A 57,671-nucleotide genomic window follows, 5' to 3' on the forward strand; every position below is an offset into this window, starting at 1 on the left:
ATATACCTCAGAACCGCTGTGCTACGCAAGAGATAAACGCTGTTAAATATCATAATATCAGGATGTTGTGCCAATTAAGGTCTCTATAAATTGGGGTCGGTCACGTTAAGTCCGACAGACTCCTAGATTATCGAGTTGTCCAACATCTTATAGGCGTATAAAAAGGTCTAAACAATTCTTATAAAAACATTGTTATCTGAATCTAACGCCCAACCTTCTCAAAATTTCATTCCTTAGCCCTATAAGCCTCGAGGAGATTTACCACCACAAGGCGGCCGCGTGTATAAGACCTATTCAGACTGTGTTGGGCCGTTGACGTGGACCCGTTGGTTCGTTAGTTGATCGGCGGAAATAGATGATAATGAATCGATTATTCCACGTTTAGCATCTTATCGACCGAGAGGGCGAACTCTTGGCCACGAATGATTTATGGAGGCAAACATGAGGAAAGCGGTTCAATTGCTCAGCGTTTTTTTGTTTCCTGCAATCGCATTTGCGGGACTTCAGACACAACCGGTAGCGTACAAGGACGTTGGCGTAGAGCTTGAAGGATACCTGGCATTCAAAAAAGATGTCTCGGGGCAGCAACCAGGAGTGTTGGTCGTGCCCGACTGGATGGGCGTAAGAAAACCGTACAAGGCTATCGCCGACAGACTTGCACAAATGGGTTACATCGCTGTCGTTGCGGATATTTATGGCAAGGGAGTTCGACCTTCAAATAGCCAGGACGCGTCAGCCGAAGCACAGAAATACAAATCGGACCGAAAACTCCTTCGCCAAAGGGTTCTTGCTGTTTTAGAATGAAACTGACAGCTACGATAACCTATGCCGGTTTGACCCGTTGGTTACGCCTTAGCTTGTTCGGCCACCCCACCGTCTATTATTTCAACCACCATGCGTGCCGCTGCGCCAGTGAACTCCCTACATTTGTTGGCCATTCCAGATTCTTTCCATCTTTCGCGGCCCATCGCTTCGTTGAAATCGCAACCAGTTAGGTCAAAGCAGTTGCTTGAGCCATATTGATTCTCAAAGGTGGTGAGCAATTCCCGCACTTTCAGGTATGTGTCATCAGGGGGCATGTCTGCGCTGGTCCTCCCAAATATCATTCCCAACGCCATGACGCCTCCAGTGACTGCGCCACACATTCCTTTGGAGCGTGATATCCCGCCACAAAAACCAGTCGATATTTTGGGGATAAGCGGAGAATGAGTTGCCGCGTGCTCGGCGACAGCCTGCAAGACACTTTCCGCACAATAGAAACCGGAATCGAAAAGCTGTTTCGCTCGTTTTTCAACCGCCAGGGAATTCATAGTCGTCTATCTCCGCACTTTGAGATTGTTTGTTGGATCCATCTACCAAAGAGTAATCGATAGTAACCCGTTTTGACAAGAAGGAGCCCATGCTAAAAATATGTATTGCAACAAAAGCGCATATCTTTCCGGTTACGAGCCTTTTATGGTCTCGCTCGGAACAAGTGAGCGCAACTATCACTGCAGCGGGACACTCCAGGACAAGTATATCTTTTCACCCCCCACCTTAATCTGTCTGAAAATCATCTGTATGAGAACTGGTTGAATCAAGAAAAGGCCCTTGGGCCAGGAATTTGTGAATTTTTCAACAAACAACGACATTTTTAACACCCTTCCCAATCGTTGGTTTTTGATTTATCATCCCGCTATAAGTTAGACTTAAATTTCCGTTTCGATAAATAAAGGAATTGCCGCCAGTGAGAATTCTATTGGCTGAAGACGATCCGATAACCCGTCGAATTCTGGAGGCGCAACTCAAGAATTGGGGAAACGAACTTGTAGTATGTTCGGATGGGGCGCAGGCATGGAAAGAGCTGAATTCCGAAAACGCGCCAAAGTTGGCGGTTCTGGACTGGATGATGCCGGAAATGGATGGCCTCACCGTGAGCAGGGAGATACGGAAACTAGATTCTAGACCTTATACATATATCATATTGCTTACAGCCAAGAGCCGAAAAGAGGACATCGTTGAAGGGCTGGAAGCCGGAGCTGATGACTATATTACCAAACCTTTTGATCCACAGGAACTACGCGTCCGAATCAGGGCGGCCACCAGAATCATCCAGCTCCAGGAAGATTTGATGGAGGCATTAAAAGCATCGGAATTTCAGGCTACCCATGACTCTCTGACGGGCCTGTGGAATAGATACGCAATACTCGGAATTCTGGACAGAGAGCTGGAGCGATCTCACAGGCAAAGCTCCCCTCTTGCAGTAGTCATGTCAGACATTGATCATTTTAAAAGCATTAATGACACCTACGGCCATCTGGCCGGCGACGAGGCTCTGCGCCAGACCGCCGGTAGAATAACTTCCGGGCTCAGGCCCTATGACGCAGTCGGCAGATACGGCGGAGAGGAATTCCTTGTGGTCATGCCGGGATGCGATACCGGGGACGCCGCGATTGTCGCCGAACGTTTGAGGACGTTGTTTGATGAAAACCCGATCGTGAGCGCAGAAGGAACCCTTCACGTGCGCCTTAGTTCCGGCGTAGTTGTGATCAAGGGAGAGAATCGTCCAAACACGGCGGACTCAGTGGTCAGAGCTGCGGACGATGCGCTTTATAGGGCGAAGAATCTTGGACGTAATCGGGTAGAATTTAGCGGAGAATTTTAAGATTAGGTTTCTAAGAAAGACTGGGCATACCCCTGACTGCGCCTGAACCGGTCTCGATTGCGACAATTCCTTATGATCGATGAATCGTTTAAAGGCTGTCCAGGAAGTTCTGCGTAGCCGCGTTGAACTCTTCAGGTTTTTCCATCATCGCCAGATGTCCTGCGTTGGGAATATTCACCAAGGTTGATCCAGGGATGTTGTCATTCAGAAATTTCGAATACTTGACCGGGGTAAGAAAATCTTCCGCGCCGACCAGAATCAGTGTGGGGACGGAAATTTCATGAATCCGGTTAATAACGTCAAATTTGTCACATGCGCTCAAATCTCCATGAATAATGTAAGGATCGGCCTTTTGATATTTTGCCTTCATTTCATTCCTAAGAGAATCCGTGGCTGACCTGGACAGGCAGAAGTCGGCCAAAGAGTTCAATGACAGGGCGGGTTCGTTTATCAATCCATCGAGCAGAGAAGGCAAAACCCGAAGACGGGCGCCGGCGCCTACTAATCCTAATGCCACCACCCAGGGTTTGCGCTCAAGACATATCCACTGCGAAATAGCGCTCCCGAGCGAACACCCCATAAGCGCTACTCTTTGCAATCCCAGACCAAGAACGAACTTTGCAACCCAGTCGGCGTATATTGGAACCGATGATTCCCCAGGGCCTTCGGATTCGCCATGACCTGGAAGTTCAATGGCGATGACACCACCGGGAGCTTTTATTCCCTCGAGTTGCCATTGCCAGTCGCCCCTGTCTCCTCCACTGCCGTGTATAAGTAACAACACGGTTTTGGAAACATCGATCGTGTCAACATTGCATCCATATCCAATGTGTCGTCCTTCGATCATCAAGTCAGGCATATTATCCCTTTCCGAAACGAACCAAATTGAAAAGAATTTATCGTATTAATCCAGACTGATACCCTTCGGAACTACAACAACTCCGCCAGGTGAGATGGTAAACCGTTTCTTGTCTTCGTCAGGATCGTAGCCCACAATTGCGCCATCAGGAATATTTACGTCATGGTCTATGATTGCTTTTTTAATCCTGGCGTCCTTTCCAATCCGGCATTTGTCAAGAAGCACTGAGTCTTCAATCACGCTACCTTCACCCACAACAACTCCGTGAGAAAGCACTGATTGGACTATTCGCGCCCCGGAAACCAAGCTTCCACCCGAAATTATGCAATTTACGGTTTCCACTCCAGCAGGCCTGGATGGCTCAGAAAAGTGTGAGGCCATAATCTTTGCTGGTGGGACTTGTTCCTGGTAGGTCCTGATCGGCCACTCCTGATCATAAAGGTTGAACGATGGAGTTGCTGAACACAGGTCAATATTGGCCTGCCAATAAGCGTCCACAGTTCCAATATCTCTCCAGTAAGCGCTTGATTCGTTGTTAACTTCTTTGAAACTATGAACATAAACTTTATTCGTGTCTATCATTTTGCGCACGATGTCTTTACCAAAGTCGTATGAGGAGTTCGAGTTTTTGGCGTCATCTATAACGTTTTTGACCAGGGCTTTCGTGTCAAAGATATAGACCCCCATGGACACAAATGATTTATCGGGTTTTCCCGGAACATGCTTGGGATCTGACGGTTTTTCTTCCCAATCAACGATCCGATAGTCATCGTCACAGCCTATTACACCGAACGCTTTGGCTTCTTCTCTCGGCGCCTCGACACCAGCTACGGTAAGATCAGCCCCCTTTTCGATATGGAACGATAACATGTCGTTATAGTTCATTTTGTAAACATGATCTCCGGACAAAATCAAAACTCTCTTGGGCCGCTCTCTTTGCAGGATGTGAATGTTTTGGTAGAGGCTGTCAGCGGTTCCGCGGTACCAACGGTCCACATTTCTTTGCTGAGGTGGCACACACTCGATAAACTCTCCCAACTCGTGATTGAAAATGTTCCACCCCAGTCTGATGTGGCGATCCAGCGAAACCGATCGATACTGCGTCAAGACATAAATCCTTCGTATATCTGAATTGAGGCAGTTAGAAAGAGTAAAATCAACGATTCTGTAAATGCCGCCGAATCTAACCGAAGGTTTGGCTCTGGCTTTGGTCAAAGGATAAAGACGTTCGCCTTTTCCACCAGCCATGAGTATGCACAAAGTGCTTTTCATCTCGTTTCTCAGGTTCATGCTCCGAGTAACCTTTTTATTTCTTTTTTGAGTCTGGACGTATCAGACGATTTCACAACATACGCGTCCGCTCCCCAAGTGGTGAAATCGTCCTTGTAATGACTGTAAGCGGTGTTGAGGATGACCGGAATCCCTTTGTCCATTCCGAGAAGTTTTTCTAACGTTTCAATCCCATCCATCCCGGGCATTTGTATATCTAACACGATTAAATCAGGCGGATTGCGATCCACCTCTTCCAGGGCTTCATTACCCGAATGAACAACTGAAACAGCGTAACCTTCTTCCTCCAGTTCCATCCTATACAACTCGCAAATGTGTTTTTCGTCATCAACGACAAGAATGCGTTTCATTTTGCGCCTCACGCTATAACTTGAGAACCCCTCTTTAAATAACATCTACTAAAGCGCCAAGCAATTCCAGGTTGTCAAAACTTTAATAAATTATGGAACCCGCGTCCAAAATTTTTCTGGTATTCAGTTTTTACTTATCAGGATCTTTCCTACATCATTTCTAATTTTTTCGGATAAATCCATCGATGCTTTGTCCAGCGCCTTCACTATGGACTCAGGCTTGGTATCCACGCTCGGAACCTCTACAGTGTAAAGTTTCTTGATTAGTTCACTATTGCCCGCTGACTGGTGTTCAAAATCTATTAACCTGACTTCAGCCTGAATCAGGCCGGCGCCTTTGCCGTTGTTGATCACTCCTTCAAATTTCTTCAATTGACCCTCCAGCCCATATCTATATGGAAGATTGCTGGTCTGATCAATGGCCTTTTCAAATAACCCGGAAGATTCCAGATCCCGGGTTATCAATTCGGTGATCATCTCGGAAGGATCCTGAACCCAGGCGTGGCTGCTAACACTCCTGGTATTGCCCTTTAGATTCAAAATTACGAGATATTGACTATCAACCGATGAATCCATGAGAAGACGGTATACCATTATTGTTTCCGGAATCCGGTGTTCTCTGTTCGTTTTGGGGGCTGGATAATTTATTGCGTGAAAAACCACAGCGTCCGTGTTCCATAAGGCGCATCCGGAAAACGCTAGAATTGAGGCTGCGAACAGCAGGATTCTCAAATTTTTCCGAGCTGTTAAATATGATGAATATGTTTGCAGACTATCCCTGAGTTCTGATCTATTCTGAACCATGATTTGCGAGCCGGCCAAGCTGGAATAAAAAGAAGCGCCCAAACAGGATACTATTATCTTCCGTCTCCCGCTTTCTCACCAGGCCCGAAGATTATACTGGATGGTTTGTTCTTTATCATCCGGGTAAAGTCGATCAAGTTGTCGGCGCTTCGATCTAATTTTTGTGTCAACAAACTGATGTTGTTGTCTGTCCTTCGTATCATCCTGTCTGTGTTCCTTGCCGTTTCCGTGCTCACCTGAAGGAATTCATTGGTTTTCTCCATCATTTTGGACAGCGATTTTCCTAGTTGAGCTTTTGAAAGATCATCATTGATTTTCTTCGCGGCTTCTTTTATCTCGCGAATGGCGTCCGAGGCGTCGCTTCCAATTGTATCAACTTTCGAGTCGGAAAGTATTTTATCCAGCTTTACCGAAACTCTCAGCAAATGATTAGAAATTCTTTCAATATCAAGAGCTTTGAGTTTCTGGAACACATTTTCGAGGGCGGCTCCGATTTCTTTAATGTCTGAGGCGTAAGTCGGTATAACTCTGTATCGCGGTTTAAAGTCCAACTCTATGGGTTCCTTGTATTGATCGTGTTTGAATGAATCCATCTCCAAATATTTCAATCCGGTTAAACCCAGTAGATTAATTTTAACCCCAAGATCATCAGTAACCTTGAAATTTGGGTCGAGTCCCATTACGACCTCTACCAACCTTCCGTCAGGCGCCATCTTAATCTTTTGCACCCTGCCGACAGAAACCCCTCTGAATTTCACGGGACTATCGGATTCAAGCCCCTGAACGCTCTCTGAAAAATACGCCACAACCGTTTGCGAATTTTCAAAATACCGGGAAGCGCCCAACCAGATTAAGATTGCCACAGTCAACAACAAACTCCCAATTAGAAAAAGACCGATTTTGAATTTCGTTGACTGCTTGTTCATACTCTTTTCTCCCAGAAATCAAGACAGATCCGTTATTCAGAAAGAAAGTCAATTCGTTTGGCTCAATGGCTAATTATCACACAATCAGTTCAGTTTCAGCATCATTGATGTGAAGTGTTATCGAAAGTTATTAATCGGTAGCGTTCCCGAAAAAATTAATCATTTGCGCCCTTCTTTGATGAAATTTTGTCTTCAGCGACACGTCCCCTGAAGAAGTCTCTAATCCTGGGGTCTGATGCGCTGTTCCTCAGGTCCTCCGGAGACCCCTCCCCTATAACCGTCTTTTCTACCGGGTCGAGCAGGATGGCGCGATCAGCCACTCTAAACGCGCTTCTGAGTTCATGGGTTACCAGCACAATCGTCGTGCCCATAGATGAATTTATGCTGAGGATCGTCTCGTCAAGTTCGGCGCTTGTCAAAGGGTCCAGCCCTGCGGAAGGCTCATCAAAAAAAAGAATTTCCGGATCCAGCGCCATGGCTCTAGCCAGGGCCGCCCTCTTTTGCATTCCTCCACTGAGTTCCGCTGGTGTTTTTTCGGCTGAATTCAGCAAGCCTACCAAATCCAGTTTGAGACGCACTATTTCCTCAATAACGTTTTTGGACAGAGAGGTGAATTGACGGAGCGGCAACGCAACATTTTCAGCCACTGTCATTGAAGTGAAAAGAGCCCCGGACTGAAACAGGACACCAAGTTTTCGCAATATTCCCAGGTGAGGTTGTTCATCTATAGGATCCATCTTCTGAGCGCCGTAATAGACTTCTCCACTGATCGGTTTGAGCAAACCCACCATCGCTCGAAACAAGGTTGTCTTCCCGCATCCGGACCGGCCCATGACAGCAAAAATTTCTCCCCTGGCAATTTCCAGAGAAACATCTCGAATTACGATTTCCCCGAAGTAGCCTGCAGAAACATTTCGAACTGAGATTGCTGAAATCTTGCCTTGGGTCAATTCCACCCCTTTTTGAGTTTGCCGCAATACTTGTATGAGACCTATCGCGACCCCTAAAAGTTGCTTAAAAAACTAAATTACCCAGATGCGGGGGAAATAATAAAACAACACTGCAAAGATAGCGTTGGTTACAGTTAGCACAAATATGCACGTTACGACGGCTGAAGTCGTGGAAGATCCCACACCTTCAGCGCCTCCTCTGACCTGAAATCCTCTCAGACAGCCTATCCCCGCGATCTCTATCCCAAAGACGCAACTCTTGACCAGTCCTTTCATCACATCACTGACTTCAAGGACTTTTTTTACCTGGCTAAAATAGGTCGCTGGAGTGACATCCAGGGAAAACCCCGCTACCAAACAACCACCAATTATCCCGATTATATCGGCCAGAATCGTCAGGCATGGGGCAGCAAGAGCTACAGCCAGAATTCTTGGGGCAACCAGATAAAAAATTGGATCTATCCCAAGAACCCGTAGAGCGTCTATCTCTTCAGAAACTTGCATGGACCCTATATGAGCGGCATATCCGGCGCCGGAACGTCCCGATATGATGAGACCGGTCATCAAAGGCCCCATTTCAAGACAAATTGATAAGCTCACCAGATCAGCCACGAAAATGTTGGCCCCGAATTTCCGGAGCTGGATGGCCGCTTGAAAAGCCAGGATAGCCCCCATCAGAAAGCTGAGGGTGACCACAATCGGCACTGCGTCAACACCGGCCTTTTCGAAGAGTTTTGTCAATCCGTCCCACCTTCTGGGCAAGGGTCTCTTCAACCCCGACCAGAAGGCTTCAACTATACTACCTACGAAGCTAACGATATCGTAAGCGTTGCTCCTGAGTTGGATCATTCCTTGACCTAACTGGCTCACCAGGTCAGACCCTTCTATTTCTCCCAGGATATCTCGATCGTTCTCACTTGCCGATGGATTGACGTCCAGATATCGCTTCGCGGCGGGTGGAACATTCGAAAAAATTACCGTGTTGTGGAGTTTCGTGCAACGACGGACAAAGTTTCTCATTACCGCTATTCCGGCGCCATCCAGGTAATCCACTCCCCCAAGATCCAGCCTTATGTTTTTGAGGGGTTGCGACTCCAATATTTTCGAAAGCTCTTTATCAACGGCCACAGCGTCATCCACCGAGATGTTCCCTGTAATCTCGATAAACAGTTGATCAAAAGACTCTTGCTTGAACCGTATTTCAAACATGGACATCACATTGGTCAAATTTCCGGACTTGTAGTCCCTTGGCGCTTTTGTTGAGGCGTCTTCGAACTTTTTTGGCCACTCTTTTCAAAGAAGGCTTTCACAGCTTTTAAGGACCGAGTCAAGGGACTTTTGTGGAGACTTTCAAAAAAGATCTTCCCGTAGCTCTTGGAGAGGATCCTTGTGTCCATTACACATAGGGCTCCGTGATCGTTCCGGGTTCTAATCAACCTTCCCAGCCCCTGCTTCAGGGAGATCGCCGCCATCGGGACCTGCAAAAGGAAAAAGGCGTTTTTTCCGGCTGATCTCAGCAAATCGACCCTCGTAGCTAGAATAGGATCATCCGGAGGCGCAAAAGGCAATCGATCAATGATGACGCATGACAGCGCCTCTCCCTGGACATCAACACCTTCCCAGAAGGATGCCGTGCCAAAAAGAACCGCGCCTTCGCTTGCCCTGAATTCTTCGAGCAGTTTCGTTTTTGGTTTTGTGCCCTGAAGCAGAAGAGGAAAAGGCAGCTTGCCTTTCAGGTCCTGAAAAACCTTTTCCATATTCCTGTTAGACGTGAATAGGGCAAAGGCTCTCCCTCTTGAAACTGAAAGTATTTCACCAATCGCCTTGGATAAAGCAGTAGCGAATTGATCCGAATTGGGTTCCGGAATGGACTCTGGAACGTAAAACAAGGTCTGTTTTGAATAATCGAAAGGACAATCCAAGATTCGTTCTTTCGGAGACAAGTCGCCGTTCAAACCAACGCTGGACTTAAAATAGGAGAATGAACCTCTGGTTGCGAGTGTGGCTGATGTGAATACAACACCGGGAATCTTCTCGTAAAGCCTGACTTGAAGGGATCGCCCTATTTCGATTGGACATGCGTGAGCCATAACAGTTCTATCTCTTTTTTCCGCCCATGTCGCGAAATCCCCGTTGGAAACGGGACCGAAAATCGTTTCCAACTCAATCCTTAAATCCTGGGTTCTTTGAGCTAGATTCTTCATTTCTTCGTTGGATTTCAAAAGCCCTGATATCATAGAGAATAGGCTGTTGAGGGTTTGGCTCACTTGCGCTAGAGACTCTGCTACTCGATGATCAGTAGGGTCTATCCTGATCTTCTGGCCGGGAATTTCATCAAAAATCCCGAATAGATGCTTCCCGTGGTCTTCTAATCTTCGAAGTTCCTTCTCAAATTTTTCCTCGGTTACGTCGCTTTGCGCTAACTGGAATCTGAAGTCTCTAGCGTACTTTCTAATTTTATAAAATCCGGAATGGAAGCCAAAGTGTTGCGTCACGGCTTCTTCGAATCCATGAGCCTCATCGACTATGAGAGCGTCAAAACGAGGAATCACTTCTCCACGGCCGGTCGCGCGGACAGCCAGGTCTGAAGCCAGAAGGCTATGATTGACAACCAGCAGGTCTACCTCCGCGGCTTTAGATCTCATTTTCTGAACAAAACATCGTTCAAAATCAAAACAATTTCGCCCCAAACAGGTTTCTGTGGTCGAACATATTTCAGACCAAAGCTGGCTTTCATCAGGCAGGTTTTCCAACTCAGCTCGATCTCCGTCTCCTTTGGAGCAAGTTACCTGATACCATTCAATAATTTTTTCGAGAAGTTTCTCCTCCCATTGTTCGTAAAAGCTAGGCTGTCGAAGAAAGTTCTTGAATCTTTGATGACAGATGAAATTCCCGCGCCCCTTGAGCAAAGCAGACTGAAGTCCGGGAAAGACCCGCTCTTTGACAAAGGGGATATCTTTGAAAAAAAGCTGCTCTTGGAGGTTTTTTGTCCCGGTCGATACAGCTACTCTTTTACCGCTCAACCCTATCGCCACAAGGTAAGCCAGGGTTTTTCCTGTCCCTGTTGGAGCTTCCACGATCAGAGTATCTTCGGCCATCAGGGCCGAAAGGACCTCCTCAGCCATGGCGACCTGTTGCTCCCGGTATTCATATCCCTGGATCGCCTCGGCCAGTACGCCTTTCGGTCCCAAAACAGCTTCGATCCTGTCTCTGAAATGCTCTGAAGATTTGTTCAAAATAGTTGTTTCCAATCAGTGAAATTGTTCAACACGACGCTTTTTATTGTCCACTTTTGTTTCCCACCCGGGTCTTATGATAAGTTGACGCCACCTTCAAAATGCTCTTCGCCCACTCAGGCGCTCCCAACGCATGCAAATGTAGATAAGTCCCTAAGGCGTTGTTCTTGAAAATGCCGTCGAATGAGCCTGTGATTCCATGACCCCTCGTGACCTTAAAAGCGTATGAGTTGGAGTCAGGATTTTCGGAACAGATGTATGAATAGTGAAACTCGTGTCCGCTCAGGACCGTTCCGAGAGGAAAAAATGGATTAGGAGCGATCACCTGAACAGTCATGTATCCATGACCCTGTGGCTTCCTTTCGAGGACTGTCGCAACGTCAAAAACTCCAACCATCGGGTAGGCCGAACTGTCAATTATGAGTTCTTTAGCGAGGTACATCAAGCCGCCACATTCTGCGTATACAGGCAAACCGGAATTCACGGCATTGTACAACGATTCCTTGAAAACCGTGTTCTGGGCCAATCGCTCGGCATGCGTCTCGGGAAACCCTCCTCCAATGTAAAGAGCGTCCAAATCCGGGATCGGTTGGGCTTCAAGGGCCGTTATCTCCTGTAGTTGGGCTCCTGTCGCTTCCAAAGCTTCCAGATTTTCCGGATAATAAAACTGGAAGGCCGAATCCCTTAGCACACCAATCCTCAGATTGACATGATCCGGGTCGATTTCCGGCTCAGGGCTCATCAAACCCGAACAATGCAAGGGGGCCGCCGAATTCGCCAATGCCAATAAGGCGTCCAGGTTTATATGAGACTCCGCGACATTGGCGGCTTCTTCAATCAGAGTGTTAGCGCCGGAATGTTCAAAAAGCGGCAGCAAGCCCAAATGTCTCTGCGGGAAATTGTCCATCGACATCTTGTTAACAGACCCAATGACAGGGATTGAACAATAATTTTCGATAGAATCCCGAAGAGTTTTTTCGTGTCGAGATCCAGCGACCCTATTAAGGATTACCGCCGTTAATGAACAATCAGGGTCAAGCAACTTGCATCCAAGCACAAGAGCGGCGGCCGTTCTGGTCATCTTGGAAGCGTCAACGATCAAGACCACAGGAGTCGCCAACATTTTGGCCAGTTCAGCCGAACTGTATTCCCCGGAAGCGCTGACCCCGTCGAATAATCCCCTGTTGCCCTCGATTATGGCGATGTCATGGCGTGTAGCCCTTGAAATAAATGAAGCGGTCAGAGTTTCCTTGTCAAACAGGTATGCATCAAGATTGTAACATTCTGATTGGGCCGCTTTCCCCAACCAGCCGGCGTCAATATAATCCGGCCCTTTTTTGAAGGCTGCTACGGATAAACCTCTCCTTCGCAACGCAGCGGTTATTCCGATTGTTAATAAGGTTTTTCCTGCTCCGCCCCGCAGAGCGGCTAACATTAGCCTGGGAATTTTCTGCATGTCTTACGTGTTAATCTCCTGGGCCGTATGAAACGCCCGCGCTTTTCGAACCACTGCGTCAGCCCAGGCAGGTTCACCTAGAGCATGAACATGAGCGTAAGTTCCGAGAGCGTTCTTGACTTGCAGTCCGTCATGGGCGCCATCAACCCCATGTCCCCTCAGAACGTCGAAAGGCCAGGATTGTTGATCATTATGGTCCAGTATCATTGTTGAATAATGAAACTCATGTCCCCGGAGCAATTGACCTTGACCAAAATAAGCGTTTGACGACCGTGCCCTAAGTTCCACATACCCCAGCCCCTGGGGTCTTTTGTTTAAAACAGAGCTTGCCGGGAAAATTCCTGCCATTGGAAACTCGTTGTTATCAACCACCAGTTTTTTGGCCAGGAACATAAGTCCACCACACTCCGCGTAAACAGGTCCTCCAAGCTCCACAAAAACTCTGACTGAATCCTTGAACACCAGGTTGTCAGCGAGTCTTTGCGCATTGGTTTCCGGAAACCCTCCTCCTATATACAAACCGTCGACATTTGGAAGAGGTTTTGATTCGAGGGCGCTTATTTCTATAATATCCGCGCCTCGGGAAGTTAAAGCCTCTATGTTTTCCGGATAGTAAAACTGGAACGCTGAATCCCTAAAGACACCTATTCGTACACGTGGATACAAAGAAATATTTTCTTTGTCTTTTTGATCGGATGGCGGATTAAAAAGATTCTCCGCTTGTTGGGCGATTCTTTGTATTTGATCCAAATCAAGACTGTTCTCCGCTATGCTTGCTGCTTCCTCTACAAAGGCTTTTGCCGCCGGATGTTCTTGAATGGGCAACAGGCCCAAATGTCTCTGGGGAAAATTCTTCAGCATCATGGCTGGAACAACTCCAACGACCGGAATAGCGCTGACCCGTTGTATAGATTCTCTAACAACTTTTTCGTGCCTGGTTCCCCTGATTCGGTTTAGAATTATTCCTTCAACGCGTAATTCGGGGTCAAATTCCTGACAGCCCTTTATAAGGGCTGCAGTTGTCCCTGTCATTTTCATGCAATCAATGATGATCACTGTTGGGCTTCGCAAGAGTTTGGCCAATTCTGCGCTGCTGAACGAGCCCTGGCTGTCCGTCCCGTCGAAGACACCTCTATTACCTTCAATTATCGCTACGTCTGAATTCCCGGATCTTGTTCCGAAAGAATTTAACACAACGTCCGGAGAGAACAGATATTGATCCAGATTATAACAAGGCCGACCCGCCGCCATACTGAGCCACCCGGCGTCAATGTAATCAGGTCCTTTCTTGAACACACTTATAGAAAGGCCTCTTTTGCGTAACGCGGCCGTCAACCCCACAGTTATCAGAGTTTTACCTGAACCCCCTTTAAGGGCGGCCAGGAGAATACGGGGAATATTCATTTTGCAACAATAAAGTTCCAGTTCCTAGGGAATTTGGTCTCCAGTCAAAAAGCTTTGGCAATTTTGATACACATCAAAGATATGATCAACCAGATTACTCTCTATAATCTTAAAATCAGAGGCTTTGTGATTGTACGATTCCAGAGTCTCAGCAAAAATTCCTGCCCACTCCTGTACCGTCAGGCGTCGCATGCTTTTGATAAATTCATTTATGAACGAATTTCCTGTGTCTTCCCGTAGTTTTTTTAGCGCCAAAGCATCGAGAAAGCCCTTCAGAACCGGGGCCACAAATTGCCTCGAAAGCCAGACCAGCTCGCCTGTGCCATCAATCCGGTCGAGCCTTGATCGAACACTCAGGTTAGCAAAGAAAAATATCAGAGCTTGAGTAACGCTTTTTTCTGAATCCTTGTTGAAGGTAATTCTGCTTTCGTATTGTCTGACTGTGATCAGTTTTACATCCGGCTCCGGACGCAACCTGGCGATAAAATCGCCGGCCGCCAGATGCCAAGGGTAGATCTCCCGGAAACCGCCGGGATCAAAAAAACAACTCAGGATATAAGAGACTTTTTCAATAAGCAATAATGCGACAGGAAGTTTGAATTTCTCATAACCGTTTTCCGTGTCCCACAGAATAAAATCATCCGTGGAGACGTTTTTGGGCTCGGTTACATGGAATTCGTGGTATCCTCGAAACCACTCTGCCAGAAAAATCGAATTGGGGGCCAGGCCGTCGCTTGGTTCTGAATCATGGGGCAGATTCATGAAGAAAACTTCAGGCAAGAACTTAGTTTCATTTATAGAACCTAATTCTTTCAACAGGAAAAAATCCTTTTCTATTCTTGACAAGCCTCTTTCCGTCAATGCTACGTTGGCGACAAACCAGTAATCCTGGTTTTTGGCGTGAACCCTCACGGAAGCTGGGAAATAATCCGCTCCACGTTTTTCAGCCACCAGATCTATCGAAGAAATTTTGTCACTACGTCCGCTTTTATATGAAACCAGTTTCTGAATTTGACTCAAATTCTTGAGAACAAAGGTTTGTATTCCGTCCATATAGGCTTTGTATGTGACCTCATTTTTTTTGTCATAGGGCAAGAGTTCATCTTTAGTCAAGGGGATGGTTTGTTGTAGATCCGACGAATCGAAGACCCGATCTTTTCCGTCGGGGGCTGAATACATTAAACAAAAAGCTGGAGGGCAAAGGGACATTTCATTCGCCTGTTTGGGCTGACACGACAAGTTGGATATGATTTTTCGAGACTGCCGGCTCGTGACATCAGACCGCATAAGAGTTTGCTTGTCAACTCCCACAAATTGCCATAAGATTCGCGATGTAATATACCTGTGATCTTGTTATTTACTAAAACTGTTGGGATTTTTTTCTTGACTTGATCTTATCATTTGCATTAGATTTTTAAGAATCTTCAATTCGGTGGCCTTTTTCATCCATGCTTAATAAATTCGCCGGTTTGACCAAATTTTAATGAGCTTTATGAGCTTGAACAGTCGGGTATGCCGACGTTTTTTATTTGTGGCTACCAGAATAGATCACGATTACTCGAAGCGCAGAAGACCCAAGTAGAGAGGAGGAACCTTTAATGGGAAAACGCAATACCCCTATGCTTGATGAGTTGGAAAAGGGGCCGTGGCCTAGCTTTGTATCTGATATCAAGCAGCAGGCGGAAAAAGGAAAACACATTCTCAAAGAAGCCCCCGCAGATTTGTTAGGGGTTATGGAATTGTCCTACGTGGATAAGGTTACCCACTGGAAGCATGGTGGCATCGTAGGCGTATTTGGATATGGCGGTGGAATCATTGGTCGTTACTGTGACCAACCACAGGCGTTTCCCGGTGTGGCTCACTTCCACACTGTTCGCGTCAATCAACCATCCAGCAAATTTTACACCACAAAATTTCTCAGAAGCCTTTGTGAACTTTGGGAAAAACATGGTAGTGGCCTGACGAATATGCACGGGTCCACGGGCGACATCGTGTTCCTGGGCACGACTACGGATCATCTCGAGCCCTTATTCTTCGAAATGACCCACGAGTTAAATCAGGATCTAGGTGGTTCAGGATCAAACCTCAGAACGCCAGAGTGCTGTTTAGGGCAGTCCCGATGCGAATTCGCGTGCTATGACACTCAGGAAGCCTGCGATAACCTGACTCATGAATATCAGGATGAACTTCATCGCCCGGCGTTTCCTTACAAGTTTAAATTCAAGTTCGACGGTTGTCCCAACGGTTGCGTGGCGTCCATCGCCCGTTCCGACATGTCTTTTATCGGGACATGGAGAGATGACATCCGTATAGATCAGGCCGCCGTAAAAGCGTATGTGGGGGGCGAATTCGCTCCTAACGCCGGCGCCTATTCCGGAAGAGATTGGGGCAAATTCGACATTCAAAAAGAAGTTATAGATCGTTGCCCAACAAATTGCATGAGCTGGGACGGGTCAAAGCTTGAAATCAACAACAGGGAATGTGTCCGCTGCATGCATTGCCTCAATGTTATGCCCAGAGCCTTGAGAAAAGGTCTGGATACCGGCGCGTCAATACTGTTCGGCGCCAAAGCCCCGATCCTGGAAGGCGCTCAGATGTCCACTCTGACCGTGCCTTTCATAAAAATGGAATCCCCCTTTGATGAAGCAAAAGAGCTTGTAGAAAAAGTCTGGGATTGGTGGATGGAAGAAGGCAAGAACCGTGAGCGTCTTGGTGAATTGATTCAAAGGAAATCCTTCCAGGAGTTCCTGAGAGTCTGCGAACTTGATCCTGATCCAAGGATGGTTGATGAGCCAAGATCCAACCCATACATTTTCTGGAAAGAAGAAGAGGTCGAGGGCGGATGGACCCGAGATATCGACGCTTTCCGAGCGAAACATCAGAGGTAAAGGGAGGTCAACAAGATGCCTTACGATCCCAAAGAACCGTTGAAAGATAGAATTACTGATATTGGCCCCAGACATTATGGGGAGTTTCTGCCGCCTGTCATTAAGAATAACAAGGGCAAGTGGCTGTATCATGAGATTCCACAACCTGGCGTGCTCGTTCACGTAGCCGAATCCGGAGAAAAGATCTTCTCGGTCCGCGTTGGCGGCTGCCGGTTGATGAGCGTTGAGCACCTCAAAGAGATCTGTGACATAGCCGACAAGTATTGTGACGGGTACCTGAGATTCACCACGAGAAATAACATAGAGTTCCTCGTCCAGGATGAATCAAAGCTTAAACCGTTGATCGACGATCTCAAAAGCCGTAAGTTCGAGGGTGGTTCGAATAAATTCCCGATTGGTGGAACTGGAGCCGGCGTTACCAATATAGTTCACACCCAGGGTTGGGCTCACTGCCATACACCTGCAATCGACGCTTCCGGTGTAGTGAAAGCGGTCATGGACGGAATTTATGACCAGTTCGGCAGCATGAAACTACCGGCGCCTGTGCGCGTGTCTCTGGCCTGCTGCCTCAACATGTGTGGCGCAGTCCATTGTTCTGATATCGCCATCCTAGGGATCCACAGAAAACCACCTATGGTGGATAGTGAGTGGATCGACAAACTCTGCGAACTGCCTCTTGCTATCGCCGCATGTCCTACCGGCGCCATTAAGCCGGCAAAAACAGCGGATGGGAAGAAGTCCCTGGAAGTCAACGCAGAACGATGCATGTTCTGTGGAAACTGCTACACTATGTGCGCGGCCATGCCGTTGGCCGATGAAGTTGGAAGTGGAATCGCCATTCTTGTTGGTGGTAAATTGTCCAACCGTATGACCAAACCTAAATTCTCCAAAGTTGTTATTCCTTTTATTCCAAACGAACCCCCAAGATGGCCTACAACCGTCGCGGCGGTTAAAAACATTCTCGATGTCTACTCTAAAGACGCTCGTAAGTATGAGCGCCTCGGTGACTGGGCGGAAAGAATTGGTTGGGAAAGATTCTTTGAGAAAACCAACATCCCATTTACCCACCACTTGATTGATGATTATCGTTTCGCTTACACCACGTGGCGGCAATCGACCCAGTTTAAGTTTTAATCGGTGTAAAGGAGCTTTCCATGACCGAGGAAGAAGCGAAAAAGGCTATTATGGATTCTTTGCACGGGAAATCCGCTGCCAAGTCAAAATTCTACCTGAAAGACTTTTACTCGATGTGCCCTGATATGAAACCCAGGGAAGTAAAAAATATCGTGAACAAGTTGGTAGGTGAAGGAATGCTTGAGTATTGGTCCAGTGGAAGCACAACCCTTATTGGCCTCAAGGGAATGGGTAAGCAACATACTGAAGAAGACTAAGCCTACCCGTTAAAATATTGCTATAGAAAAATCAATAGCCTTCCCTAAAAGGAGACCATTAATAACGGTCTCCTTTAACTTTCTGTCCATCGCGTCATGATGTTTCAAAAATCAAACCATTCCACTCATTAAGGCCGGCGCTCTCCACGCATTTGGCCCCCTGAAGCGAAAATTCTTTCCTTACAAGATCAAACATGGAATCCGGTATGCCTGAAAGGACCAAACAAGATCCGGCGTGAGCGACCAGTTTCTCTTTAAGTCGGAGTAACACGGGCGCAGCCAGGTTGGCTATCACGATGTCGAATTTCCCACTGATCGCTTCTATTGGGCCCACATAAAAACAGACTTCATTTTGCGCGAAATCTGAGCGAGCTTGCTGATTTAGAGCGACATTCCTGCGGGCTAGATATATGGCCGAAGGATCAACGTCGCATCCAACTGTAAGATTACAGCCCAAGACCCTGGCTGCTATTGTTAAAACCCCAGTTCCAGTTCCTACATCCAGCAATGAAAAGGCGCCTTGAGAATGGCTTAAATGGAAGATCGTTTTTTCAAGCAGCTCTAGGGCTATTATTGTCGTAGGGTGGTTTCCTGACCCAAACGAGGCCCCCGGGTCAATTATCAGATTGTGTCGATCTGACTCGGATTTCCAACTTTCCCAGTATGGAGTTATCCGTAAGTTGCGGCCGACATTCACGGAAGCTATGCCGGCGGTCCACCATTTTTCGGTGGACGTCGATCTGCTCCGTTTTCTCAAAAAATGTCCTTTACGGGGTTGAGCGGATGACCATCGGAGGAAATTCCGATCTTGATGTCACGAATTTGCAATCTCATATTGTTCTTGATGCAGATTCGGATCGGGATTGAGCTGAACTGTGGCCCTGTGTTTTTTCTGTATTTCCGCCAGTTTTTCACTCTCCAGCTCGAATAATAATTTAACAACTTCCGGATGAGCCGTGACCTTGATATTCAATGAACATCCGTCTGCAATTTGCCGCGATATGCCCCGGAGAATTTCATAGCAAACCGTCGTCTGAGACTTTAGAAATCCCTTGCCTTCGCAATATGGGCAATGTTCACACAGTGTCCTGGTCAAGCTCTCCCTGGTCCTTTTTCGGGTCATTTGAACCAGCCCAAGCTCTGAGATTTTCAGGATGTTAGTTTTCTGTTTGTCCCTCTTCAAAGCCTCTTGAAGGGCGTTTGTGACCTTTTCCCGGTCAGCGGGCCGATCCATGTCGATGAAATCCACGATGATGATTCCACCGATGTTTCTCAAACGGAGTTGATAGGCTATTTCTTTTGCGGCTTCAAGATTGGTTTTAAGTATCGTCTCCTGAAGATTGCGTTTCCCTACAAATCTGCCGGTGTTAACGTCAATGGCGACTAAGGCTTCGGTGAAATCTATGTTGATATATCCTCCCGACTTCAGCCACACCTTTCTGCCAAGGGCCTTGTTCAGCTCCATCTCAAGGCCGAAATGATCAAAAATCGGTTCTTCTCCGTCGTATAGCTCAACGCACGGTTTGAGTGGAGGCATGAACGTGTCCATAAAATCGAGGATTCTCTGGAACTGCTCTGCAGAATCTACGAGCAGCCGGGTGACATTTTCGGTGAAGAGATCACGGACACCTCTCAGACACAGGTCAAGGTCTTCATATATCAGAGAAGGAGCAGGAGCCTGTTTCTCCTTTTCGACAATCCTTTGCCAGCTACCCTCCAGGAACGTCAGATCAGCCCGTAATTTTTCTTCATCTTCGTGCTCGCTGACCGTTCTTACAATGAGTCCACAAACCGGCGGCTTGATTTTCTGGATAATATCTTTGAGTCTTTGTCTTTCAGCTTCGTTTTCGATCCGACGGGAAATCCCTATATGATCCACAGTCGGCATGAATACCAGGTGTCTGCCCGGAATTGAAATATGCGAAGTCACCCGGGCCCCTTTACTCCCGAGAGGTTCCTTTGAAATCTGAACGAGAATATCTTCCCCCTCTGTTATAAGTTCTTCAATCGGAGTAGTAAATTCAGGCGCGTCTTCAATTCCTTCCTGAAGTGACATCGCTTGTTGCTTTTCAGATTCGTCTTCAGTTTCTTCATGCGCAACCAAATCAAGTTCCGGAGAGTGGTGGTGAACATCCCCCACATACAAAAAGGCGGCTCTTGGTAATCCTATGTCCACAAAAGCCGCCTGCATACCCGGCAGAACCTTGATGACCCGGCCCTTGTAAATGTTGCCTACTATTCCTCTTTCACCTCGTCGCTCAAGATGGATCTCCGCTACCTGGCCGTCTTCAAGAAGCGCCAGTCGAATCTCCCGATCTGTGACATTCATGACTATTTCGTTACCCATAACGGTTCCCTTCACCTAAAATGGATCACGATTCAAATTCGATCATTGTCTTTGTTATCCTTAATGATCTCGCCTGTTCGTCCGATAAGTCCATAATTGACCCGATGGCTTCATAGGGATTAACTGAGCCGGAAGGAGCCATTCTGATTTTCATAGTGAGAAGTTGTCCTGAGAGAAAAATTGAGGAAATGTATTGCTTGAGGTCTCGAATTTTCGGTTTCCGTTCCGTACCAGACGTTATTATCAGACTCTCCTGTTCAGAAAATCGGCAGAGCCTGTCCCTCGCACGATCAATGGTTAAGTCATCATTTAAATGTATTTCGTAGACTACTATCTGAATTCTAGCAGACAAAGACTCTTGATTCAATGAAGTTTCACATATCTCCGCCGGTTTAATTCCTTTTGGCAGCGCGTTTTGGAGTTTTTCAAGAATTTCGTTGATTGGAGAATTTGCGTCTTTCAGGTCAAAATCGAGATATTCGGCCTCACTTTCTATGCCGAGCGCCGTTGGCGCCGAAAACCGGAGCTTTGGGTGTGGATGAAATCCAAGTGAATAATCCAGTTCCAGCCTGGCCCTTCGAAACGCCCGTTCGAAACACCTGACAACATCATGATGCCCCAACAACTTCATCGGGCCTGACTTGGAGTATCTAATTCGGAATTTCCTGATTTCCCGCTGTTCTGTCGATTCCCCACTGGAGGTAGGATCGCGCGTTTCCTGGTCTTCAGAAGCCCTATGAAGTACAGGCGCTATTTCCTTGAAATCACACACCCCGCATCCTAAACAGTTCCCTGAACGACAATCGGAAGTCAGTCCTTCCTTCAAAGACAATTCCAGTTCATCGACAAGAAATGATCTCGTCACCCCAGTCTGTATGAATTCCCAGGGTAAAGGTTCCTCAGTTGATTTCTCTTTTAGATACTGTCCCGGATCAATCCCGAACTCATCAAAGCAATTCATCCACAACTCAAAATTCAGTTTTTCATCCCAACCGTCAAATCTGGCGCCTTTCCTGTAAGCGCATTCAATTACCTTTCCGAGTTCCCTGGAGCCCCTTGCAAAAACTCCTTCAAGAAAACTAACCTTGGGATTGTGGAATTTAAGAACCGTGGATTTTCTTCTCATCAGGCTTTTTATGAACGATTGACGTCTTTGCGTTTCGTCGATTGATATTTGCCCGGCCCACTGAAAAGGAGTGTGCGACTTTGGAACAAAGGTGGAAATAGAGGCCCTTATCTGCCCAGCCCTACCCCATCGCGAAGATTTGAAAATCAAATCCACTATTCCCGCAAGATCTTCTTCAGTTTCTGTAGGCAACCCTATCATGAAATACAGCTTCACCGCTTTCCAGCCTTCCTGGAAAGCCGAGACTACGGCGTTTTTCAAATCTTCTTCAGTATTGCCTTTGTTGATAACCCTTCTCAGCCGTTCGGTGCCGGCTTCGGGGGCTAGAGTGAAACCGGTTTTCCTGACTTTCCTGATCTCTGTCGCTATTTCTGAATCAAAAGTATCGGTCCTGAGAGATGGAAGAGAAATGGCGACTTTTTTCGAAGCAAACTCTCGAGAAAGGTTTCTGATCAACGGGCCTATGGATGAATAATCACCGGATGACAGGGAAAGCAAACCAATGTCGTCCCAACCTGTGGATTCAATGAGCTTCCTGGTCAAATTCAACAGATCACTGGGTTTCCTTTCCCGGACAGGTCTGTAAATCATTCCGGCCTGGCAGAAACGGCATCCGCGCGTGCATCCCCGTGCAATCTCCAACCCCACCCTGTCATGTGTGATGTCGCAGAAAGGTACGACGAGGCTTTGGGGAAAGTCCGCCATGCCTAAATCGGGTAATATTCTTTTACTGACGGTCTCTCCCGGTTCGAACAGAGACGGAACAAAAACACCCTGTACCTTTTTCAGCTCCCTTAGAAGACTATCCCGATCTCCTCCCTGGGTCTTCCATGTCTTGCAAATCTCAACTATCTCGACAATCGCCTGCTCTCCATCCCCGATCAGGAACAAGTCAAAAAAATCAGACATCGGATTCGGATTAAAACATAAAGGACCACCGGCAATTATCAGGGGATGTTGAACGCCCCTTTCGCTGGACAGGAGGGGTATTCCCGACAAATCCAGCATTTGCAGCGCAGTTGTAGCGCAAAGCTCATATTGAAGAGAAAATCCTACTATGTCCATTTTTCGGACTTCATGGTGTGTTTCGAGCGTTAGTAAAGGGATACCCCTATCGCGCATCTGCTGTTCCATGTCGGACCAGGGCGCAAAAACCCGCTCAGCGAATACGTCTTCACGGGAATTCAGGATATGATAAAGAATCTTCAGCCCCAGGTGAGACATTCCGACTTCGTAAACATCCGGAAACGCCAGGGCTACCCGAATTTTGACCTTAGTCGGGTCCTTGAGAACAGCGTTTATTTCTCCACCGATATAGCGCGCAGGCTTCTGAACCCTTGAGAGCGCATCGTAATTGATTTTAAAGTCAACCATACCATCCTGCTTAATATCTTGTAATTATTAATTAAACATGACTAAAGAGGTATTGTGGGCAAGCAAAACATGTTACTTTCCGACAAAAAAATGTTAACATAACACGCATGAGAAGTAATCTACCGGTTCCTACGATTCTTGGCGGGTTAGTCGCAGCCGCTTCATTTGTGGCGTTCATGTCAAGTTTGGTGTCCGAGAATTTCTCTGAGAACGGATATCAGATTGTCTGGTTTTCAATAGCCCTCGGTCCAACCGCAATGATTTCAAGCATGCTTGGTTTTGCGGTCTGGTGGATGACTAAATTTCTGACAGCTCTCTTCTCACCGGTAGACCCCACGAAATCAGAACGAGACAACTGATTCTCACGGGAGTGATAACGTTCAAGACAGTTAGAATGAACGATCCAAAGTTAGGACCGGCGATATTGTGGTTTTTCCAAGGAGCAATTGATGAGTGATTTCGAAGAACACCCCTTGTACAGAATAATGCATCCGAGAAGTATAGCCTTTTGGGGAGCGTCCAGCAATTCCATGTCTATGGGCAGTATTCAACTTGCCAATCTTCTTTCGATGGGATTCGAAGGGGCTGTTTATCCCATCCATCCAAAAGAACCCGAAATACTTGGGTTGAAGGCCTATTCAAAGATAGGAGACGTTCCGGAAACTGTGGATCTGGCCATATTCGTCCTCCCAACGAAGGTCGTCCCGGGAGTTCTTGAGGAATGCGGACAAGCCGGCGTAAAGCGGGCGATTATTGTTTCCGCAGGCTTCTCTGAAAAAGAAGGTCCTGAAGGAAAGGAAATGCAGGATCAACTTGTGCGTACAGCCAAGAAATACGGAATCACGTTCATTGGGCCAAATTGTATTGGCGCTGTGAATCCCAGTTTAAATCTTAATACGACATTTTTTCCGTATGAGGCCACGCCGGGATTCATAGGAATGGCTTCAGAAAGTGGAAGTTTCATAACCCAAATGTTTGTGCACCTGGCTAAATTCGGCATTGGCTTCAGTCAGGGTTTCAGTCTTGGTAACGAAGCCATGATCGACCTTGCCGACTGCCTGGAGTATCTGGCCCAATGTCCCACAACGAAAGTGATCGCATTGTACGTGGAGGGGATTAGAAGAGGCAGACATTTTGTCGAGGTGGCGAGGAGAGTCTCCAGGATCAAGCCGATTGTAGCCTTTTATGTTGGAGGCTCTGAAGCCGGCCGTCGCGCCGGGCAGTCCCACACCGGGGCCATGGCGGGCCCTGACCGGCTTTACGATGGGATCTTTCGCCAGTGTGGAATTGTTCGCGCCCGATCTATTGAGGAACTTTTCGATTTTTGTTACGTGCTCGGATCACAACCATTACCTCGCGGGAACAAAATCGGAATATTGACTCACTCGGGCGGACCCGGGGCCGCGGCTGCGGACAGCGCTGAAAGAGCGGGCCTGAAATTGGCGAAGTTGACTCCAGAAACCCAGGAGGCTTTAGCCAAGTTGGTACCGGGCACGGCCAGCGTAAAGAACCCGGTTGATCTCACTTTTACAAGGAATCACGGCGATTACATGGAAATTTTGCCTAAGGTCCTCTTGAAGGATGAGCAGGTAGACCTGCTTTTTATATACTGTTTGATGCCTCAGCACCGTGTCATGACGGTAGTGCTGGGATCGGGCATGGCTTCAATCAGCGCCTCGGAATTCGCTGAAAACTACATTAGAGACCAAAGTGTGGCGGCTGCCTCTGCGGCTGCGGATTCCGGAAAACCAGTGGCGGGAGGCTCGTTTTGCGATCGTTCAGAGTTGTTCGTAAAGGAGTTGCAGGACCACGGCCTACCGGTTTTGCCAAGTCCTGAACGAGCGGTCACAGCCCTCGGAGCCCTTTATAGATACGCAAACTGGCGAAAAATCTTTTCATAGCGGATACATCAATAAATCGACCTACCTGCTACATCAGCTTTCCCCGTTTAATCCCGGGGAAGGCCATACCCATCCGGGCAACCTCTAAAATGCCATGCGTACAGGGCTAGCCGGACCTGAAATTTTTGACGAACGCTTTTTGCCTGCCCCAGTGTTAAAACAATGAACAAACCGTAGACAAACACATTCAATGTCACATTGACCATTATGACCGACTTGAGAAAATTCTTGGCGACTTTGCCGTAAAGCTTTTCGAAGAAAATATAACGGGACCGGTAAAACTCTATTCTAGCAGGCGCAGGATGGGACTTTGCTGAGCCTCCCTGTAAATGAACGGCTTTTGCTCGCGGCTCATGAACCACTCGCCAACCTGCCTTGCGCAACCTGACCGCCAGGTCTGTTTCCTCGAAAAAGAAAAAATAGCCTGGATCAAATCCGCCAACTTCATCAAAAGCTTTTCGTCTCACCAGCATCACGGCGCCGATAAGGGTCTCTACATCCTTGGGTTTGACAAGGTTTTCAGTTTTTCCGGGATAGCGTTTCGGAAAAAGACGCTTAAGCAGGCTTCTGTTGGTGGTTTCCGTCAACAACGTAGGAGTGGCCTCAAAAGATGTCTGTTTCGTGCCGTCACTATTCAGCAGTTGAGGACCAACAAGCGCTATTTGATCATCCGATGCAGCCAGGGCCAACATTGTTGAAACACAATCTTTTTCAACCAGGGCGTCTGTGTTGAGTAACAGGATAAACTCACCGTCGCTCATGGAAAAGCCCCGATTGTTGGCTGCGGCGAACCCTAAATTCCTTCCGGCCTCAATCAATGTCACATCCGGAAAGTTTGTCCTTATCATTTCGATCGAATTATCCGTAGAACCATTATCAACGACTATAATCTGAGATGGAATTTCAAGGTCCGATTGCAGAAATTTTGTGAGACAGTCACGTAGCAGAGAGGATGTGTTTCTGTTAACGATTATTACTGATAGATTGAGGGGGTGAATATTCTGCGGCATTCGGTGATGTTCTGAAAAACCTTGCTAAGCGCGACTTAACCGCCGATTACATTCATTCCGACATTCATATTCTCAACATTGGAAAATCGACTTGCCGGCTTTGCAAAAACAGCCCGTCTTATAAAGTCTTCGATTTCACAATCCTCCGGAGACGTTCTCAACAATGATTTCATATCAATTTCGGCCGGGCTCAAAAGACATGGCCTCAATGCGCCTCGCGCGGTTAATCTCAAACGATTGCAGGTTCCACAAAAGTGCCCTGTAATCGGATCGATAACCCCTATTCTTCCTAAGGCTCCCTGAACCTTATACATTTTGGCCGGGCCGTCCAACGTCGATCTTTCGAGAGGTTCAAGTTTGCCGAAAGATTTCTCAATAGACCTCAAAGCTTCCAACGCGCTGAACGAATCAGGCGAACCGGGAGGCGCCACTTCGGCTCCAAACGGCATCCTTTCAATGAATCTTACGTCGATGGGTCTATCTATCGCTAACCGCACGAAATCAGGCACATCAGATTCATTGACGCCCTTGAGTAGGACTACATTAAGCTTGATCGGATGAAATCCTATGTCGAGAAGCTTATCAATACCTCCCAGAACATTTTCCAACTCATCAGCCCCTGTTATGGCGTGGAAGCAATCTCTTCTCAGAGTGTCAAGACTGACATTCACCCGTTTAAGGCCGGCCCTCCTAAGTCCCTCGGCCATCTCTAACAGTCTTGACCCGTTTGTTGTCAAGGCTACATCTTCAAATCCGAGTTCAGAGGTTAACCTTGCAATAAAGCTGAGTACTCCTCGCCTGACCAGCGGTTCACCGCCGGTAACCCTAATCTTTCGAATACCAAGATTTTTCGCTGCAGTCACAATCCTAAGGATTTCTTCATATCGCAGGATATCTTTGTGGGATACAAGTTTGACCCCTTGAGGAGGTCTACAGTAAATGCACCTGAAATTGCAGAGATCGGTAATTGATATTCGTAAATAATCGATTGTTCGACCGTGAAGATCTACAAGCTTGTCTGGCATATATTGGTCCGCGCTCCTAAGAAGTATGGGAATGTTGGTTTCATAATCCGTCCATAATTATCTTAAGACTTTTTTGTCCTCCCGGCAAATCCTCAAAAGGGGTTATCGGAAAGCTCATAGTCTTGCGACTAAATCAACTATAGAAGATGGATCCTTTCCGAACAACCTGATCAAAGGCACCTTGCCTAAGGCTCCTCTATCAAAGATAGCGTCCGGAACCCTTCCAAGTTCCTCCATCACGTCCTGCACTCCCCACGCAAGGGTGCTCCCTTCCTCCTGTTGTAAATCCGGTGGAGTTCTCTTTCTATCAAACTCGGCCACTTCAAATCCAAGTGTTCGGATGCGTTTAACCAGCGATTCAGAATACGCTACAGTCATCGCGGAACGGCGATCATGATCATATTCCATAGCCGCCAGCAACAGGTGGTGAATTTGACGGGACGCCCCAAACTTGGCGCCCTTGAGCGTGTCAATTGTGTTCACGAGCCTCACTATTCTACCTGGGAAAGACGCCACATCGTTGACTGTTTCAGCGTATGGTATTGCAAAGGCAAGATTTGATTGCACCTCGGGGATCAAGTGTCCAATATTGAGGCGCTTCAACCTCTCGAGCGCTTTATCAAGTTCCTCTATGACCTGCGTTCTGGCTATTTCCCTGGCTATAGACGCGTAATGGTTTAAGGGCCCTATGCCTTTGCCGATTCCTAATGAAAACCGTAAAGCCCGATATAACATCCTCTTTGCCTTATCGATACATTCCATCATCGGCATCTTACGGGCGATCATCGTCGCGATAGCGGCGGATAACGTGCATCCCGTCCCATGAGTATGACGCGTCCGCACGCGTAGAGTCTGGAATTCGTAATCCTGGACGCCATCGTGGAGGACATCGACAGGGGCGTCTTTGAGATGTCCTCCTTTTACGAGCACATATTTCGGACCCATCTTCTGTAATTTCTTGGCGGCCTTTTTCATATCCGAAACGGTTTCTATCTTATTATCGAGGAAAATTTCCGCCTCGGGAATATTAGGAGTCAGCAAGTAACAGATTGGAAAGAGCTTTTCCACCATGGCCTGTTTTCCAGTTTCATCGAGAAGGATCGACCCGGACTTTGAGACCATTACAGGATCCACTACCAGGTTTTCAACTTTGTGTTTTATAAGTTGATCCACAACCGCTTCGACAATGTCTCCATTGCCAAGCATACCGGTTTTCACACTATCGGCGCCTATGTCAGTAAGCACTACATCGATCTGTTTCGCGACAAAATCAGGATCAACAAGCTTGATTGCGTGCGCGCCCAGAGTGTTTTGAGCGGTTAGGGCCGTAATAACGCTCATACCATAAGCGCCGAGGGACAATATGGTCTTAAGATCAGCTTGTATTCCCGCTCCACCTCCGGAATCAGAACCGGCTATTGAAAGAACCTTTTTCATACCCTTCCCCGAAATCTGGAAACTTGGCTTTTTTGAGACTCGACTTACTCGACCATTGTAACAACTGACTGTACATTTTCCAAACATTACAATTATGAAATTTAGCTTCCCGCTTGGAAATTTCCATTGAAACAATTATGGTAAGATGCTTTGATGCTTAAAAAGGGCATCTGCGGAGGCTGATGAATTGAACGAGAATTTGATTAGCAGAATGAAGCCGGCGTCTGTACTTGTAGCCGGTGATGTGATGGTCGACGAATATGTCATAGGTGATGTAGAGAGAATTTCCCCAGAATCTCCTGTGCCCGTGCTATTGGCCAAAGATAGACACAGAAGGCTTGGCGGCGCGGGGAACGTCGTGAGAAACGTGGTCTCCATGGGTGGCAATGTAGCCCTTTTTGCGACCGTGGGAGCTGACGCGGCAGGCGAATGGTTCAGGAAACATTGCGCTGAAATTGGGGTAGACACTTTCTGGCTGAAATTCGAGAGGTCCAGACCGACTACCATAAAGACAAGAGTTGTGGCCCGAAACCAGCAAATAGTCAGGATTGACGAAGAATATGTTGGGAGCATGCCCATCGAAATCGAAAAGAGTGTTCTGGCTAACATCAGGTCGGTAACACCACAGGTGAAGGCTGTAATAATCTCGGATTATGGCAAAGGGTTCCTATCTGACTCAGTCCTGAGAAACCTGTTCGATACAGCTCGTTCCGAGGGCGTCCCTTCTCTCGTCGATCCCAAAGGGCTCGACTTCAGCCGGTACAGGGGAGCCACTTATGTCACCCCGAATATTCGAGAGGCCTCCGTCGCATCCGGTATCGAAATAAAAGATAGTCAGACTCTTGAAAAGGCGGGCAAAATCCTTCTTGAACAAACTCAGGCTGAAGGATTGGTCGTCACTCGGGGAAAAGATGGCATCACATTGATCACACCGAGGAAAATTCAGGACTTTCCTGTAAAACCCGTTGAAATAGTTGATGTGACAGGGGCCGGTGACACGGTAATCGCCACTCTCGCCCTGGCTATCGCCAGTGGGTTTTCTGTTGAAGAGGCCGCTCAGATGGCTAATCTTGCGGCTTCACTGGTTGTGGCCCGTTTTGGAGCGGCGTCCGTAACTTTGGAGGAAATGGTCAATTCTTTGAGGAATTGGCCTCAGGGTAGAAAGATAATCCTCAGAGACGAGATGGAAAGAGTGGTTAGAAACCATCGGCTTCAAGGACAATCGCTGGTATTCACAAACGGCTGCTTTGATCTCTTTCACGTCGGTCATCTTGAACTTCTTCGCAAGGCCTCGACCTTTGGAGATATTTTAATAGTAGCTGTGAATTCCGACAAATCCGTCCACAGAATCAAGGGGGCCCATAGACCCATAGTAAGCGAAACAGAACGGCTGGAGCTGGTATCAGCCTTGAACTTCGTAAATTATGTCACCACATTCGATGAAGACACCCCTTACAGTCTGATAAAGGAGATCAAGCCCGACATATTGGTCAAGGGAAGAGACTGGGAGGGAAAAAAGGTAGTCGGCGAAGATGTTGTCAAGGGACGAGGAGGCAAGGTCCAATTCGTGGACCTTGTGAGTGGTGTCTCGACCAGTTCAATAATAGACAGGATTGTCAAAAAAGGTATGCAGAATTCTTGAATTAACTTTTGAAGTTTCTTAAACAATTGGCGTATTTCGTTTTTTGTGTTGGGCAGACCTAATCTTTGTCCAGTTTATTCATGTCCTTGTCCCATTCCTTCCAGGCATTGTTTTCACAGTCATTTATGCACATTTGGTATAGGCGCGGCGAAAAAACCCAGGTTGGTCAACATTATGGCTCCCAGCATTACCGCTACAACCGAGGCAAAATTAATTAGTATCATAGCTGAAACTCCTTTCCTTAAATTTGCTTCACGGCTCCTACTTATACAGTAGATGCAAACCATGACGGAAGGTTCCAGTTCCTATTATGATAGAGTATGTGGTTGACTTGTGGGTTTAATGGAAACCGGTCAATGAAAATATACGCAGTGTCGCTTGCCTGCGCCGTAATATCACATGGACGTCATATTTCAAGCTCTGTTGGAGCAAAGTGGACACTATGTCCATTTCACTCACCTGATCCCGATAACAACTCAATAAAACATATTATTTTAACTAAAATAGCTTGTTTCCAAATGCGATTTTTCTGGTTTCCTTATTGTCGTCATTCTTGTATGTTGATAATTAAGGATAATTGTATAATTCCATCAACTTTGTCCGCAGTTGAGCTTTCCAAACGGAGCCTGATTCTATGCAACCCCAGGAAAAATCGAAACAACAACTCATGGTTGAACTGGAAGAAATACAGCGGAAAATTGCCGAATTTGAATCTTCCGGGGTCGATGACTTTGATTCAGGGATGGCGCGCCAACAAGAGTTTTTAAAATATTCCGGAATAATGGATAGATTAGGTCAAGCCGTCCTTGTCTTTCAGGATGGTTGTGTAAAGTTCGCCGGTGGGGCCTGCCTGGAAATCACAGGACGATCACCCAAGCAATGGATGGCTTCGAAAAGTATTGAGGAGCACGTCCATCCTGATGACCTGCAGATGCTCGGGAATTTGCTATCACGCCATATTCGTGGTGATGAAACCCCAGAAAGACATGAATTCAGGTTTTTAGACAGCGGCAATATTGCGAGATGGCTGTGCGCCGATTCATCAGTGATCACCTGGGAGGGTCGAACTGCGTCTCTGTTTTTGCTGACAGACATCACTGATCGCAAGAATCTTGAAGAAGCCCTGGCTGCGTGCGAGTCAGACGCAAAGGTACTGAATGAACTTTTCGTAAGTCAGAACGAGCAGGTAGTCGTGGTCAATAGCATTGTGAGTGAACTCACTCGGTCTGATACCCAGGAGCAATGTTGTTCAACCCTTGCATCACTCTTATCCGGCAGTCTAGGCTTTGAAAAGGTCATTGTAGCTTTGAAGAAAGATGACGGTATCTTTGGAAACATCGACATAAGTGGGCTTGAAATGTCGCTGGGCGAGGTCGGAAATTGCCTGAAACGGGATGAGGCTTGTAAGCAATCGCTTCAGAGTGGACGACTGCTGCTGAAAAGTGATTTTCGGGACAGTGGCCCCTGTTGTTGGGACGATATTTTCTGTGATTGGACGATTTACCCGTTGAAAGGGCGATCGGAGATTCTTGGAGTAGTGATTCTGGACGCCTCGAAAACCGAGAACAGAGACACTGTCGGGCTTGTTCTCAATCAGGCCGGAGTGATTCTTGAAACATTGGGTTTGGCGGATTCGCTGGCCAAGACAAACGAGGAACTCAAGCGTTTTACTAATGAACTCGAGGAAGCCAGGATGGCCGCTGAGAGAGCAAACATTTCCAAGAGCCAGTTTCTTGCCAATATGAGTCATGAAATCCGTACCCCTATGAATGGCATAATCGGCATGACAGAACTCGCTCTGGGCACAGAACTCAGCGGTGAGCAAAAAGAATATCTCGAAGCTGTAAAAATATCGGGCGACGCTCTCCTGTCTTTGATCAACGATATTCTTGATTTCTCCAAGATGGAAGCAGGAAAATTCGATCTGATGTCCACTGATTTCAGTCTGAGGGATTGCCTGGGTAACTCTTTGAGCACACTTGCAAGTCAGGCGCACAAGAAAAAGATTGAACTTGCTTTTCATGTATTGCCTGAGACCCCGGATAACCTGAACGGGGACCCCGGCAGGTTGAGGCAGATTCTGGTCAATCTCATTGGTAACGCGATCAAATTCACCGAAAAGGGAGAGGTAGTGGTCCGTGTAGAGCCTGAGTCTGAGAGTGAAGACCATGTAGAGCTGCATTTCAAAGTGACTGATACGGGTGTTGGTATTCCTGCAAACCAACTGGGAAAAATTTTCAGGGCTTTTGAGCAGGTAGACTCCTCTAGCACGAGAGTACATGGAGGAACAGGGCTGGGCCTTACCATATCATCTCAACTGGTGGAATTAATGGAGGGTAGAATCTGGGTTGAGAGCAAACTCGGCGTGGGGAGCGTTTTTCATTTCACAGCCAGGTTTGGTATGGCTTCCCAACCCGTTCTTAAGCCTGTCCCGAGAGAAATATCCGTACTCGGAAATGTCCGTGTGCTCATCGTCGACGACAATGCTACCAACAGAACGATACTCGAGGAAACAGTCCGTTCATGGGGAATGCTTCCGACCGCAGTGGCTGACAGCGCCGAGGCTATGGCCGTCATAAGCGAAGCCGGCGTTTCCGGGCAGCCGTTTTCTCTTGCTCTTGTAGACTTTATGATGCCAGGGATGAACGGGTTTGAACTCGTGGAAGCCCTTAGCAGGTCAAAAACCCCAAACATCGACAAAATAATAATGTTAACTTCGGGTGGTCAGAGAGGTGACGCCGCCAAGTGCCAGGAACTCGGAATCTCAGCATACTTGATGAAGCCAATCAAACAGTCTGATCTTATGAACGCAATTCTGATGACAATGCAAAAATCCTCAGAAGCTCAAAGTCCTGCGCCATTGATAACCCGTCATTCGGTACGCGAGGCCATGCGTCGTACAAATATCCTACTGGCAGAGGATAACCCTGTGAATCAGAAGCTTGCCGTCAAGATTCTTGAGAAAATGGGTCACACGGTAACTGTGGCGGAGAATGGGCTAAAGGTGTTGGATCTTCTTGAAAAAGGCGCTTTTCAGATCATCCTTATGGATGTTCAAATGCCCGAAATGGACGGGTTTGAAGCCACAAGGCTTATTCGGGAAAAAGAAAAACTCACCGGTGGCCATATTCCAATAATAGCCATGACCGCTCATGCCATGACGGGGGATAGAGAGTGGTGCCTGGCCGGTGGAATGGACGATTACATTTCCAAGCCGATCAACAGGAACGAACTATCAGAGCGCATAGAAAAACTGGCCGGAGAGAATGACGCTTGCCATCGGAACTCTATTGCGTGTTCATTGACGGCGAGTGCGACGAATGGCGGCAAACTGGTTGACCAAGGGGCTCCCAGCACTGATCTCTTAAGATGACAGTCCAATAATTTCGTTTACGCTTACAAAAGCGACAACCATACCAATGAGGGAACCCTGAGGAGATACTCAATGATGTTGGATAGTTCAGTGATGAACGCTATCGCTTGTTGTTCCAAAATATGCTGGGGGGCCTTGCTTTCTGCAAGACGCTTCTTATCGACGGTCGCCCCTATGACTGGGTCTATCCAGACGTAAACCCAAGATTTTTTCAAGCGCAGCTATGCTCTAGTTTTTGGATACCGGACGTGGCATTGACTGGAAGACCCTGGACAGGGTTTTTGACCCGTTCTTTTCAACAAAGGCAAAAGGCGCTACAAGAGGAACCGGACTCGGGATTTCCGCGGTACAGTGATTATTGCAACCGGTTTTTCACCGAGTGATGAGTTACACAAAGAGATCAGCCCACTTGTTAAGGGGTTTGTGCAAAAGCCGTATGGGATGGATCAACTTTTAGGCTCAGTAGGGTCAGTTTTGAGAGATGAGTAGAATACCAGGAGCCAAGACCAGATGATGAAAGCGAATATTCGGGAGAGAGAACAGAGATTCAGGGCTATTACCGATTCTGCCCTTGACGCAATTATCCTGATTGATGACAGAGGGGAAATCTCTTTTTTGAACCCGGCCTCAGAGCGAATCTTCGGTTATAACTCTTCCGAGGTAATGGGGAAAAACGTCCACGAGCTGTTAGCCCCTCCGAAATATCACGCCGCTTACCGTTCTGCTTTCAAGAATTTCGCCGTATCCGGCCAAGGAAACGCATTGGGGAGAATTACACAGCTTGTTGCTCGTAGAAAATATGGAGAGGAGTTCCTGATAGAACTTTCCCTTTCCGGTTTCCAGATGAATGGTCGCTGGCATGGCGGAAGCGCTGGGAATAGTAAAAGGTCATCATGGAGCATTAATGGTAATCAGTCATATTGGGAAGGGAACTACAATACGTGTTCTGTTTCCTGTGGCGGATACACTGGAATTGTGATAGCGCAGGGCTTTCCCGATACTAAACCTGCTTGTGTTTTGCACAAACCCTATAATATGGAGGCATTGAAGAAGAACTCGAGCAATTGATAGAGACCGCTGACTCAGGCCGTCTTAAGGAGACAAGCTAATGGGGAACGAAGGAGAGATTGACGAGACTGGAAGTAGAGCAAGCGTTCTGAGAGGCGCCGATGAGGATCAACTCGGGAAGTCTCAGAATGCGCAACCGGAGCTTATGGATAAAACGTCTGAAGCGATCATCCACTCACTTGAGGTTTATGAGATTGAGCAGGAGATGCAGGATGAGGAACTAAAGACAGTTCAGAGCGCACTGGATCGATCCAAAGACAAGTACCAGGACCTTTATGATTTCGCTCCAACCGGATATTTTACTCTGTCCCGTCAGGGGCTCATCATAGAGGTCAACCTGACCGGCGCCTCGCTCCTCGGAATGCCCCGCCTAAACTTGATTGGGCGAGGGTTTAAACGCCTTGTCGCTCCTGACAGCCTCGACCAATGGAATAAACATATCATTGCCGTGCTGGGGGATAAAGAGAAAAAAAGTTGTGACCTTACGCTCAAACGCGAGAACGGTTCGTCATTCTATGTCCGCCTAGAAAGTATCCGAACGGATACGTCTGCCGAACAGAAAGCGGCTAACGAAGAAACCCACGTAATTAGTATGGTGGTCAGTGACATCACAGAGCGCAAGAAACTGGAGGAGGAGATAGGAACCACCGTGGCTACGCTGAAGGAGGCTCAACGTCTTGCCCGAATCGGCAGTTGGGAGCTGGATCTTATCACGAGCCGGCTTTTTTGGTCCGACGAAGTTTATCGGATTTTTGAAATTGAACCTGGAGAGTTCGGTGGCTCACACGAAGCGTTTCTCGACTTGATTCACCCCGAAGACCGGGAAAGAGTAGATAGAGCTTACGCTGATTCGTTGGCAAACAAGAATCCTTACGAAATAGTTCATCGTCTGCTGTTCCCGGACGGCCGAGTCAAGTATGCGCATGAACGATGCGAGCATTCCTACGATGCGGCGGGAGTTGCGCTTCGTTCGATTGGGACTGTACAAGACATCACGGAACTGACACAGGCGCAGCTACGTCGCGAAAAAGAGCGTGCCCACCTGCGTACCCTGTTACAGACCATTCCAGACCTCATCTGGCTGAAAAATCCCGACGGGATCTACCTTAATTGCAATGCCCGCTTCGAGCGCTTCTTCGGCGCCAAGGAGGCGGAGATCGTTGGCAAGACAGACTACGACTTTGTTGACGATGACATCGCGGATTCCTTCCGCGAGCACGATCGCATCGCCATGGCAGCGGGGAAGCCCAGTATCAATGAAGAGTGGTTAACCTTTGCTGACGATGGCCACCGGGAGTTGGTGGAAACCATCAAGACACCCATGCACGATAGAGACGGTAGCCTAATCGGTGTGCTGGGCGTCGCCCGCAATATCACCGCCGCAAGAAAAGCAGAGGACACTGCAAGACGTTTGGCGACAGCTATTGAGCAGGCTGCTGAAGCAGTTATCATTACTGACGCTACTGGAATAATTCAATACATCAACCATGCACAGGTGGTCCTTAGTGGATATAGTCTCGACGAATTTCTCGGACAGACTCCAAATGTTTTCAAAAGTGATTTTCACGGCGGCAATTCTTATAAACAACTTTGGGAAACCATTAACGCTGGGAATGTATGGACAGGAAGTTTTATCAACAAGAAAAAAGACGGGACTGAATACCATGAAGACGTTTCTATCTCTCCCGTTTACGATAAGTCAGATAACCTGACAAACTTTGTAGTGGTAGAACACGACGTAACCAAACAACTTGCGCTTCAGGAACAACTGTTCCAGGCCCAGAAGATGGAGACGATTGGGATCCTGGCTGGTGGCATTTCCCACGATTTCAACAACCTGCTCCAGCCCATAATGGGATACACGGAGCTTCTTATGATGGGAAAGAAACAAGGAGACCCGGAACTTGACGGTCTCCAAAAGATATATGAGGCAGGCAAACGCGGAGCGGATCTCATAAAAGGACTAATGATATTTAGCCGAAGGATTCAGCCGGAGTTTGGTCCTGTTGATTTGAACCATGAGATAGATCAGGTACGGCAGCTTCTGTCTCAAACCATTCCCAAGACTATCAGGATTGATTTGCGTCTCAGCGACGACCTGAATACTGTCCAGGCAGACCCGTCTCAAATAGTGCAGGTTCTCATGAACCTTGGAGTCAATGCCAGGGATGCCATGCCGGATGGCGGGGAATTGACGATTGAGACTGCAAACATTCAATTGGACAAGGAATATTGTAATAGTCATCTTGAAGCCAAACCTGGAAGTTACGTCTTGCTGACTGTTTCGGATACCGGTAAAGGGATGGACGAGGAAACACTGTCTCACATATTTGAGCCGTTCTTTACTACCAAGGAAAAGGGAAAAGGGACCGGACTGGGACTTGCGACTGTCTATGGTATCGTCAAGAAGCATGACGGTCACATCATATGTTACAGCGAGCCTGGAACTGGGACCACGTTCACAATTTACTTCCCTTCAATTAAGACGGAAAAAGACTCAGACACTCCAACGGATGAGACGGCGATTCCGGGCGGGACAGAGACTGTTCTTATCGTGGATGATGAAGAGGATCTTAGGATTCTTGGGACAACACTTCTTAACCGCTTTGGTTATCAAGTCATTACGGCCGGTAATGGAAAAGAGGCCGTGGAAGTATACCTGAGGGAGAAGGAGAGGATTGCGCTAATCGTGTTGGACCTGATAATGCCCGTAATGGATGGCAGGCAATGTCTGGCTGAGATTCTCCGGATCAACCCGAAAGCAAAGGTTATTATAACTAGCGGTTATTCCGAGTGGGGACCGGCTGACGGCGTCATGGCGGCCGGAGCAAAGGGATTCGTCGAAAAACCGTATAACATGAGACACCTTCTGGCTACGGCTCGTGAGGTTCTGGACAAGAATTGACAGGAAAAACCTACATGCAAGACCAAGACAAAACCAGGGAACAGCTTATCGATGAATTGCGAAAAATGCGCCAGGTTGTAGCCGATGGGCGCCAGTTACAGGATCAGCTAAGTTGTAAGGAAAGCGAACTGCGACAAAGCGAAGAAACTCTTCGTTTGCTCATTGAAAATGCGCCTATCGCCATGATCGTAACATCTGGGGTGAAACAGACCCTGGAAATGGTCAACCACAAGTTCGAGGAACTCTTCGGTTACACACGAGAGGATGTCCCCGATATCGAACATTGGTGGTCTCTTGCATTCCCGAAGGCGAACAATTGGCAAGATTTGGCTGAAAGCTGGAATCAGAAAGTTGACGCTGCCATAAAAAGGCAGTCCCAGATTGAGCCTGTCGAGACAATTGTACAATGTAAAGATGGCTCCATCAGGCATATAAAAGTCAGATTTTCCTCTATTGGACGGCGTAACATGGTTTTCTTCACTAATTTGACCGACCGCCGGCTTGCGGAGGAAGAGACTTTGAGAACAAAGGCCTTATTGGATTCCATAATACAACATCTCCCTACCGGAGTTTTTGTTAAAGACGCCGAACGGTTGAGTTTTGGTATATGGAACAAGACTTGCGAGGACCTCTACGGTTATACGGCCGATAAAATGCTTGGAAAGACAGCCAGGGACATATTTTCTGAATCGGAAGCCGACAGGTTTGAGGCCCAGGATCGGGAAGTCTTGACCAGCGGACGACTCATGGAAATCCAGGAACAGGAAGTCGCCACTCGCAACAAGGGTGTCAGGATCTTGCGTTCAAAAAAGGTTCCAATAATAGATGAGAAAGGTAGAGCCACTCACGTAGTCGGAATATCTGAAGATATAACGGGACTCAAGATGGCGGAAAAGGAATTGATCTCAGCACGTGAAACGGCCGAACAGGCTAGTAGGGCCAAGAGTTCATTTTTGGCCAACATGAGTCATGAAATTCGTACCCCGATGAACGGCATTATTGGCATGACTGAACTAGCCTTAAATACCGACATTTCTTCAGAACAGCGAGAATATTTGGAAGCCGTGAAAATTTCTGCGGAATCCCTTTTAAGGCTAATAAACGATATTCTGGATTTCTCCAAAATAGAGGCCGGAAAGTTCGAATTAGTGGATATGGATTTCAGTTTGAGAGATTCAATTGCTCAGGCCATGATGGCCGTTTCCCTGCAAGCCCACTCCAAAGATCTTGAACTGGTCTATCATATTCCTCCTCAAATTCCGGATATTGTAGTCGGTGATCCTGGGCGTTTGAATCAAATTCTCATAAATTTGTTGGGGAACGCCATCAAGTTTACCCACAAAGGAGAGGTCGCCGTCGACGTTGAATTAGAATCAGAGTCAGAAAACGAAATTCACCTGCACTTTTCGATCAGGGACACTGGCATAGGAATTCCGCAGGAGAAGCGGGAAAAGATATTTAATGCTTTTGAACAGGCGGATGGGTCTACAACCAGGAAGTATGGAGGTACCGGGCTGGGTCTTGCTGTTTCCACGCAATTGGTTCAGATCATGGGTGGACAAATTTGGGTGGAAAGCAAAGTAGGAACAGGGAGCACATTTCATTTCACCACAAAACTTGGACTCAAACAGGGGCCCTTGCCGCAAAGAGTTCCAGTAGACTTTTCCGAGTTCAGGGATTTGCCGGTTTTGATAGTAGACGACAACGCCATGAACAGATTTGTGCTTAAAGAAATACTGGCGTACTGGGGTATGAAGCCAGTTGCGGTAGAAAGCGCCATAGAGGCTCTGAATACCATGAAAAATGCTCAGGAGGTCGGGCAGCCGTTCTCGTTGGTCATACTTGATTACCTCATGCCCGATATGGACGGCTTTGAATTAGCCGAGCGAATCAAGCAGGACCATAGTTTGTCCGGCTCAACAATGATCATGCTGACTTCCGCGGGACAACGAGGAGACGCCCGCCGATGCGTGAATTTGGGGATTACGGCCTATTGCCTAAAACCCATCAAACAGTCAGAGCTTTTCGAAATCATTTCTACGGCCCTAAACAAGTCATCGGAGGGTGAAAAAAGACCCGCTCTAGTTACTCGTCATTCAGTCCGGGAGGGCAAAAGATGTCTTAGTGTCCTTCTAGCCGAAGATAATGCCATCAATCAAAAGCTGGCAACCAGAATTCTCCAGAAAATGGGACACACCGTAACGATTGCGGAAAATGGAAGAGAAGCCCTACGAATTCTTGAGAATAGACGTTTTGATATTATCCTGATGGATGTCCAGATGCCTGAAATGGACGGTTTTGAAGCTACCGGTTCTATCAGGGAGAAGGAGAGAATTACTGGAGGTCACACCCCGATAGTGGCCATGACGGCCCATGCGATGTCAGGAGACAGGGAAAGGTGTTTGGCGGCGGGAATGGATGGTTATGTCTCGAAACCGATTAACACACAGGAACTTGTAGAAAATATCGAGGGGTTGGTTGGCAAACGTGAGGCGGCTTCCGAAGCGCCTTTTGCGGCAGGAAAAGTTGGCGCAATTGTCGACAAAGCGCAATTGTCGGCAAGGGTCGGAGGTGATATGAATCTTCTAAAAGAAATAGTGGATCTATTCCTGGATACCAGCTATGGAATGCTGTCCCACGTTGAACATGCCGTGCGTCAAGGGAATGCTGAAGCAATTGAACGGTCTGCGCATACCATAAAGGGCGCCGTAGGCAATTTTGCCGCTGACAGAGCTTTTGAAGCAGCGCTGAAGCTCGAGATGATTGGCAGAGAAGGCGCCTTGAGGAAAGCGGACCGGGCTTTTACCGATTTAGAAAAAGAAATTAATCTGTTTACCGATGTCCTTGTCTCACTTAAAAAAAACAATTTCCAAGATATTTCACCATGTCACTGATCGTCAAAAACGGTATTCCGAAGATGGAGACTGCCGGCATGCGAGACGAAAACAAAACCAGAGAACAGCTTATCGATGAATTGAATGAGATGCGGCGCAAGGTGGCTGATATTGGTAACGATGGAAAGGCGCAGCGGGTTGACAGTTTAATTGATGACATTACACATCTCAAAATGGTGGAACGAAAATTACGGGAGAGTGAACAACGCTTGCAATTGGCCCTGGAAGGAGGGGCGCTCGGGTTGTGGGACTGGAACCTGAAGACTGGGCGGGCTATTTGGAGTGAGTGGGCTATACGAATGTTGGGGTACGAGTTAGATGAGCTGGATCCGCACGTTCGCACATGGAAAAGAGCGGTCCACCCGGACGATTGGGAAAAGGTTTCAGAAGTTTTGAACGGGCATCTCGCAGGCCGACTTCCTTGTTTCGAGGCCGAATATAGAATCCAGACCAAATCCGGCGAATGGAAGTGGGTTCAGGCCAGAGGCAAGGTGGCCGAATATGACAAAGACGGCAAACCTCAGCGGATAACCGGAACAATGCTTGATATCACTGAACGCAGGAAGGCTGCGGAGGAACTCAGGAACAGTGAAGAGAAATATCGCCGCCTGGTCGAAAATGCCTATGACATAGTGTACACCACGGACCCTAACGGGCGCGTCACCTTTGTGAATCCGTCAGGCCTACAACATATTCGATATTCTCAGGAAGAAGTCGTAGGCCGGAATTACCTGGAATTCATTCCTGAGGAATACATGGAGAATGTCGGTAGGTTCTACAGTCGTCAGTTTTTAGAGAAAATTCCAGATACTTATTATGAATTTCCCTTTGTGACAAAAAACGGTGAAATGAGATGGTACGGTCAGAAGACTCAACTTCTCATGGAAAAGGACGGTATTGTCGGATTTCAGTCGATTGCCAGAGACATTACCGACGGCAAGAGAATGGAAGAAAAGCGACTGGAGATGGAACGCAGGCTACTCCATGCTCAGAAAATCGAAAGTCTCGCTGTAATGGCCGGGGGAATCGCCCATGATTTCAACAACCAGTTAGCGGTAGTTTTGGGCAACCTCGAATTAGCTCTTACGGATCAGACCCTCGATACCGAGACCCGGCTGAGCATTGAGAGCGCCGTCGAAGCGGCAAGAAGATCGGCGGAACTTTCTAAACAGATGCAGATATACACGGGCAGTACATTTTACTACCCTGTGGACGTGGATCTCAACAAGTTGTTGAGCGGAAACCTCAGCCAACTGGAATCGTGTATTTCCGGAAATGTTACGCTCAATTTGGAAAGGTTCAATTCACTTCCACTCATGAGAGGAGACGCTGATCAAATACAACACCTGGTCATGAATTTGGTGGTTAACGCTTCCGAGGCTATTAAAGATCAGCATGGTGTTGTGGCCCTTAGAACCGGCGTCATGGATTGCGAGGTGGGGTATTTGAGCCGTAGCCGCCTTGAAGAGAAGCCAACTCCCGGTCGGTTCGTCTTTCTGGAGGTTACGGACACTGGTTGCGGCATGGACACTGACAATCAACGAAGGCTCTTTGATCCATTTTTCACAACAAAATTTACGGGTCGGGGCCTGGGGATGGCTGAAGTAATCGGGGTTGTAAAGGGTCATCGTGGGGCCATAATTGTGGATAGTGAGATTGGGAAGGGAACAACAATACGTATTCTGTTTCCTGCGACTAAAGACGCTCGGGCTTCGACCGCTCAAATCATGGAACGAGTTGAGATTAAGCCGTCACCGACTGAAACTGCTAACCGGCAAAAAACTATTCTTTTAGTTGAGGATGAGACAGGGGTTCGCGATCTCGCTGTTAGACGCCTGGATATATTGGGCTACAACACTATCACAACAGCCGATGGCGAGGAAGCGATAGGTCTTTTCCAAGAGCGCATTAGTGAAATCGATCTAGTCATGCTTGACTTCGCAATGCCCAGAATGAATGGTGTTGAGGCTTTCAAGGAATTCATACGGATCAAGCCGGATGTCAAGGTGATCCTTAGCAGCGGTTACACCGAGGATGTCTTACTACAGAACTTTCCCGACCGACGTCCTGCCGGCGTTCTGCATAAGCCTTACAAAATGGAGGCGTTGAAGGCTAAACTGGATCGTCTGTTAGGGAACGATGGTTGAGACAGTCAAAGGGGCATTGACCCACGGGAGATATAATGGACCTGGATGAGAATGGCGATGTCACAAACAGTCTAAGTGGGCAAGGATGAAAAATAAGGATACTACTACAATATTGATCGTGGATGACCAAATCCCAGCGCTCCATGGTATGTCAAGAATTATGAGGGGAGCAGGATATGAGACGTTGGAGGCGAACAACGGGATAGATTGCCTGAAGTTGGCTGCGGAACACAAACCTGACTTGATTCTTCTGGATTTAGGCTTGCCGGACATGGACGGTCGGGAGGTTTGCAAGCGCATCAAGTCCGATCCTGAAACCGCAGATGTCTATGTGGTTCTTGTGTCGAGCGCTCAAATCGGATCCGACCATCAGGCCGAGGGTCTGGAGCACGGGGCGGATGGTTACATCGCGAGACCAATACCGAATAGGGAACTCCTCGCTCGAGTGAATGCCATGCTGAGGCTTAAATACGCTGAAAACCGATTGCGTGAGAGTGAAGAGCAATTTCGGGGGATGTTCGAAAAGCATAGCGCTGTTATGCTCCTGATCGAACCGGTAACAGGAAGAATACTGGATGCAAACAAGGCTGCGGAAAGGTTCTACGGTTACACGGCGTCTCAGCTATGCTCGATGTCTATCCACGAGATCAATATGGCGCCACTGGATGAGGTTGAAACCCAACGCAATCTGGTTTCACAAGAGCAGCGACTTGCCAATGGAGAAGTTAGAACGGTGGAAATTCACTCTTCCCTGATTGAAAAGAAAGAAACTCCTGTACTCTTTTCAATCATTCATGACATAACCGCGCAAAAGCGGGCCGAGGAGGAGGCGCTACGGAACGAAGCTCGTTTGGAAAAAATTGTTGACATACTCCACTACAAGGCTGATTCAGTCCAGGACTTCCTGGACCATGCTCTTGAAGAGGCTTTGGAACTCACTCAAAGTAAGCTAGGCTACATTTACCATTATTACGAAGATCGCGAAGAGTTTGTATTGAATACCTGGTCGAAAGACGTGATGAAGGAATGTTCAATCGCAGAGCCTCAGACCGTGTATCAGCTTGAGAAAACCGGAATATGGGGAGAGGCGGTTCGTCAGCGCCAACCGATTGTGGTCAACGATTTTGAGGCTCCGAATCCATTGAAAAAAGGGTACCCGGAGGGGCATGCGCCACTGCGCAGGTATCTGACGGTACCGGTCTTCATAGGCGATAGGATTGTGGCGGTGGTTGGTGTGGCGAACAAGGAATCTGACTACGATCAGGCGGACATATTGCAACTTACCCTGATGATGGATTCGGTCTGGAGGGGTGTGGACCGCTTGCAGGCGGAAGAGGCCCTGCGGGAGAGTGAAGAAAGATTTCACACACTTTTCGAGAATGCCAATGACGCCATATTCCTGGTGGACAACGTCAAATTCATTGAATGCAATGCAAAGACCGTTCAAATGTTTGGCTGCGTGGAGAAAGAGGATATAGTTGGTCATACGCCAATGGAATTTTCTCCGGAAAAGCAACCAGATGGCCTTGCCTCGTTGGAAAAAGCTCTCAAATACATTAGCGCCGCCTTAAATTTCAATCCACAGACATTTTATTGGAAACACGTTCGTAAGGACGGCTCCCCATTTGATGCGGAGGTATCTCTGAATGCCCTTATTCTAAACGGCAAGGTACAGATTCAAGCAATAGTAAGGGACATCAGTGAACGTAAGCGTTCTGAGCAGGACCTTAGAGAGGCCGAAGAACGGATGAGCCTTCTGATAGAGTCGGCGCCCATAGCGATAAGAATTGCCACGCAGGGCAGGTATTCCTATGTAAACCCCGCATTCTTGAACTTGTTTGGTTATGACTGTCCGGAAGAGATCGAAGGGCTTCCGGTTGAAGCCCTGTATGTTGAGAAGGGCAAGCGTCTGATTACCGAAAGGAACGAGAACAGAGCCATGGGGCTTGATGTGGATCCTCACTACCGCGTGACTGGAATCAGGAAAGATGACGCCCACATTGATTTGGAGGCCTGGGGCAGTCAAATTTCGTATCAAGGTCAGCGTTCCACCCTTAGGTTTCTCATAGACGTGACTGAGTCAAACGCTCTCCGGGCTCAACTCCTCCAGGCCCAGAAGATGGAGGCGATTGGTACCCTCGCCGGTGGCATTGCTCACGATTTCAACAACCTACTTCAGACAGTATTGGGATATTCTGATTTCATGCTTCAACGAAAAAAAGAAGGGGAACACGATTACACTGATCTGCAGAAAATATACAAAGCGGGAAAGCGAGGGGCCGATCTGGTTAAGAGCTTGCTAACTTTCAGCCGAAAGGTTGAAACAAGATATGTTCCCGTCGATTTGAACCAGGAAATTACCCAGGTGCGACACCTTCTCTCTCGAACAATCCCAAAGACAATTAAAATCGACCTACATCTCAGCGGAGATCTTGAATCAATCAAAGCGGACCCGTCTCAAGTAGGCCAGGTCTTGATGAATCTCGGGGTAAACGCAAGGGACGCAATGCCGGACGGTGGAATATTGAGCATTGAGACTGCAAACGTTAAGTTGGACAAGGAATATTGCAGCTCACATCTTGAGGCTATGCCTGGAAGTTACGCCCTGTTGACTTTTTCCGATACCGGCCAGGGGATGAGCAGGAAAACACTGTCTCACATATTTGAGCCTTTCTTCACTACCAAGGAAAGAGGAAAAGGCACCGGACTAGGGCTTGCGAATGTGTATGGTATCGTTAAGCAGCATAACGGACACATCATGTGTTATAGCGAGCCTGGTCACGGGACGACGTTCAAAATTTACATCCCTTCAATTCATACAGAGAAAGATTCAGGCGCCCCACCAAAGGAAACTGCCATTCCACGCGGTACGGAGACTATTCTTCTGGTGGAAGATGATGATGAGATCAGAGAACTAGGCGCAGGACTTCTGAACGAGTTTGGGTATAAAGTGATCATAGCCGGCAATGGAAGAGAAGCCCTGAAGACATACGAAAGGGAGGGCGCCAGTATCTCGCTGATCATCCTGGACCTGATTATGCCCGTAATGGATGGCAGACAATGTTTGGTCGAGATTCTGCGGATCAACCCTAATGCAAGGGTTGTTATTGCGAGCGGTTATTCCGAGACTGGACCGGTTAATGGCGTCATGGCGGCCGGAGCAAAGGGTTTCATCCAAAAACCTTATAGCATGAGACAACTCCTGACTACCGTCCGTCAGATACTCGACAGGAATTGACAGGAAAAACTTACATGCAAGACCAGGACAAAACCAGGGAACAGCTAATCGAGGAATTGGGCGAAATGCGCCTCAAGCTTGCTGAATTCGAGGCTGCCGAGAGCAAGACTGTAGGCTCCGGAAAACTCCTCCGAGAGAGTGAAGGATTACGGGAGGGCGAGCAAAATCTAATCGGAAACCTATCCAGTCTCCTTTCTCCTTACTACGCAATAGAGCAGGAAGAATTTGGTAATGTCATCGATATTCAAAAGATCCAGGCCCTCATGGATGACTTTTATAAACTCACGGATATTGGAATTGCCATTCTTGACTTGAAGGGGAACATCCTGGTCGCCACTGGATGGCACGATATCTGCGCCAAGTTCCATCGGGTCCATCCGGAAACGCAACATAATTGTCTTGAAAGCGATCTCTATCTAACAAAGAACGTCAAGGAAGGCGAATATCTCTTATACAAATGTAAGAACAACATGTGGGACGTTGTTACGCCCCTCTTTATGGGCGGAAAGCACGTGGGCAATATTTTTTATGGACAGTTTTTGTTTGAGGATGAAGCCCCTGATTTAGAAGTGTTTGACTCACAGGCTGAGCGGTACGGGTTTGACAAGTCTGAATACCTTGCTGCCCTTCAAAGAGTTCAAAGGTGGAGTACTGAGAAAATTGCAGACTTGATGAACTTTTACTCTAAATTGGCATCCACGATCGGCCAACTGAGCTACAGTAACCTTAAACTGGCGAATGCGCTCATCGAGACCAAGATTGCGGAGGAGGCTCGGCGTGAGAGTGAAGAACGCAATCGCAGCCTGATTGAGCATCTTCCGCAACGTATTTTCGTCAAAGACCGCAATTCAGTCTACCTTTCCTGCAACAGAAACTACGCCTCAGACCTTGGGCTTACTCCGGAACAGATAATAGGCAAAGACGATTTCGCTTTCCATTCCCCCGAACTGGCTAGAGCGTTCCGTACCGACGACCGAACTTGTATGTCTACCGGTATGACAAAGGACCTTGAAGAAACCTATCAACTCTCCGGTCAAGACCGTTGGGCGCATACCGTCAAAGTGCCTTATCGCGACAGGCAAGGACAAGTCATTGGGGTGCTGGGGATCTATGAAGATATCACCGATCGTAAGCAGGCGGAAACAGCATTGCGAGAAAGTGAGAACCACTTTCGGTCGCTGGCGGAAACCACCCCTGATGCGCTTGTCGTGTATGATGATCTGGGAAGAGTTACTTTTATAAACAAGGCGTTTGAAGAACTTTACGGTTGGTCCGTGGAAGAATTGGCCGGTAAGCCTATAACCAATTTTGTGCCTCCCTCTGCGGAAGCGATCACTAAACAAATATGGGAAAGGACCCTCCGTGGTGAGAAAGCCGTATTCGAAACTCAGCGGTGGACCAGAGAAGGCAAGGTTTTGGATCTTCGGATCTCGACCGCCATACTGCGCAACATGGACGGCAAACACACTGCCAGCATCGTGATCCATCATGACATAACCGCCAGGAAGCGTGCACAGGAAAAACTTCACAATAGTGAACGGACCGTCAAAACCATTCTGGCGACTTCGCCAGTTGGGATAGGGCTTATTCTGGACAGAAAATTAAAGTGGGTGAATGACGCATGCTTGAAGATGCTTGGTTTTGAAAACCAAAAGGAGATCGTAGGTCAAAGCACCAGAATTTTTTATCCTTCCGAAGAAGAGTATGAGCGTGTGGGACGCGATCTATATACTAATTTGCAAAGAGGAAAGATTGCGGAGACTGTCAGCAGGTTTATCCGAAAAGATGGATCTCTTTTTGACGTTCGTATACGGATAAGACATGTTGATCCTTCATCGTCAGAGAACCTGATGATATTTGTGACCACCGACATTACCGACCAGTTACGTGCTGAAAAGGAAAAAGAAGCTCTTAAAACTCAGCTCTTCCAATCCCAGAAAATGGAAGCCCTTGGCACGCTGGTCGGTGGGATCGCCCACGACTTTAACAACATGCTTCAGATTGTGCTTGGCTATTCCCAGATTCTGTTGGAAGGCAAGCAAAAAGCTGAACAGGGCTACAGGGAACTTCAAACTATAATTGAAACATGCCAGGGAGGGGCGGATCTGGTCAAGAAGTTACTCGCTTTAGGCCAACAAGGCCAGGCCACCCCAGTCCCATTGGATCTCAATCATCAAGTCAGTCAATTGACCACGCTAATATCTCGAACCCTCCCTCAGATAGTTCAATTTGATCTCGATCTGGCGAATGGTCCAGCCACGATTCTGTCAGATCACGCTCAGATAGATCAACTTGTCATGAGCCTCGCCATTAATGCCTCAGAAGCAATGCCGAACGGCGGAGCGCTGAAGATTTCAACCAGTGCTGTTTCATTGGATGATGATTACTGCAAGTCCCATCTCGAAGCCAATCCAGGCGCTTATGTGATGCTTTCCGTTAGAGATAACGGTTGCGGAATGGACAAAGAAACACTCACCAGGATATTTGATCCGTTCTTTTCCACAAAAGAAAGGGGCTCCACGAGGGGAACGGGACTTGGGCTTTCTGTGGTACGGGGGATCGTGCGGCAGCAGGGCGGCCATGTAACCTGTGAGAGTGAGCCAGGCAAAGGAACCGAATTTAAGGTTTACTTTCCGTCTAACGAAAAACCACTGATGCCGGCTAAAATGGTTGAACCTCAAGTCCAATCAGGCACACCGGAAACAATTCTCGTAGTTGAGGATAATATTCCGGTCGCTGAGTTGGAGGAACGGTTTCTGGCAAGCGATGGTTACACTGTCATTGTGGCTGCCAATGGGAGGGAGGCTCTTGACATTTATCAGACGAGAAAGGGTCAGATATCACTGGTAATTCTCGACCTTCTGATGCCGGAAATGTCCGGCAGAGACTGTTTAATGGAACTACTGAAGATTGATCCGTCAGTAAAGGTACTCATAGCAAGCGGTTATTCTCCGAGCGATGAGCTACACGGAGAGATAAGTCCCTTTGTTAAGGGGTTTGTGCATAAACCGTTTGGGATGGCTCAACTTTTGGACTCAGTTGCGACAGTTTTGCGAGGTAAATAGAATGACACCCACTGAGAAAACCATCGCAGGTGCTACCAAACATGAGGCGCGAGCATTAAAATGAGCCCAGTAATGGGATTAATAAATAACGCCGCTCTGTTAGTCGCCCTGGGAGTCTTGCTCGATCTTGTCTTGCGAATGAAACCGTCGAGTAAGTTGTGGACTCGTATTTTTACCGGAGTGGCTTTAGGAGCTATAGGCGTCGCCATCATAATGAACCGGTGGTCGTTTGGCGACGGAATAATTTTCGATACCAGATCCATTATCTTGAGCCTCGGAGGTTTGTTTTTCGGGGCGGTTCCCACCGTTATCGCAATTGCAATTATCGGGGTTTTTCGAGTCTACGTCGGTGGGGCTGGGATGTGGATGGGATTAGGTGTCATCCTGACATCAGGCGTTATAGGTATACTTTGGAGGTATCAACGTAGAAATCGTCTAGCAGAGATTGGCTGGATAGAATTGTTAATTTTTGGCCTGGTCGTCCACATCGCTATGATTCTATGGACGATCTCTCTCCCTGGACAGCATGTTCAAAAAGTGATCTTGAGCATAAGTTTTCCTGTCCTTGTCATATACCCCCTGGCTACTGTACTCCTGGGCACCCTTCTTTCAGGCCAACTGGCCCATCGTCAGGTTCAGAAGGCCCTCGAAGAATCTGAACAAAAGTATCGGATGTTGGCGGATGGGGCTATGGAAGGAATACTCGTCGCTCAGGACGGAATGTTAAGGTTTGTCAATCCCAGGGCTTTGGAAATAATTGGATATTCTGAGTCAGAGTTACTAGATACCCCTTTCACCAATTTCATCCATCCCGATGATAGAGAAACAGTTCTCAGCCGACATTACCGGCGGCTAAAAGGTGAGATCCTTCCAAGCCGTTACCCAATAAGGATTTTAGCCAGGGACGGCGTTCAGAAATTTGTTGAAATTGATTCAGGAATGATCACATGGGAAAAGAAACCCGCCACAGTTGTTTTCTTAACGGATATTTCCGAGCGCAAGTCGGCAGAGGAGGCGCTACAATTAAGTGAAGTTCAGAAATCCGCCATTCTAAATGGGATCACCACTAATATCGCATTCGTAAACGACAAGCTCGAAATACAGTGGGCCAACAAAATCTCTGCGGAATCGGTTGGAAAATCGCCGGAAGAAATGATTGGCGCTACCTGTCACTCATTGTGGGCTAACCCCGAGCGTCCTTGTGAAAACTGCCCAACAATGAAGGCTTTTAAGACGAAACAATCTGAAGAAACAATTATGACCACACCGGACGGGCGGATTTGGAATGAAAGGGGAGAACCGGTATTCGATGATAGAGGAAATCTAATAGGTGTCGTGGAATTAGCGCAGGACATCACTGAATACATGCGGCTCAGTGAGCAGGAGAAGCTGCTGGTCAAAGCTGTTGAGCAGGCTGCAGAGGGTGTACTCATAACTGACGCTACGGGGATAATTCAATACGCTAACCCCTCTGAAGAGACCATCAGTGGATATAGTCGCCATGAACTTCTCGGGCAGACTCCCGATATTTTCAAGAGTGATAAACATGACGAGAATTTTTACAGGAATATGTGGGAGACCATTAACGCTGGAAAAGTATGGACAGGGAGGTTTATTAACAAGAGAAAAGATGGGACTGAATACCATGAAGACGCCACCATCTCGCCAGTTTACGATAAGTCAGGGAACCTGACGAACTTCGTGAGTGTGAAACACGATGTAACTAAACATATTGAGCTTCAGGAACAGCTATTCCAGGCCCAGAAGATGGAAGCCATAGGAACTCTAGCGGGTGGTTTTGCTCATGACTTCAACAACAAGCTCCAGGTCATTGCAGGTTACGTGGACTTGATTTCTTTCAACAAAGATCTGCCGGCGTCGGTAAAAATGGACCTGGGAGTTATAAAGCAAACCGTTGATAGTAGCGCTCAACTGATTAAAGGGATGATGGTGTTCAGTAGAAAAACGAGCGTCAGGCTTGAACCATTAAACCTTAATAAACTTGTTGCGCAGCTTCACACTATGATAGCTCCAGTCATGCCCAGGATGATAGACATCGACCTCGTTATGCCCGATGACCTTTGGACCATTAACGCCTCCCCTTCTCAAATTGACCAGATATTAATGAACCTTGCGGTAAATGCGAGAGATTCCATGCCGGACGGTGGGAAGCTAACGATACAAACTCAAAACACGATACTGGATGAAGAGTTCTGCCGCCCCTACCCTAACACAAAGCCTGGCCGATACGTTCTGCTCTCAATGACTGATACCGGGAAAGGCATGGACCACGAGACAGTAAAGCATATTTTTGAACCGTTTTTCACGACCAAAGCAGAGGGCAAAGGAACAGGACTTGGTCTCTCCGTTGTTTACGGCATAGTAGAAAAGCATGGCGGTAAGATCATTTGTAATAGTCAACCGTCCGAAGGCGCTACATTCAAGATCTACTTTCCCGCAACAGAAGAAGTTCCGGAAGAACAATATTCCGAGAAAAAAGAGCCGCCCAAGGGACATGGAGAGACCGTACTTATAGTTGACGATGAGCCGAATATCACCGAACTGGCCTCTCGAATATTGGCGGAAGCCAATTACGTTGTCATTGCCGCTTCAAATGGGAAAGACGCCTTAGGGCTTTATGAAAAACATCATGAAGCAATTAGACTGGTTATCCTGGATCTCATAATGCCGGGGATCGATGGGAAACACTGTCTTCAAGAATTACGGAACATGGACCCGAATGTTAGGGTCCTTATTGTCACAGGAGAAACCAGGCAGGGGGTGGCAGAGGAATTGAAGGACGCAGGAGCCAAGGATTTTATCGGTAAGCCGTTTGACATACCCCAACTTTTTGAAAAGATCCGGAAGATTATTGACGAAGATTAACAGGGAGGCGATTTTCATTTCCGCCTGCCGGGATTTGAATCTGGACTGGGACGCCCTTTGCAAACTGAACTATTGCGGCTGCGGCGAATAGCCAGGTCCTATGCAAGTCATCTCTGGGCCCTTCGGCCGAGAACGGCTACACGCTTCCAGGCTCCTCCAGCAAAGCGTGTCAAGAAGGAAATAGAGACCTTTCTTGAATGGTACAACTCTGAGACAGGTGTGGAAATGTTGCTTAAGGCTGGAGTGGCTCATCTTTGGTTTGTTACCATCCATCCTTTTGACGATGGAAACGGGCGGATTGCCAGGGCAATTACCGATCAGACGCTCGCATGTTCGGAAAAAAGTTCTCAGCGCTTTTATAGCATGTCCGCTCAAATCCGAAGGGAACGAAGCGCATATTACGATGTCCTTGAAGCGGCCCAAAAGGGTGATCTCGACATCACGAACTGGCTGGAATGGTTTGTTGGTTGTCTTGACGCTGCCCTGGATGGCGCTGAAATAACTTTAGGGGCCGTGCTTAAGAAGGCCCATTTTTGGGAAACGCATTCGGGCGAAAGTTTCAATGTCCGACAGCGCATCGTTCTAAATCAGCTAATTGACGGTTTTCAAGGCAAGCTCACATCTTCCAAATGGGCGAAACTTGGAAAATGCTCCCAGGATACGGCTCTTCGCGATATAGATGATCTTATTCGGCGAGATGTATTAACGAGAGACACCCCCGGCGGTCGAAGCGCCGGCTATTCGCTCAAAGATATTGTGTAAATAGGACCTTTGTAACAGTCTATAGCATCGGGCTTTTTGCGTTAATAGACTGATATTGCCAATGAATAACTTGAAAAGTATCGGCGTTCCTGCCATAGACGGTTTGGCGACAAGAATCTGGACCGCCCGCGGCGCCTGGGAGAACATCATGCCCATCAAAAAGATCAGTGACAAAAAGTCTAAAGCGTCCCTGGATTCAAAGGGGAAAGACCAGCGGGACGCCAGCTTCCCAATAATAGGGATTGGGGCTTCGGCAGGCGGGCTCGAAGCGTTTGAGCAATTCTTTCGTTTCATGCCGCCAGATAGTGGAATGGCTTTTGTGTTGGTATCCCACCTTGATCCTAATCATGCCAGCATGCTTACCGAAATCCTTCAGCGCATCACCTCGATGCCGGTTGAGGAGGCTCAGGACCAGACGCCGACGCTTCCTAACCATGTCTATGTCATCCCGCCAAACCGTGACATGACAATATTTCATGGTGTTCTCAATGTCAGCGCCCTCGAAGGGGCTCGCGGCCAACGGATGCTAATAGATTCTTTCTTTCGCTCACTCGCCGAGGACCAGGGAGAAAGGGCGATTTGCGTGGTTCTCTCAGGCAGTGGCACTGACGGCACCCTCGGGCTACGGACCATTCATGGGGCAGGCGGTGTCTCTTTCGTGCAGGACCCGACCACCGCAAAATATGACGGAATGCCGGCCAGCGCAGTACATAGTGGTCTGGCCACATACGTTTTACCTGTTGAAAAGGTGCCGGAGCAGTTGACGACCTATGTGAAGACACTTTTCAAAAAAGGGATTAAACCAGAACCTTATGCGCCTCCTGTTACAAACGCTCTCAACAAGATTGTGGCGGTACTGAGAACCAGGACAGGCCATGACTTCTCATTATACAAACAGAACACCATCAGACGCCGAATAGAACGACGGATGACCGTGCATGGCATCGATGACACAAGCGTCTATGCTCGTTACCTTCAGGAGCATGCGGAAGAAGTTAGCCTCCTCTTCAAGGAACTTCTCATAAACGTGACGAGTTTTTTCAGGGAGCCTGAGGCGTTTGCAACCCTAAAGGCGGACATTCTCCCCAAACTCTTCGACCACAAATCGGAGAATTTTGTGTTCAGGATCTGGGTAGCAGGATGCGCAACAGGAGAAGAGGCATATTCTATCGCAATGACCTTCAGGGAATACATGGATGAATCAAAGCAGGAATTCAAAGTCCAGATATATAGCACAGATATTGATGATGACGCCATCGCTGTGGCGCGGGCCGGCTCCTATCCCCCCAATATATCGATAGATGTTTCCCCTGAAAGATTAAAAAGGTTTTTCGTAAAGGAAGAGGCTGGCTACCGTGTGAAAAAGGAAATCCGCGGAATGATCGTCTTTGCTATCCAGAATGTGATCAAAGACCCTCCTTTTACCAAACTAGATCTCGTTAGTTGCAGGAACCTGCTCATATACCTTGAGCCCGAACTTCAAAACCGGCTTATCCCCACATTTCATTATGCCCTAAAGCCAGGAGGATTCCTGTTCCTAAGCCCTTCGGAAAGCATCGGAAACCATCCTGATATCTTTGCGCCGGTCAACAAGAAATGGAAGTTCTATGTGGCGAGAGAATCGATCAACTCCGGCGTCAGAGTTATGAGAGAAGGGCTGTCCTGGACTCACGACCAACCCCGCTCCGGGTTGAATGAGACACTGAAAAAAGCCAAGGATATTGACTTCGCTGAACTCTCCCGAAAGGCTCTGCTCCAGTATTACGCCCCACCCTCTGTGATAACCGACGAGAAGGGTAACATTCTGTTTGTCAATGGCGATACCGGTAAATACCTACGGCCTGCGCCAGGTCAGGCGAGCCTTAATGTTGTAGAAATGGCCCGAGAAGGGCTTCAGTTGCAACTGAGGACAGCTATCCTGACTGCGGCTACACAAAAAAAACAGCTAACCTGCGCCGCTGTTCCGGTAAAGACCAATGGCGGCGTCCAGGGTGTGAACGTCACTGTAAGACCATTAGCTGACCAAGGGTCGCCTATGGGATACTTGATCGTGTCATTCGAGGAGGTAGAACCTCAGACAAAGGGGAAACGATCCAGGGCTAGGCCGTCGGCAAAATCTGGAGAGTCTAAACGGGCGGAGGAACTCGAACAGGAACTTCTCTATACGAAAGAGAACCTTCAAGCGTCCATAGAGGAGCTTCAAACCGCAAACGAGGAACTCAAGTCAGCCAACGAAGAGCTTCAGTCCACCAATGAAGAATTGCAATCCACCAACGAAGAACTCGAAACCTCAAAGGAAGAACTTCAATCGGTCAATGAAGAGTTGATAACTGTCAATTCCGAATTGCAGGCCAAAATAGAACAACTGGCCGGGATGCAGAATGACATGAAGAACCTTCTCGACAATACGAATATCGGTACTATCTTTCTCGATGACAGCCTTGCCATAAAACGTTTCACCCGGGAAGCCACGGCACTGTACCGCCTGGTCCCGACAGACTCTCGTCGCCAGTTATCCGACATCAAGTCAAATGTCGACGGAGAAGACCTGGTTGCCGATGCTCAAACGGTTCTGGATTCACTAGCGCCCATAGTAAAGGAAGTCAGGACTATCGATCACACGTGGTATCTCGCAAGGATATTGCCTTATAGGACACTCGATAATGTAATCGAAGGGGTGGTGCTTACGTTCACGGATATTACCGGTATAAAACAGGCGCAGGAAGCGGCTCAGTCGGCTCGCGAATATTCGGAATGTATAGTTGACACAATAACTCAACCTCTAGTCATAATGGATGACAGGCTGGAGGTTGTCTCGGCCAACCGGTCCTTTTACAGCGCTTTCCATGTTATTTCACAAGACACTGTTGGCCGGCATTTCTATGAAATCGGCGAACGTCAGTGGGACATTCCGTCGTTACGGGAATTGCTGGACAATATTTTGACGCATAACACAACCTTTGAAAAGGTTGAGGTCAATCACGACTTTCCGATCATCGGCCACAGAAAAATGCTGCTTAACGGACGACGAATATCGCAATCGTCGGGTAAGGGCCTTTTAGTACTGCTGGCGATTGAAGATGTTACCGGCACGCCAGCGACTTGAGTGGACTGCGTCGGGCTGATATATGTTCTTTGGAGCCAAACTAAGGACAAACTTTAAATTTTCCTATTGACGGCCCAGATAGACACATATCCTTATCATAAATGATAAGGATGTAGTCCTGATGATGTCGGACGTATGGTCAAATCTTAAAGACCGCCTGTTTTTTTCAGTTGAAGACGTCGCTGAATTGAAGGGGATTGCCGTTACTTCAGCCCATCATCAACCAGGCAGGTCCTTTTACGCACGGTATCGCTGCGGGACTTGATGTCATCGAAAATTGCCGGCTGAAATTCGAACCTATTATCGACAGCGAAATTTTGTCATTCTAAAAGCCGCTATTCAGAACTAGGGCGACATTCTGGTCGACAATTACGGCAGCGCCCTGTTAGAAGACCGAAACATTCCGATTATGAGCGCTCAAGGACTATCAGGATGGATGAACTTAAAATCTTCTGATATCTTCGATGCGGCTTCGCCAACAACTTCTATCTCCCGCATGAGCGCCATAGTAATCATCCTGTCTTTATTCAAGTCGCCTCGGTTCTTACCCTGAGCAAAACTCATGGCCTCATCCGCCGCTTCAATCATGTGTTTCATTCTGACGAGGTCATGAGACTTCATATTGAGACACGGCTCTATCAATGATCTCGGCCCTGAAATATCGGCTAAGGTCCTCGGTGCCCGAGGATCTATTTTTCTTCCACCAAACATTTGGGAAAGCTACTGTTCCATTCCAACGATTTCGAGTAGGCCGGGAATGTGATCCGGTTTGAATTGAACAAGAAAATCAATGTCGCTGTGATGCAACCTCGCCGTTTCCATTGGAGTATAACTACCAGACTGTGTTCGGGTAAAGCTTGAAGGAGAGATTACAATTATTAATGTTTTAGTTGATAATATGTAATTAATATGTTAATATTACTGATATACTATGCATAAATACTTCTAGTCTCATAATGTCTTATGACTCATTAGTGGAGAGGTATGAACTTAGTCATCACCATGTGGTGAAGCTGATATCGTTTCCTGTCGTCCTTCGCTGGAGGCTCGTCATGAAGAGACTTTTCAGGGTTTTTATTCTAGCGTCTTTCGTTGTGAGTTTCACTCCTCTATTGGCTGTATCACAGGGCATTCAGCAGACACCATACAGCTCAGCCGACGTTGTAAGGAGGAATGGGCCGTCAGTGACCCCTGATTTGACCCCATCTAATCCATTGGGATTGCCTGGAAGCTCCTTATTGGGACCGAGAGGCAGCGACAGCATTTCAATATCCAGCGGCATGTTTCAGGGTATCTTACCAAAAATTTCTAATCTTCAACTTGGATACAATTATACATTTGGGCCACAGTTGCGGGTTGGGACAGCTTCTGTTGACTATTTGCTTCCTTTCAGGATTGGAGCTGACTCCACAGTTTACGGGGAGGCGCATGGAGAACTCCAAAGTTTCTCGATCGCCCAACCCGGGTCCCCAAACAACAGTGTTGATCTTTGTCTTGGTGGTGGATATCGGAGGATGTTAGGCAATCACACCATGGTCGGGTTGCATTCCTTTTTCGACACCACGAAGCTGACTGGTGTCTGGTATTCATCCGGAAGCGCAGGTGCGGAGATGGCGGCTATGGTTTCAGGGCATGACGCCATTGATCTGAATTTCAATTGGTATGGACAGGCGCTTGACGCGTCATCACTCAACAACCTCGGTTACGTGCCCCCGACGACGGGCGAAGACGGCTTCGGTAATTCAAACTTCGATTTTCAGGTTGGTTACTCCCATGAATTATACGGCGGCGGACCTGATCTGCGATTGAGCGTCACTGGTTATAAGTTTGATATGGATTCCGACGTATACGGCTATTACGCAGGCGCTGAACTCAAGTCCCGGGATGGTATGTTCGTGGCTAAATATGATGTCGGCTATGACAACACTAATCAGGTCTACCAGTCAGTAGCCGCTTTCATGAATATGGGCTTGCAGTTGGAGAACCTCGTGGCTGGCAAGAGTCCGTTAGTAATGCCCAAGCCGGTGTTCCAAAGCCCTCGGGAAATGACACGGCTCACCGAAGCGAAGGTGAACAGGAACTGGCGACGAACCACTCAGACGGCGCAGATAGCCCTTCTTTCTTCAGACCCTCCACCATGCACAAACCCTGCGACGTTATGTCCTAC

The 57,671-nt window shown here is 47.6% G+C and carries 39 protein-coding genes (1 of these 39 running past the window's edge); 19 read left to right on the plus strand and 20 right to left on the minus strand.

The features are described from left to right. Window positions 1-441 precede the first annotated feature (441 nt). Entirely contained in the window at window positions 442-804 is a 363-nt protein-coding gene (locus tag WC647_15105; protein MFA6223636.1) for a dienelactone hydrolase family protein, read from the plus strand. Window positions 805-845: 41 nt separating this feature from the next. Here the strand turns inward: WC647_15105 and WC647_15110 are convergent, their stop codons facing one another. Beyond that, window positions 846-1,310 carry a C-GCAxxG-C-C family protein gene (locus WC647_15110; protein ID MFA6223637.1) on the minus strand — a complete coding sequence of 155 codons (465 nt, stop codon included), beginning with the start codon at window positions 1,308-1,310 and terminating at the stop codon, window positions 846-848. Between the two features lie 416 nt (window positions 1,311-1,726). Between WC647_15110 and WC647_15115 the strand changes: the two genes are divergently transcribed. Then, window positions 1,727-2,644: a diguanylate cyclase gene (locus WC647_15115; protein MFA6223638.1), complete on the plus strand. Its 918-nt coding sequence runs from the start codon at window positions 1,727-1,729 to the stop codon at window positions 2,642-2,644. Window positions 2,645-2,732: 88 nt separating this feature from the next. On the opposite strand, the gene WC647_15120 is transcribed toward WC647_15115, so the two are convergent. The 11 genes from WC647_15120 to WC647_15170 all read right to left on the minus strand — a co-directional run bounded on the left by WC647_15120 (window position 2,733) and on the right by WC647_15170 (window position 15,128). Then, window positions 2,733-3,503, minus strand: coding sequence for an alpha/beta hydrolase (locus WC647_15120; GenBank protein ID MFA6223639.1), 771 nt, complete (start codon window positions 3,501-3,503; stop codon window positions 2,733-2,735). A 45-nt stretch (window positions 3,504-3,548) separates the two neighbouring features. Then, the gene (gene glgC / locus WC647_15125) at window positions 3,549-4,775 is read right to left on the minus strand and encodes a glucose-1-phosphate adenylyltransferase (GenBank protein ID MFA6223640.1); all 1,227 of its coding nucleotides are present in this window, start codon (window positions 4,773-4,775) and stop codon (window positions 3,549-3,551) included. Between the two features lie 14 nt (window positions 4,776-4,789). Then, window positions 4,790-5,143 carry a response regulator gene (locus tag WC647_15130; protein MFA6223641.1) on the minus strand — a complete coding sequence of 118 codons (354 nt, stop codon included), beginning with the start codon at window positions 5,141-5,143 and terminating at the stop codon, window positions 4,790-4,792. A gap of 123 nt (window positions 5,144-5,266) precedes the next feature. Continuing rightward, window positions 5,267-5,947, minus strand: coding sequence for an ABC-type transport auxiliary lipoprotein family protein (locus tag WC647_15135; GenBank protein ID MFA6223642.1), 681 nt, complete (start codon window positions 5,945-5,947; stop codon window positions 5,267-5,269). Window positions 5,948-6,000: 53 nt separating this feature from the next. Then, complete coding sequence (locus WC647_15140; protein MFA6223643.1) at window positions 6,001-6,873, minus strand: MlaD family protein; 873 nt, start codon at window positions 6,871-6,873, stop codon at window positions 6,001-6,003. Window positions 6,874-7,028: 155 nt separating this feature from the next. Further along, complete coding sequence (locus WC647_15145) at window positions 7,029-7,823, minus strand: ATP-binding cassette domain-containing protein (GenBank protein MFA6223644.1); 795 nt, start codon at window positions 7,821-7,823, stop codon at window positions 7,029-7,031. A 72-nt stretch (window positions 7,824-7,895) separates the two neighbouring features. Further along, a complete protein-coding gene (locus WC647_15150) occupies window positions 7,896-9,032 on the minus strand; it encodes an MlaE family lipid ABC transporter permease subunit (GenBank protein ID MFA6223645.1) in 1,137 nt (378 codons plus the stop codon). Window positions 9,033-9,046: 14 nt separating this feature from the next. Then, complete coding sequence (locus tag WC647_15155; protein MFA6223646.1) at window positions 9,047-11,059, minus strand: ATP-dependent DNA helicase; 2,013 nt, start codon at window positions 11,057-11,059, stop codon at window positions 9,047-9,049. Window positions 11,060-11,102: 43 nt separating this feature from the next. Then, window positions 11,103-12,515 carry a cobyrinate a,c-diamide synthase gene (locus WC647_15160; GenBank protein ID MFA6223647.1) on the minus strand — a complete coding sequence of 471 codons (1,413 nt, stop codon included), beginning with the start codon at window positions 12,513-12,515 and terminating at the stop codon, window positions 11,103-11,105. Window positions 12,516-12,518: 3 nt separating this feature from the next. After that, window positions 12,519-13,919, minus strand: coding sequence for a cobyrinate a,c-diamide synthase (locus tag WC647_15165; GenBank protein ID MFA6223648.1), 1,401 nt, complete (start codon window positions 13,917-13,919; stop codon window positions 12,519-12,521). A gap of 24 nt (window positions 13,920-13,943) precedes the next feature. Beyond that, window positions 13,944-15,128 (minus strand): hypothetical protein, encoded by a 1,185-nt coding sequence (locus tag WC647_15170; GenBank protein MFA6223649.1) that lies wholly within the window; start codon window positions 15,126-15,128, stop codon window positions 13,944-13,946. 389 nt (window positions 15,129-15,517) lie between these two features. Between WC647_15170 and dsrA the strand changes: the two genes are divergently transcribed. The 3 genes from dsrA to WC647_15185 are packed head-to-tail and all read left to right on the plus strand — an operon-like array spanning window position 15,518 to window position 18,198. Next, window positions 15,518-16,807: a dissimilatory-type sulfite reductase subunit alpha gene (dsrA, locus tag WC647_15175; protein ID MFA6223650.1), complete on the plus strand. Its 1,290-nt coding sequence runs from the start codon at window positions 15,518-15,520 to the stop codon at window positions 16,805-16,807. A 15-nt stretch (window positions 16,808-16,822) separates the two neighbouring features. After that, complete coding sequence (gene dsrB, locus WC647_15180; protein ID MFA6223651.1) at window positions 16,823-17,941, plus strand: dissimilatory-type sulfite reductase subunit beta; 1,119 nt, start codon at window positions 16,823-16,825, stop codon at window positions 17,939-17,941. 20 nt (window positions 17,942-17,961) lie between these two features. Further along, window positions 17,962-18,198, plus strand: coding sequence for a dissimilatory sulfite reductase D family protein (locus tag WC647_15185; protein ID MFA6223652.1), 237 nt, complete (start codon window positions 17,962-17,964; stop codon window positions 18,196-18,198). Between the two features lie 94 nt (window positions 18,199-18,292). Here the strand turns inward: WC647_15185 and WC647_15190 are convergent, their stop codons facing one another. Genes WC647_15190 through WC647_15200 form a run of 3 tightly spaced genes read right to left on the minus strand, consistent with a single transcriptional unit; the run spans window position 18,293 to window position 23,045 of the window. Beyond that, window positions 18,293-18,955 (minus strand): 50S ribosomal protein L11 methyltransferase, encoded by a 663-nt coding sequence (locus WC647_15190; GenBank protein MFA6223653.1) that lies wholly within the window; start codon window positions 18,953-18,955, stop codon window positions 18,293-18,295. Window positions 18,956-19,012: 57 nt separating this feature from the next. Then, window positions 19,013-20,545 (minus strand): Rne/Rng family ribonuclease, encoded by a 1,533-nt coding sequence (locus WC647_15195; protein ID MFA6223654.1) that lies wholly within the window; start codon window positions 20,543-20,545, stop codon window positions 19,013-19,015. Window positions 20,546-20,570: 25 nt separating this feature from the next. Continuing rightward, entirely contained in the window at window positions 20,571-23,045 is a 2,475-nt protein-coding gene (locus WC647_15200) for a TIGR03960 family B12-binding radical SAM protein (GenBank protein ID MFA6223655.1), read from the minus strand. A 107-nt stretch (window positions 23,046-23,152) separates the two neighbouring features. Between WC647_15200 and WC647_15205 the strand changes: the two genes are divergently transcribed. Together WC647_15205 and WC647_15210 are read left to right on the plus strand one after the other, a co-directional pair. After that, window positions 23,153-23,404 (plus strand): hypothetical protein, encoded by a 252-nt coding sequence (locus tag WC647_15205; GenBank protein MFA6223656.1) that lies wholly within the window; start codon window positions 23,153-23,155, stop codon window positions 23,402-23,404. A gap of 90 nt (window positions 23,405-23,494) precedes the next feature. Continuing rightward, window positions 23,495-24,946 carry a CoA-binding protein gene (locus WC647_15210; GenBank protein ID MFA6223657.1) on the plus strand — a complete coding sequence of 484 codons (1,452 nt, stop codon included), beginning with the start codon at window positions 23,495-23,497 and terminating at the stop codon, window positions 24,944-24,946. A gap of 47 nt (window positions 24,947-24,993) precedes the next feature. On the opposite strand, the gene WC647_15215 is transcribed toward WC647_15210, so the two are convergent. The 3 genes from WC647_15215 to thiD all read right to left on the minus strand — a co-directional run bounded on the left by WC647_15215 (window position 24,994) and on the right by thiD (window position 28,418). Next, a complete protein-coding gene (locus WC647_15215; protein MFA6223658.1) occupies window positions 24,994-25,956 on the minus strand; it encodes a glycosyltransferase family 2 protein in 963 nt (320 codons plus the stop codon). 35 nt (window positions 25,957-25,991) lie between these two features. After that, complete coding sequence (gene moaA / locus WC647_15220) at window positions 25,992-26,981, minus strand: GTP 3',8-cyclase MoaA (protein ID MFA6223659.1); 990 nt, start codon at window positions 26,979-26,981, stop codon at window positions 25,992-25,994. A 114-nt stretch (window positions 26,982-27,095) separates the two neighbouring features. Next, the gene (gene thiD, locus WC647_15225; protein MFA6223660.1) at window positions 27,096-28,418 is read right to left on the minus strand and encodes a bifunctional hydroxymethylpyrimidine kinase/phosphomethylpyrimidine kinase; all 1,323 of its coding nucleotides are present in this window, start codon (window positions 28,416-28,418) and stop codon (window positions 27,096-27,098) included. A gap of 187 nt (window positions 28,419-28,605) precedes the next feature. Here thiD and rfaE1 point away from each other — a divergent pair, with 187 nt between their 5' ends. Then, complete coding sequence (gene rfaE1 / locus WC647_15230; GenBank protein ID MFA6223661.1) at window positions 28,606-30,060, plus strand: D-glycero-beta-D-manno-heptose-7-phosphate kinase; 1,455 nt, start codon at window positions 28,606-28,608, stop codon at window positions 30,058-30,060. A gap of 634 nt (window positions 30,061-30,694) precedes the next feature. Further along, on the plus strand, window positions 30,695-33,433 hold the full coding sequence (locus WC647_15235) for a response regulator (GenBank protein ID MFA6223662.1): 2,739 nt from the start codon (window positions 30,695-30,697) through the stop codon (window positions 33,431-33,433). 23 nt (window positions 33,434-33,456) lie between these two features. Here WC647_15235 and WC647_15240 read toward each other — a convergent pair whose 3' ends face one another. Continuing rightward, the gene (locus tag WC647_15240) at window positions 33,457-33,648 is read right to left on the minus strand and encodes a hypothetical protein (GenBank protein MFA6223663.1); all 192 of its coding nucleotides are present in this window, start codon (window positions 33,646-33,648) and stop codon (window positions 33,457-33,459) included. 295 nt (window positions 33,649-33,943) lie between these two features. Between WC647_15240 and WC647_15245 the strand changes: the two genes are divergently transcribed. The 9 genes from WC647_15245 (at window position 33,944) to WC647_15285 (ending at window position 55,504) form a co-directional block, all read left to right on the plus strand. Beyond that, complete coding sequence (locus WC647_15245) at window positions 33,944-34,501, plus strand: PAS domain S-box protein (GenBank protein MFA6223664.1); 558 nt, start codon at window positions 33,944-33,946, stop codon at window positions 34,499-34,501. A 40-nt stretch (window positions 34,502-34,541) separates the two neighbouring features. Next, window positions 34,542-37,406 (plus strand): PAS domain S-box protein, encoded by a 2,865-nt coding sequence (locus tag WC647_15250; protein ID MFA6223665.1) that lies wholly within the window; start codon window positions 34,542-34,544, stop codon window positions 37,404-37,406. Window positions 37,407-37,420: 14 nt separating this feature from the next. Further along, window positions 37,421-40,300: a response regulator gene (locus WC647_15255; GenBank protein ID MFA6223666.1), complete on the plus strand. Its 2,880-nt coding sequence runs from the start codon at window positions 37,421-37,423 to the stop codon at window positions 40,298-40,300. Next, window positions 40,291-42,447: a PAS domain S-box protein gene (locus WC647_15260; protein MFA6223667.1), complete on the plus strand. Its 2,157-nt coding sequence runs from the start codon at window positions 40,291-40,293 to the stop codon at window positions 42,445-42,447. The genes WC647_15255 and WC647_15260 overlap by 10 nt, the downstream gene beginning before the upstream one ends. An 85-nt stretch (window positions 42,448-42,532) precedes the next feature. After that, window positions 42,533-45,685, plus strand: coding sequence for a PAS domain S-box protein (locus WC647_15265; GenBank protein MFA6223668.1), 3,153 nt, complete (start codon window positions 42,533-42,535; stop codon window positions 45,683-45,685). A 14-nt stretch (window positions 45,686-45,699) separates the two neighbouring features. Beyond that, the gene (locus tag WC647_15270; GenBank protein ID MFA6223669.1) at window positions 45,700-48,750 is read left to right on the plus strand and encodes a PAS domain S-box protein; all 3,051 of its coding nucleotides are present in this window, start codon (window positions 45,700-45,702) and stop codon (window positions 48,748-48,750) included. Window positions 48,751-48,822: 72 nt separating this feature from the next. Then, on the plus strand, window positions 48,823-51,636 hold the full coding sequence (locus WC647_15275) for a PAS domain S-box protein (GenBank protein MFA6223670.1): 2,814 nt from the start codon (window positions 48,823-48,825) through the stop codon (window positions 51,634-51,636). 57 nt (window positions 51,637-51,693) lie between these two features. Beyond that, entirely contained in the window at window positions 51,694-52,398 is a 705-nt protein-coding gene (locus tag WC647_15280; GenBank protein ID MFA6223671.1) for a Fic family protein, read from the plus strand. A 61-nt stretch (window positions 52,399-52,459) separates the two neighbouring features. Then, complete coding sequence (locus WC647_15285; protein ID MFA6223672.1) at window positions 52,460-55,504, plus strand: chemotaxis protein CheB; 3,045 nt, start codon at window positions 52,460-52,462, stop codon at window positions 55,502-55,504. A gap of 417 nt (window positions 55,505-55,921) precedes the next feature. Here the strand turns inward: WC647_15285 and WC647_15290 are convergent, their stop codons facing one another. Beyond that, window positions 55,922-56,125 (minus strand): HepT-like ribonuclease domain-containing protein, encoded by a 204-nt coding sequence (locus tag WC647_15290; GenBank protein ID MFA6223673.1) that lies wholly within the window; start codon window positions 56,123-56,125, stop codon window positions 55,922-55,924. Window positions 56,126-56,556: 431 nt separating this feature from the next. Between WC647_15290 and WC647_15295 the strand changes: the two genes are divergently transcribed. Further along, window positions 56,557-57,671 carry the 5' portion of a thaumatin family protein gene (locus WC647_15295; protein MFA6223674.1) on the plus strand. It continues 592 nt past the right edge of the window, so the window shows 1,115 of its 1,707 coding nt (coding positions 1-1,115); it begins with the start codon at window positions 56,557-56,559; its stop codon lies beyond the right edge, outside the window.

It is taken from the genome of Desulfomonilaceae bacterium (assembly GCA_041662605.1).
Lineage (GTDB): Bacteria > Desulfobacterota > Desulfomonilia > Desulfomonilales > Desulfomonilaceae > CAJBEZ01.

Bases quoted from the DNA above. Each gene is read 5' to 3' on its own strand.
- WC647_15105 (MFA6223636.1), top strand. From the start codon at position 442: ATGAGGAAAGCGGTTCAATTGCTCAGCGTTTTTTTGTTTCCTGCAATC.
- WC647_15110 (MFA6223637.1), bottom strand. From the start codon at position 1,310: ATGAATTCCCTGGCGGTTGAAAAACGAGCGAAACAGCTTTTCGATTCC.
- WC647_15120 (MFA6223639.1), bottom strand. From the start codon at position 3,503: ATGCCTGACTTGATGATCGAAGGACGACACATTGGATATGGATGCAAT.
- glgC (MFA6223640.1), bottom strand. From the start codon at position 4,775: ATGAAAAGCACTTTGTGCATACTCATGGCTGGTGGAAAAGGCGAACGT.
- WC647_15130 (MFA6223641.1), bottom strand. From the start codon at position 5,143: ATGAAACGCATTCTTGTCGTTGATGACGAAAAACACATTTGCGAGTTG.
- WC647_15135 (MFA6223642.1), bottom strand. From the start codon at position 5,947: ATGGTTCAGAATAGATCAGAACTCAGGGATAGTCTGCAAACATATTCA.
- WC647_15140 (MFA6223643.1), bottom strand. From the start codon at position 6,873: ATGAACAAGCAGTCAACGAAATTCAAAATCGGTCTTTTTCTAATTGGG.
- WC647_15150 (MFA6223645.1), bottom strand. From the start codon at position 9,032: ATGTTTGAAATACGGTTCAAGCAAGAGTCTTTTGATCAACTGTTTATC.
- WC647_15160 (MFA6223647.1), bottom strand. From the start codon at position 12,515: ATGCAGAAAATTCCCAGGCTAATGTTAGCCGCTCTGCGGGGCGGAGCA.
- WC647_15165 (MFA6223648.1), bottom strand. From the start codon at position 13,919: ATGAATATTCCCCGTATTCTCCTGGCCGCCCTTAAAGGGGGTTCAGGT.
- WC647_15170 (MFA6223649.1), bottom strand. From the start codon at position 15,128: ATGTCCCTTTGCCCTCCAGCTTTTTGTTTAATGTATTCAGCCCCCGAC.
- dsrA (MFA6223650.1), top strand. From the start codon at position 15,518: ATGGGAAAACGCAATACCCCTATGCTTGATGAGTTGGAAAAGGGGCCG.
- dsrB (MFA6223651.1), top strand. From the start codon at position 16,823: ATGCCTTACGATCCCAAAGAACCGTTGAAAGATAGAATTACTGATATT.
- WC647_15185 (MFA6223652.1), top strand. From the start codon at position 17,962: ATGACCGAGGAAGAAGCGAAAAAGGCTATTATGGATTCTTTGCACGGG.
- WC647_15195 (MFA6223654.1), bottom strand. From the start codon at position 20,545: ATGGGTAACGAAATAGTCATGAATGTCACAGATCGGGAGATTCGACTG.
- WC647_15200 (MFA6223655.1), bottom strand. From the start codon at position 23,045: ATGGTTGACTTTAAAATCAATTACGATGCGCTCTCAAGGGTTCAGAAG.
- WC647_15205 (MFA6223656.1), top strand. From the start codon at position 23,153: ATGAGAAGTAATCTACCGGTTCCTACGATTCTTGGCGGGTTAGTCGCA.
- WC647_15210 (MFA6223657.1), top strand. From the start codon at position 23,495: ATGAGTGATTTCGAAGAACACCCCTTGTACAGAATAATGCATCCGAGA.
- WC647_15215 (MFA6223658.1), bottom strand. From the start codon at position 25,956: ATGCCGCAGAATATTCACCCCCTCAATCTATCAGTAATAATCGTTAAC.
- moaA (MFA6223659.1), bottom strand. From the start codon at position 26,981: ATGCCAGACAAGCTTGTAGATCTTCACGGTCGAACAATCGATTATTTA.
- thiD (MFA6223660.1), bottom strand. From the start codon at position 28,418: ATGAAAAAGGTTCTTTCAATAGCCGGTTCTGATTCCGGAGGTGGAGCG.
- WC647_15235 (MFA6223662.1), top strand. From the start codon at position 30,695: ATGCAACCCCAGGAAAAATCGAAACAACAACTCATGGTTGAACTGGAA.
- WC647_15245 (MFA6223664.1), top strand. From the start codon at position 33,944: ATGATGAAAGCGAATATTCGGGAGAGAGAACAGAGATTCAGGGCTATT.
- WC647_15250 (MFA6223665.1), top strand. From the start codon at position 34,542: ATGGGGAACGAAGGAGAGATTGACGAGACTGGAAGTAGAGCAAGCGTT.
- WC647_15255 (MFA6223666.1), top strand. From the start codon at position 37,421: ATGCAAGACCAAGACAAAACCAGGGAACAGCTTATCGATGAATTGCGA.
- WC647_15260 (MFA6223667.1), top strand. From the start codon at position 40,291: ATGTCACTGATCGTCAAAAACGGTATTCCGAAGATGGAGACTGCCGGC.
- WC647_15265 (MFA6223668.1), top strand. From the start codon at position 42,533: ATGAAAAATAAGGATACTACTACAATATTGATCGTGGATGACCAAATC.
- WC647_15270 (MFA6223669.1), top strand. From the start codon at position 45,700: ATGCAAGACCAGGACAAAACCAGGGAACAGCTAATCGAGGAATTGGGC.
- WC647_15275 (MFA6223670.1), top strand. From the start codon at position 48,823: ATGGGATTAATAAATAACGCCGCTCTGTTAGTCGCCCTGGGAGTCTTG.
- WC647_15285 (MFA6223672.1), top strand. From the start codon at position 52,460: ATGAATAACTTGAAAAGTATCGGCGTTCCTGCCATAGACGGTTTGGCG.
- WC647_15290 (MFA6223673.1), bottom strand. From the start codon at position 56,125: ATGAAGTCTCATGACCTCGTCAGAATGAAACACATGATTGAAGCGGCG.